The organism is Sphingomonas sp. MMS24-J13, assembly GCF_044905095.1.
Lineage (GTDB): Bacteria > Pseudomonadota > Alphaproteobacteria > Sphingomonadales > Sphingomonadaceae > Sphingomonas_I.
The window spans coordinates 2,253,014-2,309,105 of record NZ_CP173258.1; the positions used below are offsets into that span (position 1 = coordinate 2,253,014).

A 56,092-nucleotide genomic window follows, 5' to 3' on the forward strand; every position below is an offset into this window, starting at 1 on the left:
GCGGTGAGCCTGAAGGACGCGGTCAGCTCCTATCTGTTCAACGCCCAGCTCGTGACCCTGCCCGAAGGTGATCAGGCACTCATCCTGCCCGCCGAGGCGCAGGAGAATCCGAACGTCTGGACATGGCTGCAGACGATGATCGCCGGCAACGGGCCGATCCGTCGGCTGGAACTGGTCGACGTCCGCCAGTCGATGCGCAATGGCGGGGGGCCGGCCTGCCTGCGGTTGCGCGTGGTGTGCGATCCGGCGACGGTCGACCCGCGCTTCATGATCGACGGGGCAAAGCTGGACATGATCGCGGAGCTCGTCCGGCTTTATTGGCCAGAACAGATCTCGATTGCGGATCTCGACGATCCCGCCTTGTGGGCGCGGGCCGAAACGGCGCGCGCAGCGCTGTTCGAGAGCTTGGGGTTGCGCGAGCTGATCTGAGCCCCTCGCTAGAAGCGCTCCGGCGCAAAGCGCTCCACGTCGATAGTCGCTGTCATGGCGGGCATCGCCTCGGCGAGCAGCAGCGCCGCGCCGATCGCGGCTGCAGCCGGGGCCGTCTGGATACCGAAGCCGCCCTGCCCCGCGAACCAGAAGAAGCCCGGCCGGGCCGGATCGAAACCATAGACGGGCGCGCGATCGGGGGCGAAGCTGCGCAGGCCCGCCCATGCGCGTTCGCGCTTGAGCACGCGCCAATCGACGACATGTTCGAAGCGATCGATCGCGATGGCGATGTCGAGTTCTTCCGGTGCGACATCGTTCGGTGGCATCGGCGATTCGTCATGCGGCGACAGCCAAAGCCGCCCGCCGGGCTCAGGCTTGAAATAGAAGCGTTTTTCCGCGTCCATCACGAGCGGCAGACCGGACGGTGCCGGCGGATCGGTCGCGATCTGGACCACGGTACGTCGATAGGGCTGTACCCCCAGCGGTCTGACGCCCGCCAGACCCGCCACCTGATCGGCCCAGGCACCGGCGGCATTGACCAATATCGTCGCGTCGACCGTTCCGGCTCGCGTCTCGAGATGCCAACCGCCTGGCACCGACTCGGCCGCCAGCACGGCAGCGTCCACCAACGAAACCGCGCCGGCGCGCCGCGCCGCCGTCAGATAGTCGGCATGAAGCCTGCCAACATCGATGTCGCAGACGGTCGGTTCGCGCACACCCCAGGCGAAGGCAGTGGCAAGGCCGGAAACGGTTGCCTCGAGTCCGGCCCGGTCGAGCGACGTCCAGTCTATTCCGCCCAAATCCAGGTCCGCGATGAGCGCCGCAAGAGCCGGGCGACCGGCTTCGTCGGCGACATGGACGCAGGTACGCGGGTTGAGATAGCCGCCCGCCTGCAGCCACGGCCCCGATGCTGTCGTCAGCGGCTGGATCACCGGGCCGCCATAGCTTTCGGACCAGAAGGCCGCCGAACGCCCGGTCGTATGATAGCCCGGCTGCGATTCGGCCTCGACGAGCACGACGCGCGCGCGCGATCCGATCGCCGCCGCAAGGCTGGCGCCGGCCATTCCTGAGCCCACGATGGCGATATCGGCTACGTATTTCGACACAGCGCGACGGTTACGTTTTGGCAAGTGCTGCCGTCTAGCCTTTGCGGGTGATTAACCCTGCTTCGATCCTCCTGATCATTCTCGCCGCACTCCTGATCGTCGCAGCGGTGGGCGATATCCGATCGCGGATCATCCCCAACTGGCTGAACGCCGCGATCGCATTGCTGGCGATCCCTTTTTGGTTCGCCGCCGGGTTGGGTGCCCACGATATGCTGATCCAGATCGGCCTCGCCGGCGGGGTGCTCGCGATCTTCGCGGGCTGCTTCATCATCGGAATGATGGGCGGCGGCGACGTCAAGATGATCTCCGCTCTCGCTTTGTGGATGCCGCTCGGCAAGATTTTCTTGTTGCTCGTGTGGATGGCCCTCGCAGGTGGTGTGATCACGATCGGAATGTTGATTTATTACTACCTACGTAAAAATACAGGTAAGATCGAAATTCCCTATGGTGTGGCAATTTCAGCATCAGCCTTGCTGTTGGTGACCAACGATATTTTAACTAACACAGGCGCATGACTTTCCCCTCTCACCGTTAGTCGGTGACACGATGGTTCTTTTGGGGATTTTTCGCACACCATGAATGTCAGAAGGCTTATGCTCATGGTGGGCGCGCTGGTGTTCGCCATCGTGTGCGCATTCCTGGCACGAAGCATGTTCAGCGGTTCCAACCCGGCTGCCGCGGCGGCTCCGGCCGCACCGGCCGGCCCCGAGGTATTGGTCGCTACCCGCACACTGCCGACCGGCACGATCATCGGCGCCGATTCCTATCGTTTCCAGCCGTGGCCGAAGGACCTCATCGATAACGCTTATTATCTGAAGAGCGGCCAGCCGCCGCAGAATCTGACCGGCACCGTGGTGCGCTATCCGATCACGGCGGGACAGCCGATCACGCAGGGCGCGCTAATCCGACCGAGCGATCGTGGTTTCCTCGCCGCGGCGCTCACGCCGGGCATGCGTGCCATCACCATACCGGTCTCGCCGCTGAGCGGCGTCGGCGGTTTCGTCTTCCCGGGCGACCGCGTCGATCTGCTGCTGACCCAGACGGTCACGGGCGGCGGCGACGGCCAGCCGCTCAAGGTGGCCGAGACGATCGTGCGCAATGTGCGCGTCCTCGCCACCGATCAGAAGACCGACAAACCCACCGACGACAAGGGCAAGACGATCGTCACCGCATTTTCCAACGTAACCCTCGAGGTGACGCCCAAGCTTTCCGAAAAGATCGCGGTCGCGCAGACGATCGGAGCACTGTCGCTGTCGCTGCGCTCGATCGCAGACGACAAGATGGAGTTAGAGCGCAAGATCGCAGCCGGCGAGATGGAGGCGCCGGGCGATGCCAGGGCCGAAAGGCAGGCGCTGATCCAGATCGCATCGCAGCCGATCGACAGCAACACGACCTTCTCGACCGGCGGCGACGTTTCGCGTTTCCAACGCACCAACGTGCCCCCCAAGCCGAGCGTCACCACCAGCCCCGTGCCGCATGTGAACGGGCCATCCATCATCATCGCCCGCGGCAATGCGGTCACCGAAATCCCGCTGGGTAGGAATTGAATTGATGCGTTTCGCAAACGCGCTCCGTCACCCGGGCGCCTCCAGCCTGATCCTGGCGATCGCCACCGCCACGCTGGCCGCCATGGCCTCGCCTGTCCGCGCCGAGGCACCGCATGGCGACGGCGGCGGCACCGCACCATCGGCGGCCAGGGCCGAAATGCCGGCACGGCTGGTAACGATGTCGGTCGGCAGCGGGCAGTTGATCCGCCTGCCGCGCCCAATGGCCGGCGTATTCGTCGCCGACGACAAGGTCGCCGACGTTCAGGTCAAGGGTCCGACCGGCATCTATCTCTTTGCCAAGACGGCGGGTCAGACGACCGTATTCGCCACCGACCGGTCCGGCGCCGTCCTGTGGTCGACCAACGTGCGGGTCGGCAACAATCTGGCCGATGTCGGGCAGATGCTGAAAGCGGCGATGCCCGAGGCGGATATCACCGCGACCCCACTTTCGGGCATGATCCTGCTCACCGGCACCGTGCTGGCGCCCAAGGACGCCGCCGATGCCGAGGATCTGGCGCAGAAATTCACCGGCGGCACGGTGACCGTGCTCAATCACCTCAAGGTCGCGACACCGCAACAGGTCAATCTGCAGGTCAAGATCGCCGAGGTGAGTCGCAGTGTCGCACGCACGATCGGCATGAACCTCGCGAGCCGCGACAGCAGCGGCGGCTTCCTGTTCGGCATCGGTCAGGGCGACCCGGGCACGATCAAGACCAATACGAGCGGTACGGTCGATGCCGATTCGGGCGGCGGACCGCTTTCGACGATCTTCTCGTTCAAGAATATCGCCGGCACGACCCTGGGCTTTGCCGGTCACGCCTTCGGCCTGGACCTGCTGTCGACGCTGCAACTGCTTGAGGATGACGGGCTCGTCACGACCCTGGCCGAGCCCAATCTGACCGCACTGTCGGGCGAAACCGCGAGCTTCCTCGCGGGTGGCGAGATCCCGGTCCCGCAGAGCCAGGGGTTTGGCACGGTCTCGGTCGAGTTCAAGCAATATGGCGTGAGCCTGTCCTTCACCCCGACGGTGATGTCAGGCGGGCGCATTTCGATGCGGGTACGCCCCGAAGTGTCTCAGCTTTCGGATTCGGGATCGGTCAAGCTTGGCGGTTTCACCATTCCCGCCCTGAGCACCCGCCGGGCCGAAACGACGGTCGAGCTCGGCTCGGGCCAGAGCTTCGTGATCGGCGGACTACTCCAAAACAGCCACAACAACAGCACGTCGAAGGCGCCGGTGCTAGGCGATCTGCCGATCATCGGGGCGCTGTTCCGATCGAACAGCTTCCAGAAGCAGGAGACCGAGCTGATGATCGTGGTCACCCCCTATCTGGTGAAGCCGGTCGATGCGAACCGGATCGCCCTGCCGACCGACGGCTATCGTTCGGCCACGACCGCCCAGCGCGTGCTGCTCGGCAAGAGCGACGCGAGCGTCCCCGGTTTGGATCGGCCCAAGCCGACCACAACCGTCACCCCTTCGGTCTCGCGTTAAAGCGATGGAGTTCGCCATGATCCGTAGCTGTTTCACCATGGTCGCCGCGGCGATCGCCTTGACGGGTTGTGCGGCCGGCGATCGCGGGCTCGTCTCGACGCATCAGCCGGTCGTCAGCGAAGCCGGCGCGACCGTGCCGCATTGCCCCAACTGGCAACCCGAGGAGCGCGGCGAGCAGGAAGGCCAGTCGTCCAATTATGGGTGCGCCTCTGCCGTCAATCTCGCTGCGATGGTCGCCGATCCGGCGGATCTGGTCCGCGGCAAGAGCGAGGCGACATCGTTGGCCGAAACCGCGGTGCGGGCGCTCAAGGCGCTCCGCGACGCCGGAACGACCGGCAAGGGCAACACCGTCGAGAAAATCAGCGCCAAGGCAGCCAACTAGTGAACGCCCCCTTCCCTCCACAGCGCATCGGTACGCGCGATCCGTTCAGCGCCTTCATGAGCGATCTCGATTCGGAAGATGTCGCCCGCGCCGCGGCGCTCGCCTTCGGCTGGCCGCTCGAGCGCATTCACAATGGCGGGGTGCGTTATGCCGCGCAGAGCCTCGCCGTATCGCCGTCGCCGAGCATCCTGCTGGTCGATCTGTCCGACTCCGCAGATCCGATCGAGGATATCAACGGGCTGGCGGAAGTATGCGAGCCCGGCACGATGGTGATCGCCTGCGGCCACGTCAACGACGTGCATTTCTATCGTGACCTGATCAACGCGGGTCTGCACGATTATCTGCTCAAGCCATTCTCGCAGGAGCAATTGCACGACGCGATCGTCGCCGCCCAGGCGGTGCAGATGGGTGCGCGCGCGGCCGACGCGGCGAGTGCGACCCCACATCTGGCCGTAGCGGTGGTCGGCGTGCGCGGGGGGTCGGGCAGTTCGACCGTGGGCGTCGCGGTTGCGACGATGCTGGCCGAACGCCGTTCCACGGCCTTGCTCGATCTCGACGTTCATTTCGGCACCAGCGCGCTCGCGCTCGATCTGGAGCCGGGACGCGGCCTGACCGACGCGATCGAAAACCCCAGCCGAATTGATGGCCTGTTCATCGAACGCGCGCTGGTGCGCGTGAACGACAGGCTCGGCGTGCTTTCGGCCGAGGCACCGATGAGCCAGCCGCTGACCGGCGACGGCGCGGCCTTTTTCCAGCTTCAGGACGAGTTGAAGGGCGCGTGCGAATGCACTGTCATCGATCTGCCGCGTCATATGCTGGTTCAGCATCCGACCTTGCTGCTCGATGTCGGCGTCACCATCATCGTCACCGAATTCACGCTCGCCGCGACGCGCGATACGATCCGCATCCTCTCCTGGCTCAAGGCCAATGCACCGGCAACGCGCGTGGTGCTGGTCGCCAACAAGGTGCCGCCCTCGGGCCAGGAAGAGGTGGTTCGCAAGGACTTCGAAGCGTCAGTCGAGCGCAAGGTCGACGTCGTGCTCCCCTACGATCTCAAGCTCGCCGCGCAGGCCGCCAAGCATGGCAAGCCGATCCACGAAATTGCGAAGACGGGCAAGGTCGGACTGGCCTACGCCGTCCTCGCCGAACTCGTCACCGGCGACGGTGAGGACAAGAAGAGCAAATCCTTGCTCGGCCGCTTCGCCAGCATGCGCGGGCTCATGCCGCGCAAGCCCGCCCCGTGATCGTCTCGCCGCTGCTGCTAGCCGCGGTCATAGTGCTGTGCGGCATGGTACTGCTGGCCGTGCTGCTCAGCCGCAACCCCGCGCGCCGCCATTCCAAACGTCGGCTGGAAGCGGTCAAGGCGCGGCATGGCTCCGGCAACATCATCGAAACGCAAATGCGCCGCATCACCGCGCAGCGCACGAGTGCGCTCGACAATCGCTTCCAGCGGCTGATCCCCAATCGCGACTTGCTACGCAAGCGTATCGAGATGACCGGGCGGAGCTGGACGCTGAGCCAATACGCGATCACGTGCGCGGGGCTGACGGTCACGACGTGGCTGTTGCTGGCTATCCGCGGCACGCCGTTCCCGCTGACCTTCTTCGTAGGGCTGTTGGTAGGCATAGGCCTCCCCCACTATGTGATCGGCAGCCTGGCCAAGCGCCGCACCGCCGCCTTCGTCATCCGCTTTCCCGACGCCATCGAGTTGCTCGTGCGCGGCCTGCGCGCCGGCCTGCCGATTTCGGAGACCTTGGGCGTCGTCGGCAACGAGATTCCTGAGCCGGTCGGCAGCGAATTTCGCGGGGTCGCCGATCGCATGCGCATCGGCCGGACGATGGAGATGGCACTTCAAGAAAGCGCCGAGCGCATCAACATGCCCGAGTTCCAGTTCTTCGTGATCACACTGGCGATCCAGCGCGAGACCGGCGGCAATCTGGCCGAGACCTTGTCCAACCTGGCCGACGTGCTGCGCAAACGCATGCAGATGAAGCTCAAGGTCAAGGCGATGTCGTCCGAATCGAAGGCCTCGGCCTACATCATCGGATCCCTGCCCTTCATCGTCTTCGGCCTGATCTGGTACATAAATCCCGAATATATGGGCACTTTCTTTTCCGATCCGCGGCTTATCATCGCCGCTTCGGGCGGCGGCGTATGGATGGGCATCGGCGTGTTCATCATGGCCAAGATGATCAGTTTCGAGATCTGAGGGCACATGATCGAGGGCCTGATGGGGATCAACCTGACCGCCGCCGCGACCTTGATGTCGGCCGCGGCGGTGCTCGCCTTGCTGTTTGCCATCTATACCGCAACGACGGTGCGCGATCCGATGGCGAAGCGTGTCAAGGCGCTGAACGACCGGCGCGAGCAATTGAAGGCGGGAATCACAGCATCGACCCGCAAGCGCGCCAGCCTGACCAAGACGAGCCAGCATACCGACATGATGCGGGCGATCCTGGCGAGTTTCAAAGGCCTGCAGGACACCCAGCTCAAAACCGCGCAGACCAAGCTGATGCAGGCAGGCATCCGATCAAAGGACGCTGCCATCATCGTCATCTTCGCGCGCATGGTGCTGCCGCTCGTATTGGGCAGCATCGTAATCATAGGGGTCTATCTGCTCGACTGGTTCCCGGACTGGGGCGGGATAAAGCGCTACTGCCTCGTCGCCGGGATTCTGGTGCTGAGCTACAAGGCACCCGATCTGGTGGTGCAGAACAAGATCACCAAGCGCACCGCTGCGATCCGCAAAGGCCTGCCCGACGCGCTCGACCTGCTCGTCATCTGCGCCGAGGCCGGCCTGACCGTCGATGCCGCTTTCAGCCGCGTCGCGCGCGAGCTCGGCAAGGCCTATCCTGAACTGGCCGACGAATTTGCACTGACTTCTATCGAACTGGGCTTCCTGACCGAACGCCGCATCGCGTTCGAGAACCTGTCGCAGCGGATCGATCTCGATTCAGTCCGCGGGGTCGTCACGACCATGATCCAGACCGAGAAATACGGCACCCCGCTCGCCTCCGCGCTGCGTGTCCTCTCCGCAGAATTCCGCAACGTCCGGATGATGAAGGCCGAAGAGAAGGCCGCGCGCCTGCCCGCGATCATGACCGTGCCGCTGATCCTGTTCATCCTGCCGGTGTTGTTCATCGTCATTCTGGGGCCGGCGGCCTGCTCGATCTCGGACAACATGCTCAAAACGTGACGGCCTGAACAATCCGGTCGTGAAGCAGGTTCGAGCCTGCCCCGAACCGTATCGGGATAGCTTGGTAGAAATCCTTCGATACGGCTTCGTCGCCAAGGGTACCACGAAGTACCACCTTCGGGGCGACCGGCTTGCTGAAAGGCCACTCGGGCGAGCGGTCATTATTTCCGGATGATCTCTAGCTGGTTGACCGGAACAGCGCGGGCGAGCAAGCGTTGCCCCGACGTAACGACTGGAGAGCGTATAATGCCGGCATTCGCCCACTTCGGCACGAACGAATGGGTCATCCTGTTCCTCGTCCTGCTGCTCGGCTGGCTGCTTGGCCTGATTTCCCGTGCAGGTGGCGCTCGCAAGTGGCGCCGCGCCTACGAGGCCGAGCGCGACGCGCGGATCGAGGAGCAGCGCGACCACGAGGCTGCGCTGACCAAAGCCAACACGCGTGTGGCCGAGCTCGAGGCGGCGCAGGCCACGAAGGTGATGCCGGTCGCAGCCACCCCGGTCGTGACGCCCGAAACGCTCGACCTGCGCCGCGACGATCTCTCGATCATCCGCGGCATCGGCCGTGGCGGCGAGCGGCGGCTGAACGCACAGGGGCTGTATCGCTACACCGATATTACCGGGCTATCCCCCGCCGACGAGGCGGAACTCGAACAGAATCTCGGCGCCGACCCCGGCTACATCGAGCAGGAACGCTGGCGCGAGCAGGCGGCATTGCTGGAAGCCGGCCGCGGGGACGAGCACAAAGCCAAGTTCGGGTGAGGTGACTAAGCCCTCCCCTTGAGGGGAGGGGTTAGCGTTGCGGCCATACCTTTTCACGAAATATAGCGGTTTTTACCGCTACTTCGTCCCCTCTCCCTACTCCTCTTCCCTGAAGGGAAGAGAGCCTACGACTTCAGAGCAGCCTGCGCGGCCGCCAACCTTGCGATCGGCACGCGATACGGCGAGGCCGATACATAGTTCAGGCCGATGCTCTCGCAGAACGCTATGCTCGCCGGATCTCCGCCATGTTCGCCGCAGATACCGAGCTTGATGTCGGGCCGCGTTGCGCGGCCCCGCTCCGCTGCCATCGAAATCAGCTCGCCGACGCCCTCGACATCGAGGCTCACGAAGGGATCCTTCGCGTAGATCCCCTGCTCGACATAGGCACCCAGGAAACGCCCCGCATCATCGCGTGACACGCCAAGCGCGGTCTGCGTCAGATCATTGGTGCCGAACGAGAAGAACTCGCCGACCTCGGCGATCTCGCCGGCCTTCAGCGCCGCGCGCGGGAGCTCGATCATCGTGCCGACGAGATATTCGAGAGTCTTGCCCTTCTCTGCGAAGACGGCGGCGGCGGTGCGATCGATCAGCGCCTTGATGATCTCGAGCTCGCGGCGGGTGGCAACGAGCGGCACCATCACCTCGGGGATCGGCGCTTCGCCCGTCTTGACCGCGACATCGACCGCCGCCTCGAAGATCGCCCGCGCCTGCATCTCGTAGATTTCGGGATAGGTGATGCCGAGCCGGCAACCGCGATGACCGAGCATCGGGTTGAACTCGTGCAGTTCGGCCGCGCGGCGCTTCAATTTCTCCACGCCGACCCCGGTCGCGGCCGCAACCTCGTCGAACTCGCTATCTTCGTGTGGCAGGAATTCATGGAGCGGCGGATCGAGCAGACGGATCGTCACCGGCAGGCCGGCCATGATCTCGAAGATCTCGGCGAAATCGCTGCGTTGTTCGGGCAGCAGTTTCTCGAGCGCGGCGCGGCGCCCCTTCTCGTCCTCCGCCAGGATCATCTGGCGCACGGCGGTAATGCGTGCGGCATCGAAGAACATATGCTCGGTGCGGCACAGGCCGACGCCCTCGGCGCCGAAGCGCCGCGCGGTGCGGCAATCGAGCGGGGTTTCGGCATTGGCGCGCACCTTGAGGCGACGGACCTCGTCGGCCCACAGCATCAGCACGCCGAAATCGCCCGCCAGCTCGGGCTGCACGGTGGCGACCTCGCCCAGCATCACCTCGCCGGTCGAGCCGTCGATCGTGACGATGTCGCCTTCCTTCACCTCGCGCCCGGCAACCCGGAACAGCTTCGCCTTGGCGTCGATCGCAAGACTGCCGACGCCCGAGACGCACGGACGCCCCATGCCGCGCGCCACCACAGCGGCGTGGCTGGTCATGCCCCCGCGCGCGGTCAGGATACCGCGAGCGGCATGCATGCCGTGAATATCCTCAGGGCTGGTCTCGACGCGGATCAGGATCACCGCCTCGCCCGCCGCCGCCTGCTTCTCGGCGCTATCGGCATCGAATACCGCCTTGCCAGATGCCGCGCCCGGACTGGCGGGCAGGCCCTTGGCGATCACGTCGCGCGGGGCCTTGGGATCAAGCGTCGGGTGTAGCAACTGATCGAGTGCTGAGGGATCGACGCGACCGACGGCCTCGTCCTGCGTGATCAGGCCTTCGTTCGCCATATCGACCGCGATCTTGAGCGCGGCCTTGGCGGTACGCTTGCCCGAGCGCGTCTGGAGCATCCAGAGCTTGCCCTGCTGCACCGTGAACTCGATGTCCTGCATGTCGCGATAATGCGTCTCGAGCAGATCGAACACCTTGGCGAGCTCGGCATAGGTTTCGGGCAGAGCCTCTTCCATTGAGAGCGGCTTGGCGCCGGCACGCTCGCGCGCAGCGAGCGTCAGATATTGCGGGGTGCGGATGCCGGCGACGACATCCTCGCCCTGCGCATTGATCAGGAATTCGCCATAATAAGCATGCTCGCCGGTCGACGGATCGCGCGTGAAGGCGACGCCGGTGGCCGAGGTATCGCCCATATTGCCGAACACCATCGCCTGGACATTGACCGCAGTGCCCCAATCGGCCGGTATGTCGTGCAGGCGGCGATAGACCTTCGCGCGATCCGACTGCCACGATCCGAACACCGCACCGACCGCGCCCCACAGCTGATCGTGGACATCCTGCGGGAAGGGCTTCTTCCACTGCTCCTCGACCAGGCCCTTGTAGGTCTTGACGAGCGCGCGCAGATCGTCGGCCGAAAGCTCGGTATCGAGCGTAAAGCCGTTATCCTCCTTGGCGATCTCGAGCGCTTCCTCGAACGCGCCATGATCGAGTTCGAGTACGACATCCGAATACATCTGGATGAAGCGGCGATAGCTGTCCCACGCGAAGCGCGCGTCGCCCGACGTCGCCGCCAGCCCCTCGACCGTCTCGTCGTTGAGGCCGAGGTTGAGCACCGTATCCATCATGCCCGGCATCGACGCGCGCGCGCCCGAGCGCACCGAGACGAGCAGAGGATCGGCCGCATCGCCGAAATTCTTACCGGTCACCTTTTCGATATGCGCAAGTCCGGCTGCGACCTCTTCGCGAAGGCTGACAGGAAAAACCGCACCCTCTTCGTAGTAACGCGTGCACATCGCGGTCGAAATGGTGAAGCCCGGCGGCACCGGCAGACCGATCGACGCCATTTCGGCAAGGTTAGCACCCTTACCACCAAGGAGATTACGGTCGCCTTTGCCACCGTCGGAGACACCGCCGCCGAAACGATAGACGTAACGCTCTTGTTCGAAGCTCACGGGCACGCTCGCCATCCTGTCACCTTTGCCGACTGCATTGTGCAATGCGGCGGATATTTGCCCGATCGGGCCGAACAATGCGAGTTATTACGGCCCGGATCGGGACGATCGGGCTTCGAATGACGACGATCAGCCTTCGATTTTCGAGAAGTCGGCGACGCCATTGCAGGCCGCCCGCACGCGGGTGAGCATCGCCAGGCGCGCCGCCCTCTTGTCGGGATCCGCATCGTTCACCGTCACCTTGTCGAAGAAGGCATCGATCGGCGCCCGCAATGTCGCCAGCGCCGCCATCGCCTCCTCGAACCGCTCCCGCGCAACCGCCTCACCCGCCGCCGACTCGGCGGTTTCGAGCGCGGCGAGCAGATCGGCCTCCTCCGCTTCTGGCATGTAGCTCAGCGCCGTCTTGCCTGGATCGGCAGCCGTTTCGAATCCCTCCTTTTTGAGGATATTTGCAGCACGCTTGTAGCCGGCAAGCAGATTGGCGCCGTCATCCGTCGTGACGAACGCCTGCAGCGCCTTCACCCGCGCGAGCAGGCGAACGAGATCATCCTCACCGCCGAGCGCAAACACGGCGTCGATCAGGTCGTGGCGAACGCCGGCTTCGCGTTGTTGCACCTTGAGGCGGTCGATCAGAAACGCCATCACTTGTTCAAAAGAGGCAGCCGATCCCGGTTGCATTTCCGCAAACGGAAAATCCGCTTTGCGGAGTACGGGAAGTGCGGCAAACCGGAGACCGTTGTCCAATATCAAGCTGGCAATGCCCAGCGCTGCGCGTCGTAACGCAAAAGGATCCTTGGAACCGGTCGGCTTCTCTCCGACAGCAAAGAACGCGGCGATCGTATCCAACTTATCCGCCAGGCTCACCGCCACCGTTACCGGCGCAGTCGGCACATCATCCCCCTGCCCGACCGGCTTGTAATGATCGCGGATTGCGTCGGCGACCGCGTCGGGCAACCCCTCGGCGCGCGCATAATAGCCGCCCATCAGCCCCTGCAATTCGGGGAATTCGCCGACCATGCCGGTGACGAGATCGGCCTTGCTGAGTTCCGCCGCCTGCCGCGCAAGCTGAGGATCGGCGCCGGGGACGATGCCTTCGGCTGCCAGCCATTCGGCCAGCTTCGCCACGCGTGCGACCTTGTCGGCGACCGTGCCGAGCTTCTCGTGGAACACGATCTTGTCGAGCTTCTTCGCCTGCTCGGCGAGGCTCGTCCTGAGATCGGTCTCGTAGAAGAAGCGCGCGTCCGACAGGCGCGCCGCGAGCACCTTGCGGTTGCCCTCGACGATCTTCGCACCGCCGTCCGCCGCCTCGATATTGGCGCAGCAGACGAAGGCGTTGGCGAGCTTGCCCCCGCTATCGCGGCAGACGAAATATTTCTGGTTCACGCGCGCGGTGAGCTGGATCACCTCGGGCGGGACATCGAGGAACGCCTCGTCGAAGCGACCGGGCAACGGCACCGGCCATTCGGTGAGGCCGGCATTCTCGAACAGCAGGCCCTCGTCCTCGACCAGTTCGAGCCCGGCCGCGCGGGTCGCGGCGACCGCGCCATCGGCGATGATCGCGCGGCGTTCGGCGCCATCGACGATGACGTGGCAGGCGCGCAGCTTCTCGACATAATCGGACGCACCGCCGATCGTGATCATGCCCGGATGGTGGAAACGATGGCCGACCGTCGCGGCGGCGCTGGCGACACCGGCGACCTCGAACTCCAGCACATCCTCGCCCAGGATCGCAACGACCCCCTGCAGCGGACGCACCCAGCGCGGGCTCTCGGTCGAAGCTGAGGCCGCACCCCAGCGCATCGCCTTGGGCCACGGGAAAGCGCGCACGATCGCGGGGATCGCGGCAGACAGCACATCGGCGGTGGCGCGGCCGGGCTTGTCGATCACGGCGAACAGCACGCCATCGCGCTCGACCAATTGATCGGCGGTAAGCCCGGTCTTGCGCAGGAAGCCTTCGAGCGCCTGCGGCGGCGGCGAGGCACGCGGCCCCTTGGTCTCCTCACGCACCGCCTCGGTCTGCTCGGGCAGGCCATAAGCGATCAGCGCGAGCCGGCGCGGCGTCGCGTAAGTGACGATCTGCGTCGCGGCGAGCCCGGCGGCCGCCAGCTCGGCAACGAACAATTTCTCCAGATCCGCCCGCGCCCGCTCCTGCATGCGCGCCGGAATTTCCTCCGAACGGAGTTCGAGCAGGAAATCGGTCACCGCGAATCCTCCCCGGCACGGGAAGCGCGACCGCCTATACCCACCCCGTCATGCTGACGGTTCGTATGCCGCCCGGGCACGCCCAAATCCGCAAGGGCCATCACGCCGCCCACCCATTCTTCTCCATCCACGCCTGGCACGATCCCTTCGCCAGATCGCGCACGCGACCGATATAGGCCTGCCGCTCGGCCACCGAGATCACGCCGCGCGCGTTCAGCAGGTTGAAGACGTGGCTCGCCTCGATCGCCTGCTCATAAGCCGGGATCGGCAATTCGTGCGCGAGGCAATTCTGGCATTCCGCCTCGGCCTTGCGGAACAGATCGAACAAGGCGTCGGTGTCGGCCACCTCGAAATTCCACTTCGACATCTGCTTCTCGTTCTCGAGGAAGACGTCGCCATAGGTGAATTGGGGCGCGTTACCCTCGGCGTCGTTGAACGCGAGATCGTACACGCTGTCCTTGTTCTGGATATACATGGCCAGCCGCTCGAGCCCGTAGGTGAGCTCGCCCGCCACCGGCTTGCAATCGAAGCCGCCCATCTGCTGGAAGTAGGTGAACTGGCTCACCTCCATCCCGTCGCACCAGACCTCCCAGCCCAGCCCCCACGCACCGAGCGTCGGGCTCTCCCAATCGTCCTCCACGAAGCGGATATCGTGGCGGGTGAAATCGATCCCGATCGCCGCGAGCGAGCCGAGATAGAGCGCCTGCAGATCGGGCGGGCTCGGCTTCATGATCACCTGATATTGGTAATAATGCTGGAGCCGGTTGGGGTTCTCGCCATAGCGGCCGTCGGTCGGCCGCCTGGACGGCTGCACAAACGCCGCATTCCACGGATCGGGGCCGAGCGCGCGCAAGGTGGTGGCGGTGTGGAAGGTACCAGCACCCATGCGCATGTCGTAAGGCTGCAGGATGAGACAGCCTTGCGCGCTCCAATAATCATGGAGCGTCAGGATCATGCGCTGGAAACTGAGCGGCTGGGGCGCGCCCACGGGGCTTACCTTTCATCTGCGACGGGGACAGGGCGTTTGGCGCAGCGGGCTTAAGGGGTCAACCGGCAGCTGTTCGTTCAGACAAATCTCTCTAGAGAGCGAGAATGCGCCTTCGCCTGCTCGCTCCGCTTCTCCTGCTGCTCGCTGCGGCCCCCGCACCGCATAAGGCGCATCCCGCTTTGTGGAGGCTGTCGGACGCCGACACGACGATCTGGCTGTTCGGAACGATCCACGCTTTGCCCGCCGGCTATAGCTGGCGCGATCCATCGATCGAGACGGCGATGGAGCATGCCGATGCGCTCACCCTGGAGACGGTGATCGATCAGGATCCGGGCAAGCTGGCCACAATCCTCTACACGCTTGGCAAGGGCGACGGGCTGCCGCCGCTGGCGGACCGGGTGCCAGTCGCCAAACGCGCGCGACTGGCGCAATTGATCAAAGCCACCGGGCTGCCGCCCACGGCGCTAGACGGGATGAAGAGCTGGGCAGCCGCCGTGGTCCTGACGGGCGTGGCGATGCAGGAGATCGGGGTCGGCGCACAGGATGGGGTCGAGACCCAACTCACCAGTTTCTTCCGCGGCAAAAGCGAGCCCGTCGACGGGTTCGAGACGCCCGAACAGCAACTCGGCTTCTTCAATGCCCTGCCGCAGGCTGCGCAGGACAGCTTCCTCATCGCAACGCTCGACAGCCCGGCCAAGGCGAAAGCGGAATTCGCCGAGATGGTCGGCGCGTGGAGCAAGGGCGACGTCAAGGCGATCGCGCGCGCCTTCGCCGACGACCCCGAATTCACGCCCGCCTTGCGCGAGATCCTGGTGCGGCACCGCAACGCCGCGTGGGCGGCGGCGCTTCAACAGCGGATGGCGCGACCGGGGACCAGCTTCGTCGCGGTCGGCGCGGGCCATCTGGCGGGGCCGGATTCGCTTATCGAGATGTTGCGGGCCAAGGGATTGAAGGTCGAGCGGGCTGATTGATAGCACTCTCACCGCCCGTTGAAGCCCTCCTTATTTCCCCTCGGCCTGCGCCTTGAGAGCCGCCATGAACACCTGAAAGCGCTGCGCCATCCCGTCGCGCATCCCGGCGCGCTTATCCGCCGCGACGCGCGATTGGTCATAGGTCAGGGTATAATCGACCCGCGACGTACCTGCCCCGGTCGGCTCGACCGCGAGCGTACCGTGATAATCGATATCCTTGTTAGGGCCGACAGTCTGGCCATAAGTGTAGGAGTGCGCGGTGCCTGCCACCATCGGCTCCTCGATCACGCCGCCCAACAGACGACGGATGCTGCCGACCCCGCCCGATCCCGCGATCAGTTCGCACGGCATCTTGGCCCATTTGGCGATGTCGCAATAGGTGCCGATCCTGGCCCATGCGAGGTCGGCCGGCACGTTTGCATCGACGTGCAGATCGATCGCCACATAATCCGCCGCGCATGCCGGCGCAGTTGCCCCCAGCAGAAGTGCCATCATCAGCCCACGCATCGCTCTCTCCCTCTGATTGTCGACCCGAAGATAGCGGAGCGGTGCGCACGATCCAGCGCGTTTTAGGAACGACGCGCCGTTCATCTTCTTGAAATATTTCCATCGTCACGAACGGGTTCAGCTGTGTCCATAATACAACAAAATCGATCTTATGAGACGAGCCGAGGAACGACACCAATCCCTTATGACTTAACCCCGCCGACAGGGGCGAACATGTTTGTGAGGTTATTATGCGTTTTGTATCTATCGCCGTCCTGATGGGCGCTGGTCTAATGGCTTCTCAAGCTGTTCAGGCTCAGGACACAAATAGCGATGCGGCGAGCAACGGCACCAGCTTCATCGGCTTCCGTGCCGAGGCCCAGTTGGGAGGCGATCGCTTTCAGAGCCAAGGCACCCATCGCGACAAATTGGGATATGGTGCCGCGGTCGGCTGGGACGGCCTGATCGGCAACAAGATCGTCGTTGGGCCCGAGTTCAGCTATTGGCGCGGACGCGCCGAGAATGTGACTCCCGGCGGCGCGGGCGGCACCGTTGCGCAGAAATCGTTCCAGGAACTGGGCGCTGCCGTGCGCGCAGGCTATCTCGTGACGCCGAAGGTGCTGGTCTATGGGTTGGGCGGCTATGTGAACAGCGAGCACCGGCTGGCCTATAGCGGGGCCGCAGGCACCGGGGCGGGCGCCTTTTACGATCACTACCACACGTCGGGTTATCAGCTTGGCGGCGGCGCGGAATATTCGCTCACCAAGAACCTCTATACGGGGGTAGGGTATCGCTATTCCAATTACGATGACCATACGACCCAGCAGCGCCTGTACGGAAGCGTCGGCGTCAGGTTCTGATCCCCTTATCCTCCCCGGCTTGCCGGGGAGGACCTTGACGGCCCGCCTTGCCGTTCGGCTCCAGTTCCGCTAAGGGCGCGCGCTTCCGTCAGGTCATCCCTGGAGGCTGACGGTTTTTATCAACTCAATGCGAACTGGAGAACAGACATGAGCGACACGCTCACGCTCTCGGCTCAGACGCGCGATCGGGCTGGCAAGGGAGCCTCCCGTGCCATGCGTCGTGAAGGCCGCGTCCCCGCCGTTGTATACGGTAACAAGCAGGAAGCCCTTTCCATCTCCCTCGAGGAGAAGGCGCTGATCAAGGCGATGGCCAACGGCCATTTCATGAACTCGGTCGTGATGATCGACGGCGTCGGCCAGGCTGTCCGCACCCTGCCGAAGGACGTTCAGTTCCATCCGGTCACCGATCGTCCGCTGCACGTCGATTTCCTGCGCATCGGCGAGCACACCACCGTCCACGTCAACGTGCCGGTCGTGTTCACCGATGAAGAGAACTCGCCCGGCATCAAGCGCGGTGGCGTGCTCAACGTCGTCGCGCACGAGCTCGAGCTGATCGTCGACGCCGCCGAAATCCCTGACGAGATCTCGGTCTCGCTCGCAGGCCTCGATGTCGGTGCCTCGATCCACATCAGCGCCGTGACGCTCCCGGCGGGTGCCACCGTGGCGCACGCCGAGGACGACTTCACCGTCGCCACGATCGTCGCCCCGTCGGCTTTGCTGTCGAGCGAAGGCGCTGCCGAAGACGCCGCGACCGAAGAATAAGCTTATCCGTCGCCCCCGCGATGGCGGGGGCGACGTTCTTTCTGTGGGCACATGCCATGCTACTCTGGGTCGGCCTCGGCAATCCGGGCGCGGAGTATGCGCTCAACCGCCACAATGTCGGCTTTATGGCGATCGATATCATCGCCGACATGTACAATTTCGAGAGTTGGAAGAAGCAGTTCCAGGGCTGGGCCGCCACCGGGCGGATCGGCACGACGCGCATCCTGCTGCTCAAGCCCGCCACCTACATGAATGACAGCGGCCGCTCGGTCGGCGAGGCGATGCGTTTCTATAAACTCGGCCTCGACGCACTCACCGTCTTTCACGACGAGCTCGATCTCGCTCCTTTCAAGGTCAAGGTGAAGACCGGCGGCGGGGCGGCGGGACATAACGGCCTACGCTCGATCGACGCGCATATCGGACAGGCGTATCGCCGCGTGCGGATCGGCATAGGCCATCCCGGCCATAAGGACCGGGTAACCGGCCATGTGCTGGGCAACTATGCCAAAGCGGAGATGGACGATCTCACCGACCTGCTCGGCGCGATCGGCGCCGAGGCGCCTTCGCTCGCGGCAGGCGACGAGACGCGCTTCATGAACGATGTCGCGCTCAGGATGCAGGATTAAAGCCCTTTCCCAAAAAGGAAGAGAGTCCGCTGACCTCAGAATTTCAGTGCGAACGACGCCTGCGCCACCGGGTTGATCCGCGACCAGGCCGCGGCCCGAATCATGGGCTGTGCAATGGCGAAGGCGGTGCGATCCGCGCCGCCATGCTGCATCAACACGCCCGCCTCGAGCCCGACCATCGCCATTTTCGTAAGATGCGTCGTCCAGCCCGCGGTTGCGGCTGGCGCCACCCGGTTGATGTTGTTCCGCGGCGTCAATCGGCTGATCATGGCCGGCGCATAGATCAGCGCCGTCACCGATGCGTCGCGATCGGGCGAAAAAGTATTTTTCCCGCGGCGAACCAACACATGCATGCCGGCCGAAAAATGCAGCCCGTTATCGGCTTCGGGATAGAAATCGATCATCCGCCCGACGCGACGAAGATGCGGCTTCGCGCTGATGGACTGGCCGTTAAAGAACGCCACCGGCGACAGATCGCTGATCCGCACATGCATTCTCGAAAAGAGTGTGCCGGGTTGGCCAGTTACACCAAGGACACCCCCCGTGTCCGCGCCACCGTCCAACCCGGCGGGCACCAGCGTCTCTGCAGCCGCCGGCACCACATGCGTCGTCATCATCGCAGCCGTAAGGGCCGCGAGTTGCCATGCCCGCATTACAATCCCCTGTTATGCAACCTGAGCGCGCCCCCGCGCCCAGGCTGTTGCAAGGAAGACGTTGCAGCTTGTCGGTTCCACCACCCGTAAAACTACGTATCTTAAAGGATATCCGACGAGACGCCCTAAATCGGCGTCGAACCGAGGAACGAATCCGGCGCTGGTCTTGAGCAAATCCCCGGCTTAAGGCGCTCGCCGTGCGCGCCGGTCGCGCGATCAATATCGAAGGAATATCATGGGTTTTCGTTGCGGCATCGTCGGCCTGCCCAATGTCGGCAAGTCCACGCTTTTCAACGCGCTGACCGAAACGGCGGCTGCGCAGGCGGCCAATTACCCCTTCTGCACGATCGAGCCCAATGTGGGACAGGTCGCGGTGCCGGATCCGCGGCTGGATGCGCTCGCCGCGGTCGCGGGATCGGCCAAGAAGATCGAGACCCAGCTCGCCTTCGTCGACATTGCCGGGCTGGTGCGCGGCGCGTCGAAGGGGGAAGGGCTGGGCAACCAGTTCCTCGGCAATATCCGCGAATGCGACGCGATCATCCACGTGCTGCGCTGCTTCGAAGGCGAGGTGACGCACGTCGAGGGCAAGGTCGATCCGATCGCCGATGCCGAGACCGTCGAAACCGAGCTGATGCTCGCCGATCTCGAAAGCCTTGAGAAGCGCGTTCCCAACCTCGTCAAGAAGGGCCAGCAGGGCGACAAGGAGGCCAAGACCGGCGCCAGCGTGCTCGGCCAGGCGCTCGATCTGTTGCGCGAGGGCAAGCCGGCGCGGCTCACCCAGCCTAAGGATGACGATGAAAAGCGTTTGTTCGATCAGGCGCAATTGCTGACCGCCAAGCCGGTGCTCTATGTCTGCAACGTCGACGAAAGCGCCGCCGCCGAGGGCAATGCGCTATCGGCCCGGGTGTTCGAGAAGGCCAAGGCCGAGGGCGCGCAGGCGGTCGTGGTTTCAGCCGAGATCGAGGCCGAGATCGTGACGCTCGACCCGGCCGACCGTGCCGAATTCCTGTCGGATCTGGGCCTTACCGAAACCGGGCTCGCGCGCGTGATCGTCGCGGGGTACGAACTCCTCCACCTCCTCACCTTCTTCACCTGCGGACCCAAGGAGACGCGCGCCTGGACGATCCCCAAGGGTTCCAAAGCCCCGCAGGCGGCAGGCGCAATTCACAGCGATTTCGAACGCGGCTTCATCCGCGCCGAAACGATCGGCTATGAGGATTATGTGACCTACAAGGGTGAGGCCGGCGCGCGCGATGCAGGCAAATTGCGCTCCGAAGGAAAAGACTATATGGTGCGCGACGGCGATGTGATGCTGTTCCGCTTCAACGTCTGAAGCGGATTTCCCGAGAGGCATGGATGCGGACAGCATGGCCGATGGCCGTAATCGGGCTGTGCTGCCTGATGGGAGTTAGCATGGCGGCACGCGCCACGAACGCAGATCAGGATCGCCGCAAGCCGGTCACCATCCTCGTTTCGATCGACGGTTTCCGCGCCGATTACCTCGACCGTGGCCTGACCTCGCCCCTGAGCGCGCTGGCCCGCGGCGGAGTCACCGGTCCGATGCGGCCGTCCTTCCCGACCAAGACCTATGCCAGCCATTATGCGATCGTGACCGGTCTGCATCCCGATCGGCACGGCATCGTCGGCAACCGCTTCGAGGATCCGGCGCATCCCGGCCTGATGTTCACGATGGCGGCGCACAAGGACAGTTTCTGGTGGGATCAGGCCGAGCCGATCTGGGTTGCGGCGGAGAAAGCCGGTATCCCGAGCGCGCCGCTCTTCTGGCCGGGATCGGACGTGAAGATCCAGGGCACATGGGCGAGCACCTGGCAGCATTATGATATGGATGTGAGCGGCCGCCAGCGCGTTGATGCCGCGATCGATCTGCTGCGCCGCCCGGCAGCGACCCGGCCGCGCTTCCTGACACTTTATTTCGACGAGGTCGACACGCAGGGCCATCGCTACGGTCCGGACAGCCCCGAGTTGACGGCTGCGCTGATGCAGGTGGATGGCGCGATGGCTCATCTACGAGCCGAGCTAGCCGCGCTTGAGCAACCCGCTAACCTCGTGATCGTCGCCGATCACGGCATGATCGCGACCGATCCATCACGCGTGATCATGATCGACCAGATCGCCGATCCAGCCGATTACCACGTCGTCGACGAAGGGCCCTCGGCGATGATCGCGCCGACCCCGGGACGCGAGGCGACCCTGGCGGCGAAATTGCTCGCGCCGCATCCGCATTATCGCTGCATGCGCAAGGAGGACCTGCCCGCGCACCTCCGCTTCGGCCACAATCCGCGCGTCGCGGCGTTCGTCTGTCTGGCCGAACCCGGCTGGCTGCTGCTCGGCAAGGTCCCCGCTAAGGGGGTCGATCTCGGCAGCCATGGTTACGACAATCGGGAACCCGGTATGCTGGCTTTGTTCATCGCCAACGGCCCCGCCTTTGCGGCGGACAAGCGGATCCCGACGTTCGACAGCGTCGATATCTATCCACTGCTGCGCGACCTGATCGGCCTGCCGCCCAGGCCCGATATCGACGGCAGCGACGCGCCGTTCAACGGCGTGCGTCGGCCATGACATTGTGGTTCGACGACATGACGGTCGGCCGGATCGACCGCTACGGATCGAAGCGGGTCAAGCGTGAGGAGGTGCTCGATTTCGCGCGGAAATATGATCCGCAGCCCTTCCACCTCGACGATGCAGCCGCCGCCGCAAACCCGGTGTTCGGGCGGCTGGCGGCAAGCGGCTGGCATACTGCCGCGATGGCGATGCGAATGACGGCTGACCATTGGGCCGGGATCGGCGGGCGATCGATCCTCGGCGGTGCGGGAATCGAAGATCTGGCGTGGCTGACCCCGGTCTATCCGGGCGATACGCTCCGTTGCGATCTGGAGGTCATCGAGACCAGGCCTTCGCGGTCCAAACCGGATCGGGGAATCGTCAAATCCCGGCTGACGGTGTTCAACCAGGATGACGAGCCCGTGATGCGCCAGACCAGCGTGGTGATGGTGGCCCGTCGGCCGGTGAAAACGAATTAGCCTGAACGCCCTCCCCCAAGAGGGAGAGGGCGTAAGATCCGCTCAGCAACCGTTGCGATAATTCTGTTCGGCGTCGTGCTGCTTGTCGAGGTGCTTGCCGAGCAGGCCACCACCGACCGCCCCGAGCAGGGTGCCGAGCGTGCCGCCACCGAGCGCGTTGCCGATCAGCGCCCCGCCGGCACCGCCCGCGAGCAGCCCTGTCGTGCCGCTCGAACGGCGGCAATCCTGAGAATAACGCACGTCGCGGCCGCGATACTGGCGGTAATCGTTATGATAAGGGCGATTATAGCCGTTATCGTAAGCGCGATCATACTGGCTGCGCTGATAATCACCGTAATAATACTTATCCGAATAACGCTGCGCCTCGGCCGGGGCCGATGCCACCATCGGCGTTGCCACGGCGGCAGCAATCGCGGCGATCATGATCTTGCTCTTCATCTCAGCTCTCCTGTTGCATTCGATGACCCTTTATAAAACAGGCCTACTGCCCCAGTGCTGAATGCCTCGTGCAACTTCAGTTAAGCTTCCAAACCCTTATCGTTTCTTTCTATCGACTGAACGAGCAATGCTAACTTGTTGGAACGAAAACGAGATCCTGAAAATCGAAGCTGAAGTCGGCCAACGGGGAGAGCGGCTTCATCGTGATCCCGGTCACCTTGCCGTTCGCCACTGCGAACATCACCACCGCATCTTCCCCGACGCCGTCGGCGAATCGCGTCCGGAACATGTCCTGACCCCACGGCTCGAGTCTGCTCCTGAAAGCAGGCGTGCGGGTGAAATCGATCGTTAGCCCCTGCGCTTTGCGGCCGACGACGATGTCGCCGTACCAGGAATTGCGATAGCGGCCGGCATAAGCGTCCAGCGGCAAGGATGGGCCGCCGAGCACGGGCTTTGGCGCTCCACCCCCGGTCGTCTCCATCGCCTCCTTCTCGGACTTGGCGATGCGCGTCTGCGTCCAACCGACCCAGTCGAACGGCGGCGCGGCGACGAGCCGATCCAGCAAGGCATTGCGCAACCCGACCGAGGCTGCGCCATCCTCGGTATTGGTATAGACCGCCAGCCCACAACCGAGATCGGGCAACAGAGCCTGCTGGGTCACCTGCCCCACCAGGCCGCCCGAATGCGATATCAGCCGGTGGCCGCGATAATCCTGAACGAACCAGCCGAGCGCATAAGCCTGCAACACAGGGCGCTGCGGCTGATCGGCGGTGGGCCCGTCGCTGTTCCCGGTGATGGTCTGCGGGGTCCACATCTCCTTCGCCTGCACCGCGCTCCACAGGCGTTTGCCGTCGGATAGCTTGCCTTGCGCCAGCTGGGCGTGGAACCAGCGGGTGATGTCGTGCGCGCTGGCATTGATGCCGCCCGCCGCAGCGATCTTGTCCTGCTCGTCGGGCTGCACCACGCGTACCGGCCCCATGCCGCGCAACGGTGGTCCGAGGCGCGCATGGCGGCCGGCGACGTTGGCGGTCCTGATCAGCGAACGTGTCGACACGCTTTCGTCCATGCCCAACGGACGCAGCAGACGAGCGGAGACGAAATCCTGCCAGCTCAGCCCGCTGATCTTCGTGATCAGCATGCCCGCGACCAGATAAAGGATATTGTCATAGGCATAGCCTGCCCGAAAACCGCGTGCGGGCTTCAGATATTGCAGGCCATGGAGGATGTCGGACAAGCTGTGCTTGGTCTCCGGAAATTGCATCAGATCGCCCGCGCCGAGCCCCAGCCCCGATCGGTGGACCAGCAGATCACGCACCGTCATCATCTGCGTGACGGCGGGATCGTACATCTTGAATTCGGGAAGGTAACGGATGACCGGCTCATCCCAGCCGATCTTGCCCTCGTCCACCAGCATGGCGAGCGCGGCGGCGGTGAAGGCTTTGCTGTTGGAGGCGATGCCGAACAGCGTGTGCGCATCGACCGCACCCGGCCGGCCGAGCGTGCGCACGCCATAGCCCTTGGCGAAATCGGGCTTGCCGGGCCGCACGATAGCGACGGCAAGGCCGGGCACGCCGAATTGGGCGAGGAAGGGCTGGACGATCGCGTCGATCGCGGCTTCGTCGAAATCGGTGGCCTGGGCCCAAGCCGGCCAAGCCGCCAGGATTGCACCGCCAGCGCCCACCCCCAGGAATCCACGCCGGCTGGTTGTTAATCCACTCATATCTCGCCCCTTTAGGGGGAGACTAACGGAGCGCGCCGCTATCGCAAGCGTTGGCCTTCACGCCCTTCCCCGTGTTGGGGAGGAGCTTTTAGCGTCGCTCCTTGGTCGCGTGGAACTGGATCGCCGGGAACCGCCCGCTGACGTAATTGAGCTCCCAGCTATCCTTCGCCATGAACACCGGCGCGCCGTCACGATCGGCCGCCATCGCGCCGCGATATTCGCTGACGAAGCCATCCAGCAGCTTGGCGTCGTCCGACGTGATCCAGCGCGCCGTATCCCAGGGCGAGGGTTCGAACCCCGCATCGACCTTATACTCCGCCTGCAACCGCGAGATCATCACGTCGAGCTGGAGCTGCCCGACCACGCCGACCACCCAGCTCGACCCGATCTGCGGGAAGAAGACCTGCATGACCCCCTCCTCCGCCATATCGTTGAGCGCGTTGCGCAGCTGCTTGGTCTTGGTCGGATCGGCGAGCCGCACGCGGCGCAGGATTTCGGGCGCGAAATTGGGGATGCCGGTGAAGCGGATCGCCTCGCCCTCGGTCAGCGTGTCGCCCACCCGCAGCGTGCCATGATTGGGAATGCCGATGATGTCTCCGGGATAAGCCTCCTCGGCGAGTTCGCGATCGCGCGCCATGAACAGCAGGGGCGAATGGACCGCGATCGTCTTGCCGGTACCGACCTGTGCCAGCTTCATACCGCGCCGGAAGCGCCCCGCGCACAGCCGCATGAACGCGACGCGATCGCGATGCTGCGGGTTCATGTTCGCCTGCACCTTGAAGATGAAGCCCGCGACCTGCGCTTCGTCGGGCTGGACGGTACGCGTATCGGCCGGCTGCGGGCGCGGCGACGGGGCGAAGCCAGCCAATGCATCGATCAATTGCTCGACCCCGAAATCCTTGAGCGCCGAGCCGAAATAGACCGGCGTCTGATCGCCCGCGCGATAGGCGGTTTCGTCGAACGCGCCGTAACCCGCCATCGCCAGTTCGGCCTCCTCGCGGAGTTGGGCGACCCCGTCGGCGGAAAGAAGATTGTCCAGATCGGAATCGTCGAGCCCACCGACGGGCACGCTATCGCCTTCGAAGGCGCCGGTCGCATCCTGCGCCGGGCGATGCAGCACATTCTTCGCAAGATCGTAGATGCCCTCGAACGTGCCGCCCATGCCGACCGGCCAGCTCATCGGCGTGACGTCGAGCGCCAGCGCATCGGCGACCTCGTCGAGCAGCTCGTAGGGCGCTCGCCCCTCGCGATCGACCTTATTGACGAAGGTGATGATCGGCACATTGCGCATGCGGCAGACTTCGAACAGCTTGCGCGTCTGCGCCTCGATGCCGCGCGCCGCATCGATCACCATCACCGCCGAATCCACGGCAGTGAGCGTACGATACGTATCTTCGGAAAAGTCTTCGTGGCCCGGCGTATCGAGCAGGTTGAAGACCACGCCCTCACGCTCGAACGTCATCACGCTGGAGGTGACCGAGATGCCGCGCTGCTGCTCGATCTTCATCCAGTCCGATCGGGCACGCCGCTGCTGGCCGCGCGCGCGCACTTCGCCCGCGGCGTGGATCGCACCGCCGAACAGGAGGAGTTTCTCGGTGAGCGTCGTCTTGCCGGCGTCGGGGTGTGAAATGATCGCAAAGGTACGACGCGAAGGAATATCGGGAGATGCCATGATGGCGTGGCGGTTAGCAGAGCATCACGCCCGCGTCATGCCCATGAACGGCAACGTTCGCCGATCGTGCGACCGGCGAACGTGCCTCGTCGGTCGAGATCAGCCGAAGGTGATCCGAGTGCCAATCGCCTTGCGCCGGCGCATCGCGCCGCCGAGCAGGCCAAAGCCCGCAACCATCATGCCCCAGCTCGCTGGCTCGGGAACCGAGACGTTGAACGCCTGCGCGACATAGCCGGGCAAATCGGCATCCGAGAAGCTGAACACGAAAAACTGGTTCGGCCCCGCGGTCGCCGGAACGAAATCATTGTCGTTGGCGACATAGAGGGTGTGGAGCGTCTGGCCGTTCTGCACGACATCCTGGCCGAACGAGATGCCCTCGATCTTCGCCGGGATGGTTGACGTGGTGAAGCCATTTCCCAGCAGCGCGGTGACGACGTTGATGAAAGGCGAATTGGCCTTGTTGACGAGCTGAACGGCGTTCGGACCGGTCCGCGCCGCGATCTGCGCGCCCGTGAGCCCCTTGATGTCGGTCGCGCCGGTGATGTCGATCTGAAACAGCTGTTTGACCGATGCCTTCGTGCCGTCGCCCAGGCCCTTGCCGTCGCGCTCGTCGACCAGGAACTGATGGTCGTTGATCGCGACGATGTCGCTCACGCCCGAACCGCTGGTGAGGTTGTACCCATATTCGTGCGTCGTGCCCGTCGCGACATCGATCGTCACGATTCGAACCATCTTGGATGTGGCGGAGACCGACGCATCCTGTTCCACCGCAGCCTGCATGATACCGACCAACGTCTTGCCGTCGGGGGTGAGCGCCAGCCCCTCCATGCCTTTGTTGGCGACGCGACCGGTCGTGTTGCCGGCAATCTCGGTATTGCCGACCGGCGACTGATTGGTCACGGCCAGATCGGTCGGCACGGCAAAGGTCTTGACCAGCTTGCCGGTCGCACGATCGAACTCCCGCACATATGGGCCGTATTCGTCGGAGATGAAGACGGTCTTGCCGTCGTTGGACAAGCGCACCGATTCGGGATCGAAGCGCGCGTTCGCCGCGTCGGTCGAAAGGCCGGGTGCGAAATTGTCGGACCGGCCGGTGAAATAATAGGTACCGGCGCTGTTCTGGCTCGGCGCGCCCGAGCCGAGCGGCTGACCATTGGCGCGGTTCCCGAGCCCCGCACCAGTGCCGTAAGCCAGCGGCGTCGAACTCGACAGCAGCGTGGTCTTGGTCAGCGTCGGGGTCAGCGTGAAGGGCAACCCACCGGTGGCGGTCGCGCTCAGATCCATCGTCAGCGTCTGGAACCGGCTGATATAGGAGACGGTATCGTCGACTTTGGAATTGTAAGGCGTGGCATTCGGTCCGCGATCGGGCACTGCGATGAAGGTATTGCCGCCGGCATAGGTAAGGCCCGATCCGATGCCGCCCAGAATATTGGCGGGCAGGCCGTTTTCGAGTGTTCCTGTAAGGCCGGACAGATCGGTGGCGCTGTTGATGACTCCCTTGGCGATCAACGCAACGGTGGCACCGGCCGGCGCGGCGAAGGCGACGGATGCGAGTAACAGGCTCGTGAACAGACGACGCATCTTATCCCCTCAAGGCAACGATCGATTTGATAAATATCTCGTTAACCTCGTGGTATGACGGTTTGGCGTCAGCCCGATAGCGCGTCCGCCGCGCCGTTCGTTTCGTCGCTTGTCGAAGTCTGTTGGGCGCTTGCCGAATTCGGGTGACGCGCCGACAAGCAATCGGCTGCGCTGCGCCAATCGAAATGAGGGAGGATCTTCGCCCATGAAACGCATCCGCATCCTGTTGGTCACCACCTTGATCGGCCTTGCCGCCAGCACCGCCATCGCCGCCCCCCTGCCCCCCAATATCGCCGCGTCGGCGGCCGATCCGAAGCGCGCCGAAAGTGCCAGGAGCGACGTCGCCCGCCATGGTCCGGAGATCGTCGCGTTCGCCGACGTCAAGCCGGGCGCAAAGGTGGTCGATCTGATTCCGGGCGGCGGCTATTGGACACGCCTTCTCGCCGGCGCGGTCGGCCCCAAGGGGCATGTCTATGCGATCTGGCCCGACGAATATGTGAAGGTCGATGGCGAGGAGGTCGCGCCGTACAAGCAGGTCGCCGACCTCTACCCCAATGTCAGCATCGCGCAGCAGCCGGGCACGGCCCTATCCGTGCCGGAGAAGGTCGATTTGATCTTCACCGCGCAGAATTATCACGATTATCCCGACAAGTTCATGGGTCATATCGATCCGGCGGTGCTCAACCGCGCGGCGTTCGCGGCGCTGAAGCCCGGCGGCATCTTCCTGATCGTCGATCATGCTGCCACCGCCGGCAGCGGCATGCGCGACACCGATACCCTCCACCGCATCGATCCGGCGATCGTGAAGCGGCAGGTCGAGGCGGCGGGCTTCAAGTTCGTCGGCGAGAGCAAGCTCCTTGCCAATCCGGCGGACGACAAGACGAAGAACGTGTTCGACAAAGCGATCCGCGGCCATACCGATCAGTTCATCTACAAGTTCAAGAAGCCGTACGCGTAGATTTTGCCTGATCCCGGCTCAGGGACCGCGCGACGGGAGCGCGCGATTTAGGACGCGTGTCAATTTTGCAACGCAGCAATCTTTCCCGCCCTGCCCCTTGCCCTGCTGTCTACCGCGTTGCAGCATGCACTGCGGCTCAAGGGCAAGGGGGAGAGCTTCGTGGGGACGGACAGCGGCCAGGATCTCGGGGGAACGACGCGACGGCAATTGCTGACGCGGATCGGCATGTTGGGCGGCACCGCCGCGCTCTACCAGGCCATGACGAGCATGGCGCATGCCGCCGAAACCCAATTTGCCGGCCCGCCCAAACTTTCCGGAGCCAAACCCGGCGCTTCGGTGATCGTGCTCGGCGCAGGCCTGGCGGGCATGCTGGCCGCTTATGAGCTCAACAAGGCGGGCTATGCGGTCAAGATCCTCGAATATCAGAACCGTGCGGGCGGGCGGAACTGGTCGCTCTACGGCGGCGATACCTATACCGAACTCGGTGGCGCCACCCAGCATGTGAAGTTCGCGCCAGGGAATTACCTCAACCCCGGCCCGTGGCGCATCCCGCATCATCACCGCACCTTGCTCCATTATTGCAAGGCGTTCGGGGTCGCGCTCGAGCCGTTCATCCAGTTCAACCACAACGCCTACGCCCACAATGTCGATGCCTTCGGCGGCAAGCCGCAGCGCTTCAAGGCCCTCGCCGCCGATTTCGAGGGCAACGTCGCCGAATTGCTCGGCAAGGCAATCGACCAGAAGGCACTCGATGCTCAATTGACCGCGGAAGATCGCGACCGGCTAAAGGAAGCGCTGCGCGACTGGGGCATGCTCGACAAGGACATGCGCTATGTGAAGGGTCTCAAATCGTCCGGCCATCGGGGCTATGATCGTCCGCCCGGTGGCGGGGTCAACGGCGCGCCAATCCCGTCCGAGCCATTCAAGCTCGACGACATTCTCAACTCGCGTATCTGGACGAACATCGCCTTCTTCATGAACGATGAGATGCAGACGACGATGTTCCAGCCGGTGGGCGGCATGGGCATGATCGGCAAGGCCTTCGCCCGGCAGGTCGAGCCGATGCTCAACTACGGCGCCAAGGTGACCAGGATCCGGCAGGACAAGAAGGGCGTCACCGTCACCTATTCGGACATGAACAGCAGCGGCACGGTGAAGAGCGGGCATGCCGATTATGTCGTCTGCACGATCCCGCTGGGCATCCTCAATCAGATCGACATCAACGTCTCCCCCGAAATGCGCGAGGCGATCAGCGCCGTACCCTATTCGGGCCAGGTGAAGATGGGGCTCGAGATGAAGCGCCGCTTCTGGGAGGAGGATGCCGCCATCTACGGTGGGCACAGCTTCACCAGCCAGGATATCGCGCTGATTTCCTACCCCAATTATAATTTCTTCAAGGACGGGCCGGCGGTTCTGCTCGGCGCTTTCGCGAACGGACTCGGTGCCTATCGCCTCGCCGGCATGACGCCCGACGAGCGGATCGAGGCCGCCCTGGCGCAGGGAGCGGTGTTCCACCCCGAATCATACCGCAAGGAATTCCTATCGGGCGCCTCGGTCGCGTGGAGCCGCGTGCCGTGGACATTGGGTTGCTGTGCACGCTGGAGCGAGGAGGCGCGCAAGGCGCATTACCAGAACCTCGTCGCGGTCAACGACCGCATCGTGCTGGCCGGCGAGCATGCGTCCTATGTCGGCTGCTGGATGGAGGGTGCCTTGCTCTCGTCGATCGACGCCATCACCCGTCTCCACAAGCGCGCTTCCGAGGCCTGACCCATGATCGCCAAGCATATCCGCATCGCGCTTCCCGCCGTTGCCCTGATCCTGATCGGCGCGCCCGCCTCCGCCGACGAACCCGGCCCTGGCGGCTTCAAATCCAAGCCACCCGTGTCCGGCGAGGAAGTCTATAAGGCGGTGTGTCAGGCCTGCCACATGGCCGACGCCAAAGGCGGGACCGGCGCCGCCACGATCCCCGCGCTCGCGAAGAATCCCAATCTCGCGGTTTCGGCCTATCCCGTCATGATGGTGGCGAACGGCCGGGGGGCAATGCCCTCGTTCCGGGATCTGCTGAAGCCGCCGCAGATCGCCAACGTCGTCAACTATGTCCGCACCCATTTCGGGAACGACTATAGGGATGGAGTCAGGACCGAGGACGTGGCGCAATTCGAAGGCCACTGACGCTTAAAGTTCGCCACGGTCGCATTCGATAAAATGCTTCAAAAATCGAAATATTGTATGAACGCATGCTGCTAAGTGCATTCCAACTTCATTCAGTACGAATCGCATAGAACTCTCAATAAGCCACGATCGGTTGGCTGTTGGAGAGTATCATGCGTAGCGTGTTCAAGACCATCATTGCCGCGTCGGCTTTGGCCGCCACATCTTTAGCTGTCGTTCAGCCGGCTCAGGCCCGAGATCATACGGGTGTAGCAGTCGCAGCAGGCATTATCGGCCTTGGCGTCGGCGCGGCGCTCGCCTCCGATCATCGCGGTTACGATCGCGGCTATGATCAGAGCGGCTATTATTACAGCGATTACCCGTCGGGCTATTATGCGCCGTCTTACAGCTATGGCTATGCGCAGCCTTACGGCTATTCGTCTTATGGCTACGATTACGGCCGGGGCTATGGCTATGATCATGGCCGCGATTGGGGCCGCGATCATTGGCGCGACGGCCGGGGCCATCGCGAACATTGGGACCGCCGCGACCGTCGGGACGATGACGGCTGGCGCCGCTAAAGCCTGATCCCGCAAGGGACGGCCATAACGACCGAAACGCCCCGCCGCTCAACCCGAGCGGCGGGGCCTCTTGCGATGCCGGCGTTACGACCGGACAAGTATGATTGCGCGCAGCGCCCTTTTCTTCGCGCGCCGCCCCTGCCAAAGCCACCGCATGCTGCGCCGCCTGCTCCCCGACAATTTCCTGCTCATGCTCGTCGGCACCGTCCTGCTGGCGACCTTCCTGCCGGCGCAGGGCGGCTTCGCCGTCGTCGTGGGCTGGCTCTCGACCGCGACGGTCGTCGCGCTCTTCTTCTTCCACGGCGCCAAGCTGCCGCGCGAACAGGTCGTCGCCGGGCTGATGCATTGGCGGCTGCATCTCACCATCCTGCTCAGCACCTTCGTCTTCTTCCCGCTGCTCGGCCTCGCGGGGATGAAGGCCTTCCCGACCCTGCTGCCGCCCGATCTCTGGACTGGCATCCTGTTCGTCTGCGCGCTTCCCTCGACCGTCCAGTCGGCGATCGCCTTCGTCTCGATGGCGCGCGGCAACGTGCCCGCCGCGATCGCATCGGCATCGGCCAGCCAGATGCTCGGGATCGTGCTGACCCCGATGCTGATGGGCCTCCTCGCCGGATCGCATGGCGGCGCGGGCGGGATCGAAGGGATCGGCAAGGTCGCGCTGCAGATCTTCGTGCCGTTCATGGCGGGGCATTTGCTGCGCCCGTGGATCGCGGGCTTCGTCAATCGCAACAAGCAGATCATCGGCTACACCGATCGATCGACCATCCTGATCGCGGTCTATGGCGCCTTCTCGGCGGCGGTGCTGGAAGGGTTGTGGCACAAATTGCCCCCGATCAGCTTCGCGCTTCTGTTCGTGGTCGATGGCGTGCTGCTGGCGATAGCCTTGACCGGTACCTGGGCGGCGGGCCGCGCACTCGGCTTCGATCGCGAGGATCGCATCGCCATCCAATTCTGCGGCACCAAGAAAAGCCTGGTCCAGGGCGTGCCTATGGCGAAAGTGTTGTTTCCGGGGCCGGCAGCGGGCGTAATCTTGCTTCCGCTCATGCTATTCCACCAGATGCAGCTTATGGCATGCGCGTTCATCGCGCGGCGTTATGCCACCAAACTCGAACAGGAAGAAAAGGCGGCGCAGCCCGCCTGAGAGGAAGCAAGATGGCCGATCAAGACGTCTATCCGGTACCCGACGCATGGGCGGCTCGGGCGAAGATCGACAAGTTGAAATATGCCGAACTGTACGCGCGCTCGCTGAACGAGCCCGAGGCCTTCTGGCTCGAGCAGGCGCAGCGGCTAGACTGGATCACGCCGCCAACCAAAGCGGATGAGAGCGAGTTCGCCGAGGAAGGCTTTCAGGTGCGTTGGTTCGCCGACGGCGTTCTCAACATCGCGGCCAATTGCCTCGATCGCCATCTCGCCGAGCATGGCGAGCGGGTGGCAATCATCTGGGAGCCCGATGTCCCGAGCGAAGAGCCGCGCCACATCACCTACCGCCAGTTGTACGAAGAAGTCTGCCGCTTCGCCAATGTGCTGAAGGCCGAGGGTGTCAGCAAGGGCGACCGGGTTACGGTCTACATGCCGATGATACCCGAAGCGGCGGTGGCCCTGCTCGCCTGCGCGCGGATCGGTGCGATCCATTCGGTCGTGTTCGGCGGCTTCTCGCCCGACGCGCTTGCCGGCCGAATTGAGGATTGCGGATCGACCATCGTCATCACCGCCGATGAGGGCCGGCGCGGCGGCAAGGCGGTCCCGCTCAAGAAGAATGTCGATGCTGCAGCCGAGCGCTGCACGATCGAGAAGGTCATCGTCGTGCGCGCCACCGGCGGCGCGATCGAGATGCAGCCGGGCCGTGATATCTGGTATGCGGACGCGCTGGCGGAGGTCTCGGCGGATTGCGCGCCGGAGCCGGTCGGTGCCGAGGACCCGCTCTTCATCCTCTACACCTCGGGTTCGACCGGCAAGCCCAAGGGGGTGGTGCACACCAGCGGCGGCTACCTGCTTTGGGCGAGCCTGACCCATGCCACCGTGTTCGATTATCACCCCGGCCAGATCTATTGGTGCGCGGCCGATATCGGTTGGGTCACCGGCCACTCCTATATCGTCTACGGTCCGCTGGCGAATGGCGGTACGACTTTGATGTTCGAGGGCGTGCCCAACTGGCCCGACGCCAGCCGCATCTGGCAGGTGGTGGATCGCCATAAGGTCGAGATCCTCTACACCGCCCCGACCGCCTTGCGCGCGCTGATGCGCGAGGGCGACGATTTCGTGACCAGGACGAGCCGCGCGAGCCTGAAACTACTCGGCTCGGTCGGCGAGCCGATCAATCCCGAGGCGTGGCGCTGGTATCACGAGGTGGTGGGCAATGGCCGCTGCCCGATCGTCGACACTTGGTGGCAGACCGAGACCGGCGGTCACATGATAACGCCTTTGCCGGGCGCCACCGATCTCAAGCCCGGCTCCGCGACCCTGCCCTTTTTCGGGGTCGAGCCGCATCTGCTCGATGGCGAGGGCAAGACGCTGGAGGGCGCGGCCGAGGGCAATCTGGTGATTTCACGCAGCTGGCCCGGCCAGATGCGCGGCGTGTGGGGCGATTCCCAACGCTTCTTCCAAACCTATTTCTCGACTTTCGCCGGCCATTACACGACCGGCGACGGCGCGCGCCGGGACGCCGACGGCTATTGGTGGATCACCGGCCGGGTCGACGACGTCATCAACGTCTCGGGCCATCGCATGGGCACCGCCGAGGTGGAAAGCGCCTTGGTGCTCCACGCCAAGGTGGCCGAGGCAGCCGTGGTCGGCTTCCCGCACGACATCAAGGGCCAGGGCATCTATGCGTATGTCACCCTGAAGGCGGGCGAGGAAGCGAGCGATGCGCTGCGGAAGGAGCTTACCGCATGGGTTCGCACCGAAATCGGGCCGATTGCGACACCCGACGCGATCCAGTTCGCCCCGGGGCTGCCCAAGACGCGCTCGGGCAAGATCATGCGGCGGATCCTGCGCAAGGTTGCCGAGGGCGATGTGTCGAGCCTCGGCGATACGAGCACATTGGCCGATCCGAGTGTCGTCGACGATCTGATCGCAAACCGTAGGGGTTAAAGGAGTCCGTCATTTCCCGAAGGCGGGAACGACGGGTGACTATTCCTCTCCAATCTTCCGTATGATCCGCGCCGGATTGCCCCCGGCGAGGACATTCGCGGGCACATCCCGGGTTACGACCGAGCCCGCCGCCACAACCGAATTCTCCCCGATCGTGACCCCGCCGATCACGCTCACTCCAGCGGCAATCCAGACATTACGCCCGATCACGATCGGCCGGGCGATCACATGATCGCGGCGCCGCGACGGTTCGATCAGATGGCTCGAGGTGAGCAAACTCACATTCGGGCCGATCATCACATCGTCGCCGATCTCGATCCCGCCGAGATCGTACATCGTGCAATTCTGGTTGATGAAGACATTGCGCCCGATGCGGATGTCCATGCCGCCGGTCGTGTAGAAAGGCGGTATCAGCGAGAAGCCGTCGTCCACCTTCACGCCGATCAGAGTGCTGAAGATCGCGCGGACCTGATCGGCATCGTCGATGGTCAGGCGATTGAGGATCGGCGTGATCGCCATGGCGCGCCGAACGGCGGCGACCATGGCGGCCGATTCAGGGGTTCTGCCGGGGACGATCAGGGCGTTATTGTCTCTGGACATACGCCGGTCCCCTTGACGGAACCTTTACCCCTCCAGCTGCCGCAGCAGCAGCCGTACATCCGCATCCAGTTCGGCATCACGCGCGCGCAGAGCCTCGATCGTCTTGACCGCGTGGATCACGGTCGTGTGGTCGCGCCCGCCGAAACGGCGGCCGATTTCGGGCAGCGAGCGCTGGGTGAGCTGCTTAGCGAGGTACATCGCCACCTGCCGCGGCCGCGCCACTTCGCGCGCGCGCCGAGCCGACCCCATCTCCGACTGGCGGATGCGATAATGATCGCACACCTTGCGCTGGATCTCGTCGATCGAGACGCGGCGCTGGCTAGCGCGCAACTGATCGGCAAGATGCTCCTGCGCGAAATCGAGGTCGATCGGGCGATTATGCAGGGTCGCGAACGCGATCACACGATTGAGCGCACCTTCCAGCTCCCGCACCGACGCGCTGATGCGCTTGGCGAGAAACAGCGCGACATCGTCGGGCACCGTCCCCTTGGGCAGGCCCTCGAGTTTCTTGACGATGATGTTGTAGCGCAGCTCGAAATCGGCGGAATTGATATCCGCCACCAGCCCCCACGAGAGCCGTGACTGGATGCGCGCCTCGATCCCCTCGAGCGTCTGAGGCGAGCGATCGGCGCTGATCACGAGCCGGCGCCCGGCCGAAATCAGCTCGTTCATCGTGTGGAAGAATTCCTCCTGGGTGGAATCCTTGCCGGCGATGAACTGGACATCGTCGATCAGCAGCACGTCGGCATTGCGCAGCCGCTGCTTGAAGCTGTGCGTGTCCTTGGCGCGCATCGCCGCCACGAATTCGAACATGAACTTTTCGGACGTCATGTAGAGGATGCGGGCGTGCGGATGGCGCGCCCGATATTCGTGCCCGATGGCGTGCATCAGGTGAGTCTTCCCGAGACCGACGCCGGCATGGAGGAACAGCGGGTTGAAGCCGAGCTTGCCGCCTTCGGCCAACGTACGCGCGGCATTATAGGCAAGCTCGTTCGCCTTGCCGACGACGAAACTGTCGAACGTGTAGCGCGGATCGAGCTGGCTCGATCCGGCCGGAATGCTGGCTTCGGCATCAGGCTGCGGCTCGGCAGCCGGCGCAGGTTCGGCGGATACCGCGAACGTCGCCCGCTGGGGCGCTTCGGCGCCTGCGACGATCGATACGCGTGCGACATGCGGCAGCATCGCGCGCCAGGCGGCCGTAATCTGTTCGGCGAAGTCATTCTCAACCCATTCGGCCATGAAAGCCGACGGTGCGGTCAGGCGCACTTCGCCCGAATCGAGATCGCACTCGCCGAGCGCGAGCGGCTTCAGCCAGCCGTCGAATATGCGGTCACCGCAACTGCGGCGCAGGCTCAGGCGAATCGCTTCCCAGGCGGCTTCCGTCGGTGTGTGGTGGTCCCCCGCGCTTGCCGCGCTGATTTTCATTGCCTGCTGCACACACAACTCTCCTCATCGCGGAAGCACGCCGCGCCCCCACGCCCGCTCAAGACACGCTTCACCCCCGCGCACGATGTCATTCGCACGCGCTTTCAAGCAACGTTCGGTGATGGCCCCAGCCGAGAATCATCGGCGGAACGGCACGACTTTAGGGAGATCGCGCGACCGGTTTCAAGCGGTCTAATCGTCACGCTTTTGAAATAATGCGGGTTGACAGGCCGCGCGGCGCGGAAAACCGCGATTTTCCACCAAGTCACTGAATAGTAATGATTATTAACAATATCACCAATGTGACAGAACCAAGAATCAAGCGAAATCCGCGCGATGCGCGCAAAACATGATCATAATCAAAAACCCGCCGGAATTGCTCCCGACGGGTCCGAATTCAAGTGTTAACTGCGGTTAATCAACCCAGCGCAGCGACTCGCTTGGTGAGACGAGCCAGCTTCCGCGACGCGGTATTCTTGTGAAACACGCCCTTCGAAACACCGCGCATCAGCTCGGGCTGAGCGGCCGTCAGCGCTGCTGCGGCAGCATCCTTGTTGCCCTCGGTCAGCGCGCCTTCGACCTTCTTGAGGAAGGTACGGATGCGGCTGACACGCGCGCCGTTGATGTCGGCACGGCGATCGTTGCGACGGATGCGCTTCTTGGCTTGCGGCGTGTTCGCCATGCTCTACTAACCTCAAGTATAAATGGATTTGCGGCGTCGGGCAGGCCCGCGCCGTGAAACCCTGCCACTATAGAAGGTGACGGCTTTCGTCAACCTCGGCCATCGGGCCAGACCCAACGTCAATTCTGGCATTTCGGGCACCAGAAGGTCGACCGGCCGCCATCGACCTGACGCTGGATGATACCCCCGTCATACGGGCATTTGTCACCTTCGCGCCCATAGACGCGGAACTGCTTGGAGAAGTAACCGAGCTGGCCGTCAGGACGGGCATAGTCGCGCAAGGACGATCCCCCCGCCTCGATCGCCGCCTCCAGCACCTCGTGGATCGCGTCGACCAGCCGGCCGAACGCGGCGCGGGCGATCGCGCCGCCTGGCTTGCGCGGATTGATCCGCGCCATGTTGAGCGCCTCGCACACATAGATGTTGCCGAGTCCTGCCACGATCCTTTGATCGAGCAGCAGCAATTTGACCGGAGCGATTCGACCTTCCAGCCGATCGGCCAGGAACGCCGGCGTCAGTTCGTCCCCCAAGGGTTCCGGGCCAAGCGCCATGAAAGCCGGAAAATCGCCGAGATCGGCAGTCTGCACGAGATCGAGCGAGCCGAAGCGCCGGGGATCACACAGCGACAGGCTGCGTCCCTCATCGGTTTCGATCACGAGATGGTCGTGCTTGCCGATCTCCTCGGGATCGACTCGCCAGCGTCCTGACATGCCGAGGTGGAAGATCAGCGTATCGCCACGATCGGTGTCGATCAGGCCATATTTTGCCCGTCGGCCGAGTCCGATCACGACCGCCCCCGTCAGCCGCTGGCGCAGATCGGGTGGGATGGCGCGGCGCAGATCGGCGCGGCGTGGCTCGAACTCGCGTCAGCCGCCGGCCCTCGAGCACGGGGCGCAGGCCGCGGACGGTGGTCTCGACTTCGGGAAGCTCGGGCATTTCCCGCCCGCTAGCCCATAAGCGGCAGCCCCGCTATGGGCCTCGCATGAGCGACACCGTCTCCTTTGGCTATACCGACGTCACCCCTGCGGAAAAGACCGCCAAGGTGGGTGAGGTCTTCGCGCGCGTGGCCAGGCGCTACGACATCATGAACGACGCCATGTCGGGTGGAATGCACCGACTGTGGAAGGACCGTTTCGTCGCGCGGATCAAGCCGCGCGAAGGCGAGCGCATCCTCGATCTGGCCGGCGGCACGGGCGACATCGCTTTCCGCATGGCAAAACATGGCGCGCATGTGACCGTCACCGATATCAATCCGGCGATGCTGGACGTCGGCCGCGAACGCGCGGTTAAGAAGGGTATCGAGGGGCTCGAGTGGGGCGTCGAGAATGCTGAAACGCTGAGCTTCAGCGATTCGCAATTCGACGCGGTGACGATCGCGTTCGGCATCCGCAACGTGACCCACATCCAGCAGGCACTGGGCGAGGCGCATCGCGTGCTGAAGCGCGGCGGGCGCTTCTTCTGCCTCGAATTCTCGACGACGCTCTGGCCGGGATTTGCCGACGTCTACGATTTCTACTCGCACAAGATCGTACCCAAGCTCGGCAAGGCGATCGCGCAGGATGAAGAGAGCTATCGCTATTTGATCGAATCGATCCGCCGCTTTCCCGATATGGAAACATTCAAGGGGATGATCGCAAAGGCCGGGTTCGTGCAGGCCAAGGCCGAGCCGATCCTCGGCGGGCTGGTTGCGATCCATTCGGGCTGGAAGATTTGATGCGGAACGGGAATTCCTCCCTGGCTTCGCCGGGGAGGGGGGCCATCGCGATAGCGATGGTGGAGGGGCGGCGGTTTAACCGCCGTCTGCGACGGCGGCCCCTCCACCAGCCTGCGGCTGGTCCCCCTCCACTGCTTTGCAGGGGAGGATTTTTCAGGTGACCTCCTCCCTCACCCATACGCTCCGCCTGCTGCGCTGGGGCCGCATCCTCGCACGCCACGGCGCGCTGCGCGGAATCGAGCGCGATCCGAACACGCCTGCGCCCGTCCGCCGGCTGGTCAAGCTCGCCCGCTTCGGCGCGCGCGTCCCCGAAACACCGCGCTATGCCGACGCCTTCCAGGCGATCGGCCCGGCCGCGATCAAGCTCGGCCAGGCGTTGTCGACCCGACCCGACCTGGTCGGCGAGGCGGCGGCCGCCGATCTCGCGCGGTTGCAGGACGCCGTCCCCCCTGCCCCGTTCGAGCAGATCAAGGCAGCGATCGAACGCAGCCTCGAAAAGCCGATCGAGGCATTGTTCGCCGAGTTCGATCCCGTGCCGATCGGCGCCGCCTCGATCGCCCAGGTCCATCGCGCGATCACCACCGATGGCCGCACCGTCGCGGTCAAGACGCTCCGCCCCGGGATCGAGGAAGATCTCGCCCGCGCGATCGAAACCTACGAATGGGCGGCAGCGCAGGTCGAGGCGATGGGCGGCGAACTCGCGCGCTTGCGCCCGCGCCTTGTCATCGCCCATTTCCGCCAATGGACGATGCGCGAGCTCGATCTCAGGCGCGAGGCGGCCTCGGCCTCCGAGCTTGCCGAGAATATGCTGGCCGAGCCCGGCTTTACGCTGCCGGGAATCGACTGGAGCCGCACCACACGCCGCGTGCTGACGCTCGAATGGGTCGACGGCATCAAGCTTTCCAACCGACAGGCCCTGATCGATGCCGGGCACGACACGCACGAACTGGCCTCGTCGCTGGTGCGTGCCTTCCTACGCCAGGCGATTTCGGACGGTTTCTTCCACGCGGATCTTCATCAGGGCAATCTGTTCGCGCTGCCCGACGGGCGTATCGCCGCGATCGATTTCGGCATCATGGGCCGCATCAATCGCCAGGCGCGCTTGTGGTTGGCCGAAATCCTCCACGGCCTGATCACCGGCAATTATGCCCGCGTCGCGGAGATCCATTTCGAGGCGGGCTATGTGCCTGCCCATCACAATATCGCCGAGTTCACCACGGCCCTGCGCGCGGTCGGCGAGCCGATCAGGGGCCTGCCGGTCAAGGATGTCTCGATCGGCCAGATGCTCGACGGCCTGTTCGCGATCACCCGCGATTTCGACATGGCAACCCAGCCGCACCTGCTGCTGCTCCAGAAGACCATGGTAATGGTCGAGGGGGTCGCCTCGATGCTCGATCCCGATATCAACATGTGGGAGGTGTCGGGCCCGTTCGTGAAAGAATGGCTGCGCGGGGAATTGGGCCCCGAAGCGTGGCTGGCCGATCGCATCCACGAAGATGTGAAGACATTGCTGCGCCTGCCCGATCTGCTGCGCCGCATCGAGGCAAGCTACCCGGTACCGGGTGCGGCGCCACCGCCACCGCCGCTGCGTGAAGTGCAGGTGGTGCGGATCGGCGGCGGGTGGCGTTATGCGCTTGTGGCGCTGCTGGCCGCTGCCGTGGGGGCCGGAGCGGTGCACTTCCTATAGGGCTCCCGGCATAACCAGGATCTTCGCACACCTGAAATAATCGATTGCGTTCGAGCAGCGCAGCAACAACTATGCTGCATCGCAACAGGGGCAATCGATGAATCGAGACGGGGCGTGGGGTCGCAGGGATCTGCTCAAAGGATCGCTGGCAGTCGGGGGACTGGCGGGGCTGCAAGGCTGCGCACCTTCGGTGAAGAGCGCGGCAACCGTACCGCCGCGCGGGGTCTCGCTCGTGCCGATGCGCATGAGCGTCGATGAGATCATCGACGTCAAATGCTGTATCCGCCCGTTCCGCCCGCAAGGGCCGCGGCTCGATGCTGAGCAGATCGGCGATACGCTGGTGATCCACAATTACGGCCATGGCGGCAGCGGCTGGTCGCTCTCGTGGGGATCGGCCGAGATCGTGGTCGGCAAGGCGATGACCGTCCTGCCGAAGGAAATCGCGGTGATCGGCTGCGGCATCATCGGGCTGACCGCTGCGGTCGTCGCCCAGCGCGCCGGCGCCAAGGTAACGATTTATGCGCGCGACCAACTGCCGCGCACGCGCTCGTTCCGCGCAAACGGCTCCTGGACTCCTGATTCGCGCATTTCGCTGACCGAACCCGCTGGCGCTGCATTCGGCGATCTGTGGGAGCAGATGGCGCGCATCTCGTGGAAGAATTTCCGCACCTATCTCGGCCTGCCCGAACGGCCGGTCGAGTTTAGCGATCAATATGGCCTTTCCGACGGCCCGATCAGATCCGAAGGCGAGGGCCGCGTGCCCGATGCCACGGCGCGAGGCAGCTTCGCCACCACCGGCATGCCGCAGCAAAAAGGGGAGTTCGGCCATTATTCGGACCGCATCCGCGATATCGTCCCGCAGTCGGAAACGGTCAGTGCCGAGGAGAATCCGTTCGGCGTCGCGCATGTGCGCCGCACCTCGATGATGCACTTCAACTTCGGCAGCTACGGCCATCTGCTGATGAGCGAATTCTTCCAGCAGGGCGGCCGGTTCGAGATGCGCGATTTCCATTCGCCGGCCGATGTCGCGACGCTCAGGGAGAAGGTGGTGATCAACTGCCCCGGTTATGCCGGGCGCGATCTATGGCGCGACAAGACGATCATCCCCGTGCGCGGCCAGACCGGCTGGCTCGTGCCCCAGCCCGAGGCCAAATACGGGCTTTATTATGCCGGCGTCTCGGTGCTGTCGAAGAGTGACGGGGTGATGATGATGCACACATCCAGCACGCTGGGCGATATGGAGGGCGTCGGCAACAGCCTGGAATTGCCCGATCGCGTCCCGATCGAGGAAGGGGTGAAGATCATCGCTCCGATCTTCGATCGCCTGCGGGGAGCGCGCGCATGATGCGGCTGCGGATGCTTACCGTGCCGGCGCTGGCGCTGATCGCCTCACTCGGTGCGGCCGATGGCGAGCAGCCGGGCGCCAGCACCGCGCGCGGCGCTTACACCGCCGCGCAGGCAACGGAGGGCGCTACCCTGTACAAAGGCGCCTGCGCGATGTGCCATGGCGAGAGCTTGGCCGGCACGTTCGAAGTGCCGCCGTTGACGGGGCTGTTCGTCGCGCGCTGGTCGAACGGATCGGTCGGCGCCCTGTTCGATTATGTGAGCAACGCCATGCCGCAAATGGCGCCTGGTTCGCTCAGCCCGGACGACAACGCGAAGATCGTGGCCTATCTGCTTCAGGCAAATGGCATGCCAGCCGGTACGAAGCCCCTGTCAACGGATGCCGCAGCGCTCAAGGCGATCGCGTTCGAGCCGGTGAAGCATTAAGTCAGAGCCGGTTAGCCACGGTCGCTCGCATCATCCACCCGTCCCTGACGAAGAAGAGGAGCGGGCTCGGCGATTATCGCGAGGTATAGCGCAGCCGCTCGCCGGGCGCGCGGCCATCGGCCGTCATCCCCAGATCGATCACGCACATCGTCCGGAAAACGGGGTGCGGGCCGCAGGCGACGCCAGCGTAGCGCAGTTCGCCGCTATAGATGATCTGGCGATGGCCGCGATCGGCGACGCCGTCGTCGACCACCAATTGGCGCATCGCGTCGGCCGCATCGACCGAACCGTAGGCGATGATCTCGGCGACATAGATGCCACCACCGCGCCGCTGGACCCGTACGCGTGGCGACGACCCGTCGCTGCCGACATGCCCGATCTGCCCGGTGCGCGATTGATCGGCGAGGTGATCGGCGGCCGCCGCCTGCAGGAGCAAGGAAGGCTGGACCTGCGAAAGCGGCGCCTGCTTGCCGAGGTACGCGATCGTCTCGTCGACCACCTTGACGCCTTCTTCGGTGGCGATGTCGGCGGTCGACCCCGGATAGCGTAGCAGATTGGCGTGGAAGAAGCCGCGATACTCGCGCAGACCTGTCATATAGCCGGCCGGATCGGCGCGCGCCGAGTTGAGTTCCATCAGCAGTTGCAGTTCGTCGATCGGCTGCTGCGCCGATGCGATCGAGGGGGTCGCGATCAGGGCGAAAGCTGCCGCAGCCACCTGCCATAAACCTGTACGCATAAAACACCATGCCGCCTGTTGATCGTCGGCATCGGTGTGCTCCCTGCGCACCTAAGGAAGCGCGCATAGCTAAGGTAAACAACCCATTATCCAAACAATCAACGACAACTATAGTCGATTATACACCACCACGATCTCTCTCCTGATTATTCGACCGGGTCGAAACAATCCGCATGATTGGTCGGGAACATTACCCATCGAAGATCGTTCCCGCTCGCCATTTAACACCCGCAGCTGCATCTATAGTATTATACTTGATTGCGCTCCTTCTAGGCGCTCCATCCGCCGTCAATGTTATAAACTGCTCCCGTCACAAACCCCGCCGATCCAGACGCGAGATAGGCGACCAGCACCGCAACCTCCTCTGCGCTCCCGTGCCGCCGGATTGCGAGTGGCGAGCGATTGGCCTCCGCATTGGGGCCATCGGCGGGATTGCGCTCGGTATCGATCGGGCCCGGCTGGACGAGGTTGGCCGTAATGCCGCGATCCCCGAGATCGCGCGCCAGCCCGCGCGTCATCCCGGCCAGCGCGGCCTTGCTCGCCGCATAGAGCGTACCGCCAGCACCCGGCATGCGATCCGCCACGATGCTGCCGATCGTGATGATGCGGCCGCCTTGGGTCATCACACCGGCCGCTTTTTGCGCGGCGAGGAAGGGTGCCCGGACATTGACCGCGAACACCCGATCGAAGGCATCGGGGGGATAATCCGCCAGCGGGCCGGTAATCGCCAGCCCGGCATTGTTGATCAGAATATCGAGCCGCCCGAACCGGGCGATAACGGTGTCGATGGCGTCGTTCAGCGCCACCGGATCGCCGACGTCCGCCGCGATCGTCAGCGCGTCCGCGCCCGTCGCTTGCAACTCGGCGAGCAGGGCATCGGCTTCGCCGGAGCGGCTGCGATGGATCATCGCCACCGCCGCACCATCGGCCGCCAGCTGCCGGCTGATCGCCGCGCCGATGCCGCGCGTGCCACCGATCACAAGCGCTACCTTTCCCGTAAAGGCCCGGGTCACGTCTGCTCCTTCTAGATGATGAAGTGGTCGCCCGCCGCGCGCACCGTGACGTCGGCGATCGATACGCCCCAAGGTTGGTCGATCGCGTGGATGATCGCCTCGGCGATATATTGCGGCGCGAGCGAGGCGTAATCGACATTGGCCGGGTCAAGCCGCTCGGCCGGGAACATGCCCGTCTGCATCTGCATCACCATGTCGGTGAAGATACTCATATTCTGGCCGAGGATGCCTATACCGGCGTCACGATTGACCACCGTCGCGCCAAGGCCGGTCACTGGCACGCCGGTCGGCTTGATCACCGTCACCTTGATCTTGCCGCGCCCCTCGACCCGCAGCGATTCGGACATGAAGTTCACCGCCGATTTGGTCGCACCATAGACCGCCGCGCCGACCACCGGATGATTGCCGTAGATCGACGAGAGGTTGATCACGTGGCCGCGCCCCTGCGCCATCATCGGATCGAACGCGGCGACGATACCGTTCAGCACGCCTTTGAAATTGATGTCGATGCAGCGATCCCACGCCTCGTACGCCGCCTCGTGATCGGCGATGAAGGCGAGCGGCATCGTGCCGGCATTATTGATCATCACGTCGATCGCGCCATGCCCATCGAGCGCGGCCTGAACGAGCGCGCGAACATCGCCGAGCTTCGTGACGTCGGCTCGAACCGCCGATGCCTCGCCGCCCGCAGCTCGGATGCCTTCCACCACAGTTTCGATCGCTTCGAGATTGATATCGCCGCAAACCACTTTCGCGCCGCGCGCGGCTGTGCCTTCGGCGACCAGCCGGCCGAAGCCGCTGCCCGCACCCGTGATGACGATCGTCTTGCCCGCGATATGATCGGCCATTCCCGCTCTCCTCTTCTTATCTGGCGTGAGCGATGGCGGCCCGCATCCAGCCTTGCAAGTGGCGCGCCTTGCCGCGACACTCATGCCCAGGCTGTGGGGGTCGCGATGGACGGTGAAGCTTCGCTCTGGAATCCGGATCTGGCGCCGACCGGCCCGGCGCAGCGCACTTGGCGCTGGTATCATTTCGCAGCCTTGTGGGTCGGCATGATCGTCCAGGTGCCGAGCTGGCTGCTCGCCTCGGGGCTGATCGAGCAGGGGATGTCAGCGGGTCAGGCAGCGTTGACCGTATTGGCGGGCAATGTCGTCGTGCTGATCCCGATGCTGCTGATCGGCCATGCCGGCGCGCGCCACGGCGTGCCTTATGCGGTGCTCGCCCGCGCCGCCTTCGGAACCAGCGGGGCGCGGCTGCCGGCGATCGCCCGCGCCTTGGTCGCATGCGGCTGGTATGGCATCCAGACCTGGATCGGAGGCGAAGCCCTGCTGACCCTGCTCGGTGTAATGGCGGGGTACAATCTGTCGGGTGCGCCACTGCCTTTCCTGGATATCGGCATCGGCCAGTTGCTCGCCTTCGCCGCTTTCTGGGCGTTCCAGATCCTGTTCCTGCAAAAGGGGCTGACGATCGTCCGCAAGCTCGAAACCTGGACCGCGCCGATCAAGATCGCGGTGTGCGGGGCGCTGGTCTGGTGGGCGCTCGATCGCGCGGGCGGGGTCGGGCCGATCTTCGCATCGCCCTCGGCGTTCGCGCCGGGGGGCGCCAAAGCCGGGCAATTCTGGCCGACCTTCTGGCCGGCACTGACCGCGATGGTCGGCTTCTGGGGCACGCTCGCGCTCAACATCCCCGATTTCACCCGATTCGCCCGTGCGCAACGCGATCAGATCATCGGCCAGGCGATCGGTCTGCCACCGACGATGGGGCTGATCGCGCTGGCGAGCGTGATCACGACATCGGCGACGGTCGTAATCTACGGCAAGGCGATCTGGGATCCGGTCGCGCTCGCCGGCACCTTGTCCGGCCCGTTCGTGCTGATCGGGCTGCTGGTGATCAGCATCGACACGATATCGTGCAACATCGCCGCCAATCTGGTGTGCGCCGCCTATGATTTCTCGTCGCTCTGGCCGGCGCGGATTTCCTACCGCACCGGCGGCATGATCACGGCGGGGATCGGCGTGCTGATCATGCCGTGGAAATTGCTCGCGACTACCGGCGGCTACATCTTCACCTGGCTGACCGGCTATTCGGCCCTGCTCGGGCCGATTGCGGGCATATTGATCGCGGATTACTGGCTGGTACGCGGCACGAAGCTCGACGTCGTTGCGCTCTACCGCAGCCATGGCCGCTATACCTATGCCGGCGGATGGAACGTCGCGGCGGTGCTGGCCTTCGCGATCGGCGTGCTCCCCAATCTTCCGGGCTTCCTCCATGCAGCCGCGCCCGGCACATTCGGCTGGATCGGCGCCCCATGGACGACGATCTATTCCTACGCCTGGTTCGTCGGGCTTTTGCTGGCTCTGGTAAGCTACCGTCTGCTGATGCTGCGATCACCTGCCCCTGCCCCGATCGTTGAGCCCGCGTAAGGGACGGAACCGGACCTAATCCCCGAACGCTTTGCCATCGCGTCCTGCGAAACAGCGCGCGAACAGGGAAAACCTTATGGCCGGGATCCTCAAACCTGCGTTGATCGCGGGGTTGCTGAGTATTGTCGTCGGTCTTTTCTTGGGAGAGACCACCGTCGAGGCGATGCAGGTGCGACACTTCCCGGCGGCAGACGATGTCGCGGTCAATACCAGCCTGATTGACGATGGCGTGCGCTGGGCCGCCATGCACCACCCGGCGGATGCCGATGCGTGTCCGCAGCCGACCCTGCTGTTTCAGTGGGGCTGCGTGATGGGGACGACAAACTGAGACGGTAAACTGGTGAATCCGTTCGACAGCTTCCGCCCCATTGCAGACCTGGGGCTGCAACCGTAGATTGACGGAATGCAATGTCTGCTAACGCTTGCGCTCTTATGTTTGGGGGACGTTACGCATGTCGAAGTAACCCCCCCAAGCTCGATTGGTCGCTTCGCTGACGTGCGAGTAGGCGAAGCAAGCGTGCAGGTGACGCTACACTCGGATAGTTTTCGGGGTGAGTTGAACCCGGATGCAATGAGAAGAGCATGCAAGGACGGTGCTTGCGTGACCTATCACAAGTCTTGCGTTCGGGACCCAGAAGCAATCACCTGCTCCTACACTACGGATTCGGTGCAGTTCGGGGGCTGGCTCAAGGTCAGCGCACCCAGCGAGACAGCATTTGCAGAAGTCGAAGAAAAGATCGGAATTATCGACCCTAAGGCGCAATCAGATGGAGCCGTACCGCTCAAGAACCTGAGCGTGCGCGTGGACGAAAAGGTCCCGCTCTATTGCCGGCGCGACGGCAGGGGGCCGCAATGCCCTCAAATCAACGGCAGCTAACCACCCGATCCCGGTCGTCTGATTTATAAGAACGGGTAGACAGCAGCCGGAGGCTTAATCCGCCCCCAGCATTCCCTTCAACCGCGTGAAGAACCCGGTCGATTGCGGGCACTCCTCGCCCGTCTCGGTCGCGCGGAATTCCTCGAGCAATTCGCGCTGGCGCGCACTCAACCGCGTCGGGGTTTCCACCTCGATCTGGACGACCATGTCGCCCTGCCCGCGCCCGTTGAGCACCGGCATGCCGGCGCCGCGCTGGCGGAGTTGCTTGCCCGACTGGATGCCCGCCGGGATGCGGATTTCGTGCGCGACCTTGTCGAGCCCCGGCACGGTGATCGTGCCGCCAAGCGCCGCCGTCGTGATGCTGATCGGCGCACGCGCGAACAAAGTCGTGCCGTCGCGCTGGAACAGCGAATGCGGGCGGACGTGGAGAAAGATGTAGAGATCGCCCGCCGGGCCGCCACGCGAGCCGGCTTCGCCCTCGCCGGTCATGCGGATCCGCGTGCCTTCGTCGACGCCCGGCGGAATCTTGACCTCGAGCGTCTTGGATTTCTCGACCCGGCCCTCGCCACGACAGCCGGGGCACGGATCGGAGATCACCTCGCCGCGGCCATGGCAGGACGGGCAGGTGCGTTCGACCACGAAGAAACCCTGCTGCGCGCGCACCTTGCCGTGCCCGTGGCAGGTCGGACAGCCGCGCGCGGTCGTACCGGCCTTGGCGCCCGATCCCTGGCACACGTCGCACACCGCTGCGACATCGACCCGGACGGTCTCGGTCTTGCCGTGATAGGCTTCCTCGAGGCCGATCTCGAGATCATAGCGCAGATCGGCACCGCGCTGGACCGACGAGCGGCCACCACCCTGGCCCCGGCCCATAAACTCGCCGAAGATATTCTCGAAGATATCGGAGAAGCCTTCGAAGCCCTGGCCCTGGCTACCACCGCCGCCATTCTGGAAGGCGGCATGGCCATAGCGATCATAAGCCGCGCGCTTCTGAGGGTCTTTCAGGACATCATAGGCGACGCTGATCGCCTTGAACTTGGCTTCGCTATCCTGGCAGCCCGGATTACGATCCGGGTGGCATTGCATCGCCAGCCGACGATACGAACTCTTGATCGTCTTTTCGTCCGCGGTCCGCTCGACTTCGAGCAACTCGTAATAATCGACTTCAGCCATTGGGTCCCCCGACCGCTCCCATCGCTACCCCGGTTTCAACCGGGGCCCAGTTCGATGCTGTGAACCGGATACCGGCTTTTGCCGGCATAGCGAGAGAGGGCGTCACGCTTCGTCTTACTTGGTATCGTCGACTTCGGAGAATTCCGCATCGACGACATCGTCGCCCTTGGGCTTGTCGGCACCGGCAGCGGCGCCACCCGCGGCCTGCTCCTTCTCGTAGATCGCCTGGCCCATCTTCATGGCGACCTGGCTGAGCGCGTTGGTCTTCTCGCTCATCTGATCGGGATCGTTGCTCTCGACCGCGGTCTTGGCGGCGGCCACCGCCGTTTCGATCTCGGACTTCAGCGACGCGTCGATCTTGTCACCATTGTCGGCGAGTTGACGCTCGGTCGAATGGATCAGGCTCTCGGCGTTGTTCTTCGCCTCGGCCGCGGCACGGCGCTTCTTGTCCTCCTCGGCAAACGCCTCGGCATCGCGCACCATCTTGTCGATGTCCGCATCCGAAAGGCCGCCCGACGCCTGGATCTTGATCTGCTGCTCCTTGCCGGTGCCCTTGTCCTTGGCGCTGACGTTGACGATGCCGTTGGCGTCGATGTCGAACGTCACCTCGATCTGCGGCACGCCGCGCGGCGCCGGCGGGATGCCGACCAGATCGAACTGACCGAGCATCTTGTTGTCCGCCGCCATCTCGCGCTCACCCTGGAAGACCCGGATGGTAACCGCATTCTGGTTGTCGTCCGCGGTCGAATAGGTCTGGCTCTTCTTGGTCGGGATGGTCGTGTTGCGGTCGATCATCTTGGTCATGATGCCGCCGAGCGTCTCGATACCGAGCGACAGCGGCGTCACGTCGAGCAGCAACACGTCCTTGACGTCGCCCTGGAGCACGCCGGCCTGCACCGCGGCGCCAATCGCCACCACCTCGTCGGGGTTGACGCCGGTGTGCGGCTCCTTGCCGAAGAAGCTCTTCACCGCATCGCGCACCTTGGGCATGCGGGTCATGCCGCCGACGAGGACGACCTCGTCGATCTGGTCGGCCTTCAGGCCGGCATCGGCGAGCGCCTTGCGCATCGGCTCGATCGTGCGCTTGATCAGGTCATCGACGAGACGCTCCAGATCGGCACGGCTGATCGACTTGACGAGGTGCTTCGGCCCGGTCGCGTCGGCGGTGATGAAGGGCAGGTTGACCTCGGTCGTCTGGGTCGACGACAGTTCGATCTTCGCCTTCTCGGCCGCTTCCTTCAGGCGCTGCAGGGCGAGGCGATCCTTGGTGAGATCGATGCCTTCGGCCTTCTTGAACTCGTCGGCCAGATACTGGACCAGCTTGGCGTCGAAATCCTCGCCGCCCAGGAAGGTGTCGCCGTTGGTCGACTTCACCTCGAACACGCCGTCGCCGATCTCGAGCACCGACACGTCGAACGTACCGCCGCCGAGGTCATAGACCGCGATCGTCTTGTTCGTTTCCTTGTCGAGGCCATAAGCGAGCGCCGCAGCCGTCGGCTCGTTGATGATGCGCAGCACTTCGAGGCCCGCGATCTGGCCGGCATCCTTGGTCGCCTGGCGCTGCGCGTCGTTGAAGTAGGCCGGGACGGTGATGACCGCCTGCGTCACGGTTTCGCCGAGATAGGATTCGGCGGTTTCCTTCATCTTCTGCAGGATGAAGGCCGAGATCTGCGACGGCGAATAATCCTTGCCGCCCGACTGGACCCACGCGTCACCGTTCGGACCCTTCACGATGTGATAGGGAACCAGTTCGGTATCCTTCTTGGTGACGGGATCGTCGAAGCGGCGGCCGATCAGGCGCTTCACCGCGAAAATCGTATTGTCGGGGTTGGTGACCGCCTGCCGCTTGGCGGGCTGCCCGATCAGTCGCTCCCCATCCTTGGCGAAGGCGACGATCGAAGGCGTGGTGCGCGCGCCTTCCGCATTTTCGATCACCTTGGGCTGGCCGCCTTCCATGACGGCGACGCACGAATTGGTCGTACCCAGATCGATGCCGATAACTTTGGCCATTTCATTCCTCTTGCAAGTGCTTCCCGCCGCTACCCGGCGCATCCCCTCAACAGGCAGATGCGTGCCCCCGACCAGCGATCACGAAGCGGATATAGGAAAGCTGAAAGCGACGACAAGAAGCGGGAAGCAGCGCAGGAGTTTTGATTGTCGCGACAACCGTCTAAAGGCACCCAAGTATGAAATTCGCCCGCCCTGCCCTCGCCGCCTTGCTCCTGCTCGCCGCCTGCAAGGGCCATGATGCCGATCCCAAGGTGACCCAGGCGTGGGTCAAGCTGCCGGCGGTCGCCGGACAGCCGGCCGCTGCCTATTTCACCATCCATGGCGGCGGTAGCGACGACAAGTTGATCAAGATCGAAACCACGCTCGCCAAACATACGGATATGCACGAGAGCATGACCGGCATGCACAATATGGCGAGCATGGCGCCGATCGATCATGTCGACGTGCCTGCGGGCGCCACGGTCAGCTTCGCGCCCGGCGGCAATCACGCCATGGTCTATGGCCTCGATCCCGTGGTGGTACCGGGAACGGCGGTGCCGTTGCGCTTCGGCTTTGCCAGCGGCAAGACCGCGGAAGCCGAAGCCAAGAGCGTCGCCGCGGGCGACAGCGCACCCTATTGATCTGGTGGCAGCGCGATCCCGGCCGGTCCTTGACCGCCGGTGAGCAGGCTCTGGCCGCGATGATGTTCGGCCGGGCGCTGGATGCCGGGCAGGTTCGCATCCACAGCGCCAAATGGTGGCCGTTCCAGCCACGTCGGACCGTCATGGCGCCCGATGGCGATATCTGGTTCGCGCCCGGCGACGGCCTTTGGCGCGAGGATTTCGCGACGGCTCCCCCCGCGCTCCAACAATTGCTCGTCCACGAACTGACACATTGCTGGCAGCACCAGAGCGGGATCTGCCTGCCGCTGCGTCGGCACCCCTTCTGCCGCTACGACTACCGGATCGCGCCCGAACGACCGCTTCACCGCTACGGGATCGAGCAGCAGGCGATGATCGTCGAGCATGCCTTTGCCGCGCGGCAGGCGAGGCGACACGATCCCGTGTTGGAAGCGCTATTGATCGAGGTGGGGTTAGGATCGCCCTCGAGCTAACCCGTCACCCCGTAAGCGCGAGAATGACGGGATGTAAAATCAGCGCAGCGCGACCACCTGGCCGCTACTCGGTTGCTGGCCGGCCAGGGCCTCACCCTTGAAGCGGTAGAAGGCGGTGTAGCCGATATGATCGGACAGCATCCGCCCCTTGGCGTCATGCCCGAACGGCGCATCGACCCCAAGCAAGGCGACGCTCGTGGTGGCGCCCGGCGCGAACACCTGCAGATCCTTGTTGCGCTTGGCGGAGATGCGTACCTCCTTCGGCGTGCTGATCATGCAGCCGCTATCGGTGCCCTCCAGGCACGTCTTGAGCGCGATGCGGACCTGACCGGCATCGGCCGTGCGCGGCAGACCTGCCAGCATCAATTCGAGCGCGGCCATGCGCGGCTGCGACCGGCCGACATTGGTATCGCCGGCGAAGATGTAGGGCGTGCTGGGCGGCAGGTTCGCGGTCAGGAACTTCGATAGGGTTTCGACCTGACGCATGAAGGCGTAACGGTGACGCGCCTCGGGAACATGCGATAAATCCTTGGAATTCATGTGGGTTGCGATCACCGCGACCGGCTGGTCGACCCCGGGAACCTGCACGGTCACCATCATCACGCCCTTGTTGGCGAGGCAATCGAAGCCCGCGCAGGCATAAGACGGGAAGGCGGCCTTGGCGACCGAGACGATCGGGTAATCGGACAGGATAGCGAGCCCGCTACCGGTCATCTTGCCCGAACGCTCGCCCTTCAGGAAACGCGCCTGTTCGGCGAATGCCTTGTCGTCGGCGCTCATCGCCTCGTCATTCCTGAGATCGCGATCGGGACCGAACGCGACATAGCGATAACCGGCTTCCTCGCCGATCTTGCGCTGGGCGTCGCCGAACGCCTCCTGCAGCACCACGACATGTGGCTGGAGCCCGGCATCGCGCATCTGATGCAGACGATCGGCAATCTGGCACGCGGCGCTGCTGCGGCCGAAGCGCACCGGAAAGGGCAGCCCCTCGACATTGTAGGTCATGACTGAGAGCGCGTTTTCGCCCTTCTGCTGGACGTCGCTCGCCACCAGAGCCGGCGGTGACCATTCCTCGGCCTTCACCGATGCCAGACCGAGCACCAGGGTCGTTCCCACGCCGATTGCCGCAAACCAACCCGTAACCTTGCGCATTCATAGTCTCCGAAGCCGTGCTTCGAAAACAAGACGTCACCCCGGGAACCAAGCCGCAGTAAGTAGGTTTACCTACGCCATTTTTTTGAGACGATCGGAGCGCTGCCCTCTCCCGCCTTAGCGAGAGAGGAATTCGGCCCCGCCCGATTACTCCGCGGCCTTGGCCACGCCCACCATCGCCGGACGCAGCAAGCGGTCCTTGATCATGTACCCCGCCTGCATCTCCTGCACGATCGTGCCGGGCTCCTGATCGCTCGGCAGTTCGATCATCGCCTGGTGGCGATTGGGATCGAGCTTGGCGCCGACGCTCTGGATGCGGGTGATGCCGTTGCGCTGGAACACGTTCTCCAGTTCCTTGGCGGTCATCTCGATGCCGGTAACGAGCACCTTGGTGCCTTCTTCCTCGCGCAGGGCCGGCGGCAGCGCGGCCAGCGCGCGGGAGAGATTGTCGGACACCGACAATATGTCGCGCGCGAAATTGGTTGCGGCATAAGCGCGCGCGTCCTGCGCATCCTTCTCCATGCGGCGGCGGACATTCTGGGTTTCGGCCTGCGCATAAAGCAGCTGGCGCTTCAGATCGTCGATCTGCGCCTCGAGCGCGGCGGCGCGATCATGCTCGGCCACCTCGGGCGCTTCGCCAGCGGTTTCCTCGCGAAGGTCGGCGTCGGTCGTCTCTTCGTTCATGCCATCAATCTCGTCAGTGTTTGTGCGGTGAAATCCACCATGGGAACGACACGGGCATAGTTCAACCGGGTCGGCCCGATCACGCCGACCACGCCGACCACCCGGCCATCCGCGCCATGATAGGGTGCGGCGATAACCGACGAACCCGATAACGCGAACAGCTTGTTTTCCGATCCGATGAATATCTTCATCGCGCGGGCGCCCCGCGCGCTGTCCAGCAGCCGGGCGATCTCCTCCTTGCCCTCGATCTCGTCGAGCAACTGGCGCACGCGTTCCAGGTCGGCGGCCGCGGCCGGATCGATCAGGTTGGCGGCGCCGCGCACGATCATCACCGGACGGCGCGCGCCGTCTTCGGACCAGACCGCCAGCCCGCGCTGGACGACACTCTGCGCCGCCTCGTCCAGCGCAGATCGGCCCTGCGCGATCTCGTCCGCCAGCCGCACCTGCGCCTCGCCGAGCGTCAGCCCGGCCAGACGGACGCTGATATAATTGGCCGCCTCCGCCAGCGCACTCACACCGACACCGGGCGGCAATTCGACCACCCGATTCTCCACCGATCCGTCGATCCCGACCAATATTGCCACCGCCCGATCATGCGACAGCGGCACGAACGAGAATTGGCGCAGCGCCGGCTCGCCACGCGGCACCAGCACCAGCCCGGCGCAGGCCGACAGCCCCGACAGGACCTGGCTGGTCGCAGCCAGCGCATCCTCGATCGGCCCGCGCGCCTGCGCCTCGATCGCGGCGCGCTCATGTTCCGAGGGTTCGGCGGCCTGCATCATCGCATCGACAAACAGCCGCAGCCCGCTCTCGGTCGGCATCCGCCCGGCCGAGATGTGCGGGGCCGCGAGCAACCCCATTTCTTCCAGATCCTGCATGACGTTGCGAATCGAGGCGGGCGACAGGTTCAATCCGCTGAATCGCGAGATGGTGCGGCTGCCGACCGGAATGCCGCTTTCAAGATAATTTTCGACCACCATGCGAAACACATCGCGGGCGCGGAGCGACAGTTCGGAGATTGGAGCGACCATGTCATCACAGGTATGCTCTGCGGCCTCGTCACTCAACCTCTAGTGTTCGGCGCTGGCACTTGGGCGCCAGCGCGGCTAGAGGCGCACCCCTATCATCTCAGGAGTCATCATGCGTCCCAGCGGCCGTGCGCCAGATCAGATGCGCGCCATCAGCATCACGCCGAACTATACCAATTACGCCGAGGGCTCGTGCCTGATCGCGTTCGGCGAAACCAAGGTGCTGGTCACCGCATCGGTCGAGGAGCGCGTGCCGCCATTCCTGCGCGGCAAGGGCCAGGGTTGGGTGACCGCGGAATACGGCATGCTGCCGCGCGCGACCCACACCCGCGGCAGCCGTGAGGCCGCCAAGGGCAAGCAATCCGGGCGCACCCAGGAAATCCAGCGGCTGATCGGCCGCTCGCTGCGCTCGGTGGTCGACATGACCGCATTGGGCGAGCGCCAGATCACGCTCGATTGCGACGTGATCCAGGCTGACGGCGGCACCCGCACCGCCTCGATCTCGGGCGCTTGGGTGGCACTGCGGCTGGCGATCGACGGGCTCATCGCGAGCGGCGCGTTGCCGACCGATCCGATCAAGAGCCAGGTCGCCGCAGTCTCGTGCGGCATCTATGAAGGCACACCGGTGCTCGATCTCGATTATATCGAGGACAGCAATGCCCATGCCGACGCCAATTTCGTGCTCCTGTCCGACGGCAATATCGCCGAGGCGCAGGCCACCGCCGAAGGCGCCACCTATGACGAAGAGGCTTTGCTGCGCCTGCTGCGTCTGGCACGGATCGGCTGCGGCGACATCTTCGCCGCGCAATTGAAGGCCACGGGCAGATGACCATCGAGCTGATCGACGACGAGCCTCCCGCCGTGCCGCACCGCCGGCTCGAACCCGGCAAGCTCGTCATCGCCAGCCATAATGAGGGCAAGGTGCGCGAAATCGGCGCCTTGCTCGCGCCCTATGGCATCGAAACGGTGTCGGCGGCCTCGCTCGGCATTCCCGAGCCCGAGGAGACCGGCACCAGCTTCGCCGCCAACGCCGAACTGAAGGCGCGTTTCTCCGCCGATCTGTCGGGGCTGGTCGCGCTGGCCGACGATAGCGGGCTGTGCGTCGATGCGCTCAACGGCGATCCCGGCGTCTACACCGCCAATTGGGCCGAGACGCCGACCGGGCGTGACTGGGGCCTTGCGATGCAGAAAGTCGAGGATGCGCTCCAGGCAAAAGGCCCCGAGGCCGGACGCGACGCGCATTTCGTGTGCGTATTGTCGCTCTGCTGGCCCGACGGCCATGTCGAAAGCTTCGAAGGCCGGGTCGAGGGTAGCCTGACATGGCCGCCGCGCGGCACGATCGGCTTCGGTTACGACCCGGTGTTCGTGCCTTATGGCTACGACAAAAGCTTCGCCGAACTCGACCCGGCGGTTAAGCATAGCATCAGCCACCGCGCCGACGCCTTCCGCAAGCTGGCCGGGGCCGTGCTACCCGCCGCAGAATAGCTGCTGTTCGGATTCACATCGGGGATGGCTTCGTGACATTCGCACTGCCCAAGC

The 56,092-nt window shown here is 64.2% G+C and carries 54 protein-coding genes and 1 pseudogene (1 of these 55 only partly in view); 33 read left to right on the forward strand and 22 right to left on the reverse strand.

Annotated elements, in window-relative coordinates; translation table 11 throughout:
- A protein-coding gene (locus AB4Z44_RS10490) for an N-succinylarginine dihydrolase (protein ID WP_404713975.1) crosses the window boundary here: on the forward strand, positions 1-429 show its 3' portion. The gene continues 819 nt to the left of window position 1, outside the view; 429 of the gene's 1,248 nt are visible here — the last part of the coding sequence; its start codon lies off the left edge, out of view; it ends in the stop codon at positions 427-429.
- Between the two features lie 8 nt (positions 430-437).
- On the opposite strand, the gene AB4Z44_RS10495 is transcribed toward AB4Z44_RS10490, so the two are convergent.
- On the reverse strand, positions 438-1,493 hold the full coding sequence (locus AB4Z44_RS10495; RefSeq protein WP_404713976.1) for an NAD(P)/FAD-dependent oxidoreductase: 1,056 nt from the start codon (positions 1,491-1,493) through the stop codon (positions 438-440).
- 89 nt (positions 1,494-1,582) lie between these two features.
- On the opposite strand from AB4Z44_RS10495, the gene AB4Z44_RS10500 reads away from it, so the two are divergent.
- The 8 genes from AB4Z44_RS10500 to AB4Z44_RS10535 all read left to right on the forward strand — a co-directional run bounded on the left by AB4Z44_RS10500 (position 1,583) and on the right by AB4Z44_RS10535 (position 8,908).
- On the forward strand, positions 1,583-2,050 hold the full coding sequence (locus AB4Z44_RS10500; protein ID WP_404713977.1) for a prepilin peptidase: 468 nt from the start codon (positions 1,583-1,585) through the stop codon (positions 2,048-2,050).
- Positions 2,051-2,110: 60 nt separating this feature from the next.
- Positions 2,111-3,082: a Flp pilus assembly protein CpaB gene (gene cpaB / locus AB4Z44_RS10505; RefSeq protein ID WP_404713978.1), complete on the forward strand. Its 972-nt coding sequence runs from the start codon at positions 2,111-2,113 to the stop codon at positions 3,080-3,082.
- Between the two features lie 4 nt (positions 3,083-3,086).
- On the forward strand, positions 3,087-4,571 hold the full coding sequence (locus tag AB4Z44_RS10510) for a type II and III secretion system protein family protein (protein WP_404713979.1): 1,485 nt from the start codon (positions 3,087-3,089) through the stop codon (positions 4,569-4,571).
- A 16-nt stretch (positions 4,572-4,587) separates the two neighbouring features.
- A complete protein-coding gene (locus AB4Z44_RS10515) occupies positions 4,588-4,953 on the forward strand; it encodes a CpaD family pilus assembly lipoprotein (RefSeq protein WP_404713980.1) in 366 nt (121 codons plus the stop codon).
- Entirely contained in the window at positions 4,953-6,197 is a 1,245-nt protein-coding gene (locus tag AB4Z44_RS10520) for a pilus assembly protein CpaE (RefSeq protein ID WP_404713981.1), read from the forward strand. Before AB4Z44_RS10515 ends, AB4Z44_RS10520 begins: the two co-directional genes overlap by 1 nt.
- Positions 6,194-7,162, forward strand: a complete 969-nt coding sequence (locus AB4Z44_RS10525; RefSeq protein ID WP_404713982.1) for a type II secretion system F family protein — start codon at positions 6,194-6,196, stop codon at positions 7,160-7,162. The genes AB4Z44_RS10520 and AB4Z44_RS10525 overlap by 4 nt, the downstream gene beginning before the upstream one ends.
- 6 nt (positions 7,163-7,168) lie before the next feature.
- Positions 7,169-8,149, forward strand: a complete 981-nt coding sequence (locus AB4Z44_RS10530; protein ID WP_404713983.1) for a type II secretion system F family protein — start codon at positions 7,169-7,171, stop codon at positions 8,147-8,149.
- Between the two features lie 246 nt (positions 8,150-8,395).
- On the forward strand, positions 8,396-8,908 hold the full coding sequence (locus AB4Z44_RS10535) for a hypothetical protein (RefSeq protein WP_404713984.1): 513 nt from the start codon (positions 8,396-8,398) through the stop codon (positions 8,906-8,908).
- Positions 8,909-9,033: 125 nt separating this feature from the next.
- On the opposite strand, the gene ppdK is transcribed toward AB4Z44_RS10535, so the two are convergent.
- The 3 genes from ppdK to AB4Z44_RS10550 all read right to left on the reverse strand — a co-directional run bounded on the left by ppdK (position 9,034) and on the right by AB4Z44_RS10550 (position 14,863).
- Positions 9,034-11,721 carry a pyruvate, phosphate dikinase gene (gene ppdK, locus AB4Z44_RS10540; RefSeq protein WP_404713985.1) on the reverse strand — a complete coding sequence of 896 codons (2,688 nt, stop codon included), beginning with the start codon at positions 11,719-11,721 and terminating at the stop codon, positions 9,034-9,036.
- Between the two features lie 114 nt (positions 11,722-11,835).
- The gene (glyS, locus tag AB4Z44_RS10545) at positions 11,836-13,908 is read right to left on the reverse strand and encodes a glycine--tRNA ligase subunit beta (protein WP_404713986.1); all 2,073 of its coding nucleotides are present in this window, start codon (positions 13,906-13,908) and stop codon (positions 11,836-11,838) included.
- 100 nt (positions 13,909-14,008) lie between these two features.
- A complete protein-coding gene (locus tag AB4Z44_RS10550; protein ID WP_404714211.1) occupies positions 14,009-14,863 on the reverse strand; it encodes a glycine--tRNA ligase subunit alpha in 855 nt (284 codons plus the stop codon).
- 137 nt (positions 14,864-15,000) lie between these two features.
- Between AB4Z44_RS10550 and AB4Z44_RS10555 the strand changes: the two genes are divergently transcribed.
- Positions 15,001-15,867 (forward strand): TraB/GumN family protein, encoded by an 867-nt coding sequence (locus AB4Z44_RS10555; RefSeq protein WP_404713987.1) that lies wholly within the window; start codon positions 15,001-15,003, stop codon positions 15,865-15,867.
- Between the two features lie 30 nt (positions 15,868-15,897).
- Here AB4Z44_RS10555 and AB4Z44_RS10560 read toward each other — a convergent pair whose 3' ends face one another.
- Positions 15,898-16,374, reverse strand: coding sequence for an SRPBCC family protein (locus AB4Z44_RS10560; protein ID WP_404713988.1), 477 nt, complete (start codon positions 16,372-16,374; stop codon positions 15,898-15,900).
- 272 nt (positions 16,375-16,646) lie between these two features.
- Between AB4Z44_RS10560 and AB4Z44_RS10565 the strand changes: the two genes are divergently transcribed.
- The 3 genes from AB4Z44_RS10565 (at position 16,647) to pth (ending at position 18,601) form a co-directional block, all read left to right on the forward strand.
- A complete protein-coding gene (locus tag AB4Z44_RS10565) occupies positions 16,647-17,213 on the forward strand; it encodes an outer membrane protein (RefSeq protein WP_404713989.1) in 567 nt (188 codons plus the stop codon).
- Between the two features lie 147 nt (positions 17,214-17,360).
- The gene (locus AB4Z44_RS10570; RefSeq protein WP_404713990.1) at positions 17,361-17,975 is read left to right on the forward strand and encodes a 50S ribosomal protein L25/general stress protein Ctc; all 615 of its coding nucleotides are present in this window, start codon (positions 17,361-17,363) and stop codon (positions 17,973-17,975) included.
- Positions 17,976-18,031: 56 nt separating this feature from the next.
- Positions 18,032-18,601, forward strand: coding sequence for an aminoacyl-tRNA hydrolase (pth, locus tag AB4Z44_RS10575; RefSeq protein WP_404713991.1), 570 nt, complete (start codon positions 18,032-18,034; stop codon positions 18,599-18,601).
- 35 nt (positions 18,602-18,636) lie between these two features.
- Here the strand turns inward: pth and AB4Z44_RS10580 are convergent, their stop codons facing one another.
- Positions 18,637-19,218, reverse strand: a complete 582-nt coding sequence (locus AB4Z44_RS10580) for a hypothetical protein (protein ID WP_404713992.1) — start codon at positions 19,216-19,218, stop codon at positions 18,637-18,639.
- Between the two features lie 271 nt (positions 19,219-19,489).
- Between AB4Z44_RS10580 and ychF the strand changes: the two genes are divergently transcribed.
- The 3 genes from ychF (at position 19,490) to AB4Z44_RS10595 (ending at position 22,295) form a co-directional block, all read left to right on the forward strand.
- The gene (ychF, locus tag AB4Z44_RS10585) at positions 19,490-20,587 is read left to right on the forward strand and encodes a redox-regulated ATPase YchF (RefSeq protein ID WP_404713993.1); all 1,098 of its coding nucleotides are present in this window, start codon (positions 19,490-19,492) and stop codon (positions 20,585-20,587) included.
- A gap of 80 nt (positions 20,588-20,667) precedes the next feature.
- Complete coding sequence (locus tag AB4Z44_RS10590; RefSeq protein WP_404713994.1) at positions 20,668-21,834, forward strand: ectonucleotide pyrophosphatase/phosphodiesterase; 1,167 nt, start codon at positions 20,668-20,670, stop codon at positions 21,832-21,834.
- Positions 21,831-22,295 carry a MaoC family dehydratase gene (locus tag AB4Z44_RS10595; RefSeq protein ID WP_404713995.1) on the forward strand — a complete coding sequence of 155 codons (465 nt, stop codon included), beginning with the start codon at positions 21,831-21,833 and terminating at the stop codon, positions 22,293-22,295. Before AB4Z44_RS10590 ends, AB4Z44_RS10595 begins: the two co-directional genes overlap by 4 nt.
- A gap of 42 nt (positions 22,296-22,337) precedes the next feature.
- On the opposite strand, the gene AB4Z44_RS10600 is transcribed toward AB4Z44_RS10595, so the two are convergent.
- From AB4Z44_RS10600 to AB4Z44_RS10615, 4 genes are all read right to left on the reverse strand, one after another.
- Complete coding sequence (locus AB4Z44_RS10600; protein ID WP_404713996.1) at positions 22,338-22,733, reverse strand: hypothetical protein; 396 nt, start codon at positions 22,731-22,733, stop codon at positions 22,338-22,340.
- A gap of 130 nt (positions 22,734-22,863) precedes the next feature.
- Positions 22,864-24,453 (reverse strand): serine hydrolase, encoded by a 1,590-nt coding sequence (locus AB4Z44_RS10605; RefSeq protein WP_404713997.1) that lies wholly within the window; start codon positions 24,451-24,453, stop codon positions 22,864-22,866.
- Between the two features lie 88 nt (positions 24,454-24,541).
- On the reverse strand, positions 24,542-26,125 hold the full coding sequence (locus AB4Z44_RS10610) for a peptide chain release factor 3 (RefSeq protein WP_404713998.1): 1,584 nt from the start codon (positions 26,123-26,125) through the stop codon (positions 24,542-24,544).
- Positions 26,126-26,224: 99 nt separating this feature from the next.
- Positions 26,225-27,706 (reverse strand): esterase-like activity of phytase family protein, encoded by a 1,482-nt coding sequence (locus AB4Z44_RS10615; protein WP_404713999.1) that lies wholly within the window; start codon positions 27,704-27,706, stop codon positions 26,225-26,227.
- 205 nt (positions 27,707-27,911) lie between these two features.
- Between AB4Z44_RS10615 and AB4Z44_RS10620 the strand changes: the two genes are divergently transcribed.
- From AB4Z44_RS10620 to acs, 6 genes are all read left to right on the forward strand, one after another.
- Positions 27,912-28,664, forward strand: coding sequence for a class I SAM-dependent methyltransferase (locus AB4Z44_RS10620; protein ID WP_404714000.1), 753 nt, complete (start codon positions 27,912-27,914; stop codon positions 28,662-28,664).
- A gap of 159 nt (positions 28,665-28,823) precedes the next feature.
- A complete protein-coding gene (locus AB4Z44_RS10625) occupies positions 28,824-30,431 on the forward strand; it encodes a flavin monoamine oxidase family protein (protein ID WP_404714001.1) in 1,608 nt (535 codons plus the stop codon).
- A 3-nt stretch (positions 30,432-30,434) separates the two neighbouring features.
- On the forward strand, positions 30,435-30,836 hold the full coding sequence (locus AB4Z44_RS10630; protein WP_404714002.1) for a c-type cytochrome: 402 nt from the start codon (positions 30,435-30,437) through the stop codon (positions 30,834-30,836).
- Positions 30,837-30,988: 152 nt separating this feature from the next.
- A complete protein-coding gene (locus tag AB4Z44_RS10635) occupies positions 30,989-31,396 on the forward strand; it encodes a hypothetical protein (protein ID WP_404714003.1) in 408 nt (135 codons plus the stop codon).
- Positions 31,397-31,550: 154 nt separating this feature from the next.
- Positions 31,551-32,537, forward strand: coding sequence for a bile acid:sodium symporter family protein (locus AB4Z44_RS10640; RefSeq protein WP_404714004.1), 987 nt, complete (start codon positions 31,551-31,553; stop codon positions 32,535-32,537).
- Positions 32,538-32,548: 11 nt separating this feature from the next.
- Positions 32,549-34,486, forward strand: a complete 1,938-nt coding sequence (acs, locus tag AB4Z44_RS10645) for an acetate--CoA ligase (RefSeq protein WP_404714005.1) — start codon at positions 32,549-32,551, stop codon at positions 34,484-34,486.
- A 39-nt stretch (positions 34,487-34,525) separates the two neighbouring features.
- Here the strand turns inward: acs and AB4Z44_RS10650 are convergent, their stop codons facing one another.
- The 4 genes and pseudogenes from AB4Z44_RS10650 to mutM form a co-directional block, all read right to left on the reverse strand.
- The gene (locus AB4Z44_RS10650; protein WP_404714006.1) at positions 34,526-35,086 is read right to left on the reverse strand and encodes a sugar O-acetyltransferase; all 561 of its coding nucleotides are present in this window, start codon (positions 35,084-35,086) and stop codon (positions 34,526-34,528) included.
- Positions 35,087-35,110: 24 nt separating this feature from the next.
- Entirely contained in the window at positions 35,111-36,511 is a 1,401-nt protein-coding gene (gene dnaA, locus AB4Z44_RS10655; RefSeq protein ID WP_404714007.1) for a chromosomal replication initiator protein DnaA, read from the reverse strand.
- A gap of 418 nt (positions 36,512-36,929) precedes the next feature.
- A complete protein-coding gene (gene rpsT, locus AB4Z44_RS10660) occupies positions 36,930-37,193 on the reverse strand; it encodes a 30S ribosomal protein S20 (protein WP_404714008.1) in 264 nt (87 codons plus the stop codon).
- A gap of 119 nt (positions 37,194-37,312) precedes the next feature.
- Positions 37,313-38,129, reverse strand: a pseudogene (mutM, locus tag AB4Z44_RS10665) (bifunctional DNA-formamidopyrimidine glycosylase/DNA-(apurinic or apyrimidinic site) lyase).
- Positions 38,130-38,175: 46 nt separating this feature from the next.
- Here mutM and ubiE point away from each other — a divergent pair.
- From ubiE to AB4Z44_RS10685, 4 genes are all read left to right on the forward strand, one after another.
- Positions 38,176-38,907: a bifunctional demethylmenaquinone methyltransferase/2-methoxy-6-polyprenyl-1,4-benzoquinol methylase UbiE gene (gene ubiE, locus AB4Z44_RS10670; protein WP_404714009.1), complete on the forward strand. Its 732-nt coding sequence runs from the start codon at positions 38,176-38,178 to the stop codon at positions 38,905-38,907.
- Between the two features lie 157 nt (positions 38,908-39,064).
- A complete protein-coding gene (ubiB, locus tag AB4Z44_RS10675; protein WP_404714010.1) occupies positions 39,065-40,594 on the forward strand; it encodes a 2-polyprenylphenol 6-hydroxylase in 1,530 nt (509 codons plus the stop codon).
- 97 nt (positions 40,595-40,691) lie between these two features.
- Positions 40,692-41,939 (forward strand): FAD-dependent oxidoreductase, encoded by a 1,248-nt coding sequence (locus AB4Z44_RS10680; protein WP_404714011.1) that lies wholly within the window; start codon positions 40,692-40,694, stop codon positions 41,937-41,939.
- Complete coding sequence (locus tag AB4Z44_RS10685) at positions 41,936-42,364, forward strand: c-type cytochrome (protein WP_404714012.1); 429 nt, start codon at positions 41,936-41,938, stop codon at positions 42,362-42,364. The genes AB4Z44_RS10680 and AB4Z44_RS10685 overlap by 4 nt, the downstream gene beginning before the upstream one ends.
- Positions 42,365-42,437: 73 nt before the next feature.
- On the opposite strand, the gene AB4Z44_RS10690 is transcribed toward AB4Z44_RS10685, so the two are convergent.
- From AB4Z44_RS10690 to AB4Z44_RS10700, 3 genes are all read right to left on the reverse strand, one after another.
- The gene (locus AB4Z44_RS10690; RefSeq protein ID WP_404714013.1) at positions 42,438-43,100 is read right to left on the reverse strand and encodes a CAP domain-containing protein; all 663 of its coding nucleotides are present in this window, start codon (positions 43,098-43,100) and stop codon (positions 42,438-42,440) included.
- 269 nt (positions 43,101-43,369) lie between these two features.
- Complete coding sequence (locus AB4Z44_RS10695; protein ID WP_404714014.1) at positions 43,370-44,113, reverse strand: SDR family NAD(P)-dependent oxidoreductase; 744 nt, start codon at positions 44,111-44,113, stop codon at positions 43,370-43,372.
- Between the two features lie 11 nt (positions 44,114-44,124).
- The gene (locus AB4Z44_RS10700) at positions 44,125-44,961 is read right to left on the reverse strand and encodes an SDR family oxidoreductase (RefSeq protein WP_404714015.1); all 837 of its coding nucleotides are present in this window, start codon (positions 44,959-44,961) and stop codon (positions 44,125-44,127) included.
- A 105-nt stretch (positions 44,962-45,066) separates the two neighbouring features.
- On the opposite strand from AB4Z44_RS10700, the gene AB4Z44_RS10705 reads away from it, so the two are divergent.
- The 3 genes from AB4Z44_RS10705 to AB4Z44_RS10715 all read left to right on the forward strand — a co-directional run bounded on the left by AB4Z44_RS10705 (position 45,067) and on the right by AB4Z44_RS10715 (position 47,413).
- On the forward strand, positions 45,067-46,536 hold the full coding sequence (locus AB4Z44_RS10705; RefSeq protein ID WP_404714016.1) for an NCS1 family nucleobase:cation symporter-1: 1,470 nt from the start codon (positions 45,067-45,069) through the stop codon (positions 46,534-46,536).
- A 76-nt stretch (positions 46,537-46,612) separates the two neighbouring features.
- A complete protein-coding gene (locus AB4Z44_RS10710) occupies positions 46,613-46,864 on the forward strand; it encodes a hypothetical protein (protein ID WP_404714017.1) in 252 nt (83 codons plus the stop codon).
- Positions 46,865-47,137: 273 nt separating this feature from the next.
- On the forward strand, positions 47,138-47,413 hold the full coding sequence (locus AB4Z44_RS10715) for a hypothetical protein (protein ID WP_404714018.1): 276 nt from the start codon (positions 47,138-47,140) through the stop codon (positions 47,411-47,413).
- Between the two features lie 54 nt (positions 47,414-47,467).
- On the opposite strand, the gene dnaJ is transcribed toward AB4Z44_RS10715, so the two are convergent.
- On the reverse strand, positions 47,468-48,586 hold the full coding sequence (dnaJ, locus tag AB4Z44_RS10720) for a molecular chaperone DnaJ (RefSeq protein ID WP_404714019.1): 1,119 nt from the start codon (positions 48,584-48,586) through the stop codon (positions 47,468-47,470).
- Positions 48,587-48,700: 114 nt separating this feature from the next.
- Positions 48,701-50,596, reverse strand: coding sequence for a molecular chaperone DnaK (dnaK, locus tag AB4Z44_RS10725; RefSeq protein WP_404714020.1), 1,896 nt, complete (start codon positions 50,594-50,596; stop codon positions 48,701-48,703).
- Positions 50,597-50,772: 176 nt separating this feature from the next.
- Here dnaK and AB4Z44_RS10730 point away from each other — a divergent pair, with 176 nt between their 5' ends.
- Entirely contained in the window at positions 50,773-51,216 is a 444-nt protein-coding gene (locus AB4Z44_RS10730) for a copper chaperone PCu(A)C (protein WP_404714021.1), read from the forward strand.
- A 59-nt stretch (positions 51,217-51,275) separates the two neighbouring features.
- Complete coding sequence (locus tag AB4Z44_RS10735) at positions 51,276-51,689, forward strand: vgr related protein (protein ID WP_404714212.1); 414 nt, start codon at positions 51,276-51,278, stop codon at positions 51,687-51,689.
- A gap of 39 nt (positions 51,690-51,728) precedes the next feature.
- Here AB4Z44_RS10735 and AB4Z44_RS10740 read toward each other — a convergent pair whose 3' ends face one another.
- The 3 genes from AB4Z44_RS10740 to hrcA form a co-directional block, all read right to left on the reverse strand.
- Positions 51,729-52,841, reverse strand: a complete 1,113-nt coding sequence (locus tag AB4Z44_RS10740) for an endonuclease/exonuclease/phosphatase family protein (RefSeq protein ID WP_404714022.1) — start codon at positions 52,839-52,841, stop codon at positions 51,729-51,731.
- 147 nt (positions 52,842-52,988) lie between these two features.
- Entirely contained in the window at positions 52,989-53,525 is a 537-nt protein-coding gene (grpE, locus tag AB4Z44_RS10745; protein WP_404714023.1) for a nucleotide exchange factor GrpE, read from the reverse strand.
- Positions 53,522-54,556: a heat-inducible transcriptional repressor HrcA gene (hrcA, locus tag AB4Z44_RS10750; protein WP_404714024.1), complete on the reverse strand. Its 1,035-nt coding sequence runs from the start codon at positions 54,554-54,556 to the stop codon at positions 53,522-53,524. Before hrcA ends, grpE begins: the two co-directional genes overlap by 4 nt.
- A 109-nt stretch (positions 54,557-54,665) precedes the next feature.
- Between hrcA and rph the strand changes: the two genes are divergently transcribed.
- The gene (rph, locus tag AB4Z44_RS10755; protein ID WP_404714025.1) at positions 54,666-55,382 is read left to right on the forward strand and encodes a ribonuclease PH; all 717 of its coding nucleotides are present in this window, start codon (positions 54,666-54,668) and stop codon (positions 55,380-55,382) included.
- Positions 55,379-56,038: an RdgB/HAM1 family non-canonical purine NTP pyrophosphatase gene (gene rdgB, locus AB4Z44_RS10760; RefSeq protein WP_404714026.1), complete on the forward strand. Its 660-nt coding sequence runs from the start codon at positions 55,379-55,381 to the stop codon at positions 56,036-56,038. Before rph ends, rdgB begins: the two co-directional genes overlap by 4 nt.
- Positions 56,039-56,092: the final 54 nt, after the last annotated feature.

Bases quoted from the DNA above. Each gene is read 5' to 3' on its own strand.
- AB4Z44_RS10495 (WP_404713976.1), bottom strand. From the start codon at position 1,493: ATGGCCGGCGCCAGCCTTGCGGCGGCGATCGGATCGCGCGCGCGCGTC.
- cpaB (WP_404713978.1), top strand. From the start codon at position 2,111: ATGAATGTCAGAAGGCTTATGCTCATGGTGGGCGCGCTGGTGTTCGCC.
- AB4Z44_RS10510 (WP_404713979.1), top strand. From the start codon at position 3,087: ATGCGTTTCGCAAACGCGCTCCGTCACCCGGGCGCCTCCAGCCTGATC.
- AB4Z44_RS10515 (WP_404713980.1), top strand. From the start codon at position 4,588: ATGATCCGTAGCTGTTTCACCATGGTCGCCGCGGCGATCGCCTTGACG.
- AB4Z44_RS10530 (WP_404713983.1), top strand. From the start codon at position 7,169: ATGATCGAGGGCCTGATGGGGATCAACCTGACCGCCGCCGCGACCTTG.
- AB4Z44_RS10535 (WP_404713984.1), top strand. From the start codon at position 8,396: ATGCCGGCATTCGCCCACTTCGGCACGAACGAATGGGTCATCCTGTTC.
- ppdK (WP_404713985.1), bottom strand. From the start codon at position 11,721: ATGGCGAGCGTGCCCGTGAGCTTCGAACAAGAGCGTTACGTCTATCGT.
- AB4Z44_RS10550 (WP_404714211.1), bottom strand. From the start codon at position 14,863: ATGATCCTGACGCTCCATGATTATTGGAGCGCGCAAGGCTGTCTCATC.
- AB4Z44_RS10555 (WP_404713987.1), top strand. From the start codon at position 15,001: ATGCGCCTTCGCCTGCTCGCTCCGCTTCTCCTGCTGCTCGCTGCGGCC.
- AB4Z44_RS10560 (WP_404713988.1), bottom strand. From the start codon at position 16,374: ATGCGTGGGCTGATGATGGCACTTCTGCTGGGGGCAACTGCGCCGGCA.
- AB4Z44_RS10565 (WP_404713989.1), top strand. From the start codon at position 16,647: ATGGCTTCTCAAGCTGTTCAGGCTCAGGACACAAATAGCGATGCGGCG.
- AB4Z44_RS10570 (WP_404713990.1), top strand. From the start codon at position 17,361: ATGAGCGACACGCTCACGCTCTCGGCTCAGACGCGCGATCGGGCTGGC.
- pth (WP_404713991.1), top strand. From the start codon at position 18,032: ATGCTACTCTGGGTCGGCCTCGGCAATCCGGGCGCGGAGTATGCGCTC.
- AB4Z44_RS10580 (WP_404713992.1), bottom strand. From the start codon at position 19,218: ATGATGACGACGCATGTGGTGCCGGCGGCTGCAGAGACGCTGGTGCCC.
- ychF (WP_404713993.1), top strand. From the start codon at position 19,490: ATGGGTTTTCGTTGCGGCATCGTCGGCCTGCCCAATGTCGGCAAGTCC.
- AB4Z44_RS10590 (WP_404713994.1), top strand. From the start codon at position 20,668: ATGGCGGCACGCGCCACGAACGCAGATCAGGATCGCCGCAAGCCGGTC.
- AB4Z44_RS10595 (WP_404713995.1), top strand. From the start codon at position 21,831: ATGACATTGTGGTTCGACGACATGACGGTCGGCCGGATCGACCGCTAC.
- AB4Z44_RS10600 (WP_404713996.1), bottom strand. From the start codon at position 22,733: ATGAAGAGCAAGATCATGATCGCCGCGATTGCTGCCGCCGTGGCAACG.
- AB4Z44_RS10605 (WP_404713997.1), bottom strand. From the start codon at position 24,453: ATGAGTGGATTAACAACCAGCCGGCGTGGATTCCTGGGGGTGGGCGCT.
- AB4Z44_RS10610 (WP_404713998.1), bottom strand. From the start codon at position 26,125: ATGGCATCTCCCGATATTCCTTCGCGTCGTACCTTTGCGATCATTTCA.
- AB4Z44_RS10615 (WP_404713999.1), bottom strand. From the start codon at position 27,706: ATGCGTCGTCTGTTCACGAGCCTGTTACTCGCATCCGTCGCCTTCGCC.
- AB4Z44_RS10620 (WP_404714000.1), top strand. From the start codon at position 27,912: ATGAAACGCATCCGCATCCTGTTGGTCACCACCTTGATCGGCCTTGCC.
- AB4Z44_RS10630 (WP_404714002.1), top strand. From the start codon at position 30,435: ATGATCGCCAAGCATATCCGCATCGCGCTTCCCGCCGTTGCCCTGATC.
- AB4Z44_RS10635 (WP_404714003.1), top strand. From the start codon at position 30,989: ATGCGTAGCGTGTTCAAGACCATCATTGCCGCGTCGGCTTTGGCCGCC.
- AB4Z44_RS10640 (WP_404714004.1), top strand. From the start codon at position 31,551: ATGCTGCGCCGCCTGCTCCCCGACAATTTCCTGCTCATGCTCGTCGGC.
- acs (WP_404714005.1), top strand. From the start codon at position 32,549: ATGGCCGATCAAGACGTCTATCCGGTACCCGACGCATGGGCGGCTCGG.
- AB4Z44_RS10650 (WP_404714006.1), bottom strand. From the start codon at position 35,086: ATGTCCAGAGACAATAACGCCCTGATCGTCCCCGGCAGAACCCCTGAA.
- dnaA (WP_404714007.1), bottom strand. From the start codon at position 36,511: ATGAAAATCAGCGCGGCAAGCGCGGGGGACCACCACACACCGACGGAA.
- rpsT (WP_404714008.1), bottom strand. From the start codon at position 37,193: ATGGCGAACACGCCGCAAGCCAAGAAGCGCATCCGTCGCAACGATCGC.
- ubiE (WP_404714009.1), top strand. From the start codon at position 38,176: ATGAGCGACACCGTCTCCTTTGGCTATACCGACGTCACCCCTGCGGAA.
- AB4Z44_RS10680 (WP_404714011.1), top strand. From the start codon at position 40,692: ATGAATCGAGACGGGGCGTGGGGTCGCAGGGATCTGCTCAAAGGATCG.
- AB4Z44_RS10685 (WP_404714012.1), top strand. From the start codon at position 41,936: ATGATGCGGCTGCGGATGCTTACCGTGCCGGCGCTGGCGCTGATCGCC.
- AB4Z44_RS10690 (WP_404714013.1), bottom strand. From the start codon at position 43,100: ATGCGTACAGGTTTATGGCAGGTGGCTGCGGCAGCTTTCGCCCTGATC.
- AB4Z44_RS10700 (WP_404714015.1), bottom strand. From the start codon at position 44,961: ATGGCCGATCATATCGCGGGCAAGACGATCGTCATCACGGGTGCGGGC.
- AB4Z44_RS10705 (WP_404714016.1), top strand. From the start codon at position 45,067: ATGGACGGTGAAGCTTCGCTCTGGAATCCGGATCTGGCGCCGACCGGC.
- AB4Z44_RS10710 (WP_404714017.1), top strand. From the start codon at position 46,613: ATGGCCGGGATCCTCAAACCTGCGTTGATCGCGGGGTTGCTGAGTATT.
- dnaJ (WP_404714019.1), bottom strand. From the start codon at position 48,586: ATGGCTGAAGTCGATTATTACGAGTTGCTCGAAGTCGAGCGGACCGCG.
- dnaK (WP_404714020.1), bottom strand. From the start codon at position 50,596: ATGGCCAAAGTTATCGGCATCGATCTGGGTACGACCAATTCGTGCGTC.
- AB4Z44_RS10730 (WP_404714021.1), top strand. From the start codon at position 50,773: ATGAAATTCGCCCGCCCTGCCCTCGCCGCCTTGCTCCTGCTCGCCGCC.
- AB4Z44_RS10735 (WP_404714212.1), top strand. From the start codon at position 51,276: ATGATGTTCGGCCGGGCGCTGGATGCCGGGCAGGTTCGCATCCACAGC.
- AB4Z44_RS10740 (WP_404714022.1), bottom strand. From the start codon at position 52,841: ATGCGCAAGGTTACGGGTTGGTTTGCGGCAATCGGCGTGGGAACGACC.
- grpE (WP_404714023.1), bottom strand. From the start codon at position 53,525: ATGAACGAAGAGACGACCGACGCCGACCTTCGCGAGGAAACCGCTGGC.
- hrcA (WP_404714024.1), bottom strand. From the start codon at position 54,556: ATGGTCGCTCCAATCTCCGAACTGTCGCTCCGCGCCCGCGATGTGTTT.
- rph (WP_404714025.1), top strand. From the start codon at position 54,666: ATGCGTCCCAGCGGCCGTGCGCCAGATCAGATGCGCGCCATCAGCATC.
- rdgB (WP_404714026.1), top strand. From the start codon at position 55,379: ATGACCATCGAGCTGATCGACGACGAGCCTCCCGCCGTGCCGCACCGC.